Below are 56,751 nucleotides of genomic sequence, written 5' to 3' on the forward strand. Positions count from 1 at the left end.
CTGATGGCCGCCACGGTGTCCAGCAGCGGATTGGCGTTGCGGGCAATGAGCTTGTTTTCCTTAGCCCAGGCCACGGCGTCGGCGAGCGCCACATAGGCGCCCGTGATGGCGGCGGTGCGGGTGCCGCCGTCGGCCTGCAGGACGTCGCAGTCCAGGACAATCGTGTTCTCGCCCAGGGCCTTGGTGTCGATGATGGAACGCAGCGACCGGCCGATCAGGCGGGAAATCTCGTGCGTACGCCCGCCCAGCTTGCCCTTGACCGATTCACGGTCGTTGCGGGTGTTGGTGGCCCGCGGGAGCATGGCGTATTCGGCGGTGACCCAGCCCTTGCCCTCGCCCTTGAGCCAGCGCGGCACGCCGGGGGTCAGCGACGCGGTGCACAACACCCGGGTATTGCCGAACTCGATCAGGGCCGAGCCTTCGGCCTGCTTCGACCAGCCGCGCGTAATGGTGATGCTCCGCAGCTGGTCGGGGGTACGGCCATCGGAGCGGACGACGGTGGAAGACGAGGTGGAAACAGGGCTGTTTGCGGCGGTTGTCATAGGCCCAGTCTATCGGCCGCGCGGTTACGTGCCCGGCGGACTGGCCCGCACGTAATGTGCCCCTACCCTTTCTCTCCCGCCGCCCGGCTCCTAGGGTGGCGCCGTACCGTCGGACCCCCTCCCGCGCGTCCCGAACACCGGGTGGGGAAACGACCTCCTGCAATGAGGCAGAAAGGATCGGCACGCACATGCGCAGACTTTCATCTATGGGGGTAGCCGTTTCGCTGGCCCTGGTATCGGCCCCGGCAACGGCAACAGCGGCTGAGCCCGCCGTCACGGAGCTCAGCGGGACGCTTCCCGGCGGAGCAACGTGGGCAGCACAGATGCCGCAGGACTGGAACGGCAAGCTGGTGCTCTACAGCCACGGCTTCCGGCCCGGCCCCGACAATCCGGCGGAGGACCCGGGCTTTGAATCCACTGCCCAGGCGCTGACCGCGCGGGGATTTGCCGTGGCATCCTCGTCCTATGCAGACACCGGCTGGGCACTGGGAACAGCGGTGGAGGACCAGCTGGGCACCCTGGCCGCCTTCTCGGCCGCGGCCGGCGAGCCGGTCCGGACCATCGCCTTCGGCACCTCGATGGGCGGGCTGGTCAGCAGCCTCATAGCCGAAACCCCGGACAGCGGTGTGGACGGAGCGGTGAGCACCTGCGGGCTCCTGGGCGGCGGCATCAACCTGAACAACTACCAGCTGGACGGCATCCACGCGCTCGCCGAACTGCTCCTGCCCGGTGTGGAGCTGCAGTTGACGGGATTCCGCACCGCCGAGGAAGCCGGCGTCACCATCAACGCCCTGATGGGTGCCGTGGAGCAGGCACAGGCGACGCCGGAGGGCCGGGCCCGGCTGGCCCTGGCGGGAGCCCTGATGAACACACCCACCTGGTTCAGCGGAGACACGGAGCCGGGCCGGAACGATTACGCCGCCCAGCAGGAGGCGCAGTACAACTGGCTGCTGCAGACCATCCCGTTTGTGGTCGGCTCGCGTGCCTCGATTGTCAACGCCGCCGACGGCGACAGCGGCTGGAACCAGGGGGTGGACTACCGCGCCCTGCTGCGGGACTCGGAGCAGCGGCAGCAGGTCAAGGCGCTCTACCGCAGTGCCGGCCTGGACCTGCGCCGGGACCTGCGCACCATCACCTCCACCGCAGACATCGCTCCGGATCCGGAAGCCCTGGACTGGATGGACCGCACCTCGACCCCGCACGGGAATCTCCTGATGCCGGTGCTGACCATGCATACCCTGGCCGACATCCTGGCACCGGTGGAGTACATGGAGGAGTACGCGGAGACGGTCCGGGAAGCCGGCGCCGGTCCGCTGCTGCGCCAGTCCTACGTGGAGCGGACCGGGCACTGCACCTTCACCGACGCGGAGCGGGTCGGCGCGGTGCTGGCCATGGACGAACGCCTCGATACCGGACGCTGGGGGAACCTGGCCGAACCCCGGCGGCTTGACCGGGCCGCCGAATCACTGGGGCTGGGCGAAGCCGACTTCATCAGATACCGTCCCGCGGAGTTCGTCAACGACCGCAGCTACCCGCAGGACCCGGGCTACGGCCACGGCCACGGTCACGGCCACGGGCCCGGGAAAGGACACGGCCACGGAAACGGACACGGCCACGGCCCCGGGAAGGGCCGCTGACCGCGGGGCTATCCCGCCGGCCGGACCCCGCCCGGTACTGCGAGCGGCGCGGTGAAGGGGCTGCCGACGTCGTAGGAGACACCGGCGACGGCGACCGCCAGGTCCCCGGCATAGGTTTCGCGTGCCTCGGAAACGCTGACGCTGGCATCGTTCCAGACCGGCAGATGTGTGAGCAGCAGCCGCCGGGCGTTTGCTGCGGTCGACGCTTCTCCGGCGCGGCGGCCGGTCAGGTGCACCCCTTCGATCGCGTCGTCGCGGCCCTCATGGAAGGCGGCTTCGCAGAGGAAGACATCGGTGTCCCGGGCGGCATCCTCCAGCCCGGGGCAGGAATCGGTGTCCCCGGAATAGGCCAGGGTCCGGAGCACGGGCTCGCCGTCGGCGTCCAGGGTGCGGGCTTCCACTCGCAGGGCGTACGCCTCTTCGGCCGGGTGCCGCACCGGGTACGGGATTACGGTGAACGGCCCGATCTGCACCGGACTGCCGGCGGTCCAGTTGGAGAACTCGAAGTCCTCGTGCATGCCCGGATCCAGCTCCAGCCCGTAGGCGGTGGCCATGCGGTCTGCCGTGGCAGCCGGTCCCCAGACCTTGATCCGGTCCCGGTTCCAGCCGGACGGGTCCCAGTGCACGGCCACGTGCAGGCCACACAGGTCCATGCAGTGGTCCGGATGCAGGTGGGTCAGCAGGACCGCGTCAATGTCCCGCAGGTCCATGTAGCGCTGCAGGGCGCCGAGGCTGCCGTTGCCGAGGTCGAGCAGGATCCTCCAGTCGCGGACGCCGTCGTTGGCGGTCACGAGGTAGCACGACGCCGGCGAGGCCGGGCCGGGGAAGGAGCCGCTGCAGCCCACAATGGTCAGTTTCATTCCGTGCCGTTCCGGGAGGCGCCGCTGTGCGCCTCCATCCGTTCAGGGGCGTCCGCCCGGGCGGCGGCAATCATCTGCGGGGTGACCCGGGCCATGCTGCCGGTGGGGTATTGCGCGGAGACGTGCTCCACCTGCTGGACGCTGAGGACCTCGGGGCCCAGGAAGCGCCGGGCGAGCAGTTCGAAGGAGGCCGAGTCTCCGGTGGCAACAAAGGTGTGCTGCGGAGGAGTCTGCAGACGCCGTTCAATCCCGTGGGAAATCAGGGCCCGGTAGACGTCCTTGGCGGTTTCCTCGGCACTGGAGACAAGCGTGACGCCGTCGCCCATGACATACGAAATCACGCCGGTAAGGAGCGGATAGTGGGTGCAGCCCAGGACCAGGGTGTCCACGTCACGGGCCTTCAGCGGAGCCAGGTATTCCTCGGCAGTGGCCAGCACGTCGGGGCCGGACGTGATGCCCGCTTCGACAAACTCCACGAACGCCGGGCAGGCCACCGAGGAGACCTGCAGGTGCGGGGCCGCGGCGAAGGTGTCGTCATAGGCGCGCGAGCCCACCGTGGCGGCCGTGCCGATGACGCCGATCCGTCCGGTGCGGGTAGCGGCGACTGCCCGGCGGACAGCCGGCTGGATGACTTCGATGACCGGGATGCCGTAGCGGCGGGTGTAGCGTTCGCGGGCGTCGCGCAGGACGGCGGCGGAGGCGGAGTTGCATGCAATCACCAGGAGTTTGACGCCGGAATCCACCAGCTCGTCCATCACGCCCAGGGCCTTGGCCCGGACTTCCGCTATCGGCAGGGGTCCGTAGGGTCCGTTGGCGGTATCCCCCACGTACATGATCGCTTCGTTGGGCAGCTGGTCCAGGACGGCGCGGGCGACCGTCAGGCCGCCGACGCCGGAGTCGAAGATGCCGATCGGGGCGTCCGGGTCCTTGACCCGGACTGCTTCAGGCTGTGATGTGCCCAGTGGATGCGGGGAGGTGCTGGCCGGGTGCGAACTCATAATGTAACGACAATAGTCCTCCCCCGGGCGCTGGGACATTCACGGTTCCGTGCCCTTGCTCACAAAGGTATCTGCCGAAGCGGGCTGATGCCCGTCAGTTCAGGGACTCCAGCAGTGCCTGCATCAGCGTCTCCTGCAGCCATGTGACGAAGTTGTACACCAGCGCAAGGTATCCGTCGACGTCCTGGGCCTTGGAGGGATCGGTGATGTCATGCAGCCGCTCGGCGGTTTCGTCGTCCTCAATGCCCAGGCGGTCGCCCAGCACCAGCCGGACGTCGTTGAGCGCCCGGGCGAAAAGCTGCGCCTGCTCGGTGTCCAGCCGCAGCGGAGCCGCTTCAAGCTGCAGCGCGGCGGAACGGAGGGCACCCTGTTTCGATTCCCGCAGCGAGCGTTCCGTGAACCGCCGGAACTCCAGGGCGTCGTCGTCGTTGCCTGTAGTGCCGCTGGGGAGCAGCCGCAGCAGCGCGGAATCTTCGGGGACGGCGGCCGACGGGTCGATGCCGACCATGGCGGCGAGGGGATCAGCGTCCGCTGCCGTGTCCGGTTCGAGGAGCTCCTGCACGTCGGAGAAAAGTTTGCGCAGCAGGTCCCGCTCCCCCGGTTCCAGGTTTGCGGTAATGCCCTTGCGGGTGAGCTTGAAGCCGGTGGCCACGTCTATCCGTTTCTATTCTGGGTCTTGGGGCTGGGTCTTTAGGGGGCGGCGGCGCTAAGCCGCGTCCGCCTTCTGGAAGGTGGCCCACAGCCCGTAGGAGTGCATCGCGAGGGTGTCCCGTTCCGCGGATTCGCGTGATCCGGTGGCCACCACGGATTTCCCGGCCTCGTGCACTTCCAGCATCAGGCGGTGGGATTTGGACTCCGAGTAGCCGAAGTAGCTCTGGAAAACGTAGCTGACATAGCTCATCAGGTTGACCGGGTCATTCCAGACAATCACGACCCAGGGGATGTCCGCTGCCGTGAGGCCTTGGGTCTCCTCACGTGTCAGGGTGTCCGTTCCGGTCGCAGTGCTGGTAGCCATGGTTCCAATTGTAGTGAGAAATCCGTTTCGGACCTGCGCCCGGCCACCGTCTCCTCATTCGGGATAAGCGGGTTAGAGTTTTGCCTGTGAACAGTCCCGCCTCCTCCCCGAATTCCGCCCTCTACACGGACCACTACGAGCTGACCATGCTCCAGGCCGCCCTCCACGCGGGCACGGCCTCCCGCCGGTCCGTGTTCGAAGTCTTTGCCCGGCGTCTGCCGGACGGCCGCCGCTACGGCGTCACCGCCGGTACGGGCCGCATCCTGGAGGCCCTGGAAAATTTCCGTTTTGACCAGCCGCAGCTGGATTTCCTGGCCGACACCAACGTGGTGGATGAAGGCACCCTCGCGTGGCTGGCGGATTTCCGGTTCTCCGGCAACATCTACGGCTACGCCGAGGGTGAAGCCTACTTCCCGCAGTCCCCGCTGCTGATTGTCGAATCCACCTTCGGTGAGGCCTGCATCCTCGAGACCATGGTCCTGTCCATGCTCAACCACGACAGCGCCATTGCCTCCGCGGCCTCCCGTATGACCTCCGCCGCCGACGGCCGCCCGTGCATTGAAATGGGTTCGCGCCGCACGCACGAGGAAGCAGCCGTTGCCGCAGCCCGCGCCGCGGTGATTGCCGGGTTCAACAGCACCTCCAACCTGGAGGCGGGACGGCGCTACGGCCTGAAGACGGTCGGTACGGCCGCGCATTCCTTCACGCTCCTGCACGATTCCGAGAAGGAAGCCTTCACCGCGCAGACGGCGGCGCTGGGGGCGGGCACGTCCCTGCTGGTGGATACGTACGACGTCGAGCAGGGAGTCCGCACGGCCGTGGAGGTCGCCGGACCGTCCCTGGGCGGCGTGCGGCTGGATTCCGGGGACCTTGTGGCGCAGGCCCGCTGGGTGCGCGATCTGCTTGACGAGCTGGGCAACACAGACACCCGCATCATGGTCACGTCCGACCTGGACGAGTTCGCCATCGCGGCGCTGGCCTCGGCGCCCGTGGATACCTACGGCGTCGGCACCTCCCTGGTCACCGGTTCCGGCGCCCCCACCGCCGGCATGGTCTACAAGCTGGTCAGCCGCGAGGGAGACGACCACGAGTTCGTCTCCGTGGCCAAGGCCGCGAAGAACAAGGTGTCGCTCGGCGGACGGAAGTACGCGCTGCGGCGCCTGGATGACCACGGGACGGCGACCGCCGAGGTGATCGGCATCGGCCACGCCCCGGAGAACGACGGCGATGACCGTACCCTGCTGCACCAGTTCGTGGCCGACGGCCGCGTCCTGCCCGGCTGGACCGGGCCCGAGGCGGTGACGCGTGCTGCGCAGCGGCACGCGGCGTCCCTCGCCGAACTGCCCACCTCGGTGAACCGCCTGCAGCGCGGCGAACCTGCCATCCCCACCGAATACGAGGAGTAAGCATGGCCCGCGCCCTGATTATTGTCGACGTGCAGAACGACTTCTGCGAAGGCGGCTCGCTGGCAGTGGCCGGCGGGGCCGACCTCGCCGGTGTCATCACCGATTACGTGGAGACCTCGGCAGGCCGGTACGACCTGGTCGCGGCAACCCAGGACTGGCACATCGATCCCGGTGCACATTTCTCCGAAACACCGGACTTCGTGGACTCCTGGCCGCGGCACTGCGTGGCAGGGACTCCCGGCGCGCAGCTGCACCCGGACCTGGATACCGAGCTGGTTGATGCCTTCTTCCGCAAGGGCCAGTACGAGGCCGCCTATTCCGGTTTCGAGGGTGTCCTGGCCCCGGACGTGGAGGTGCCCCTGGGCGACCCCGAAGCGGAGCCCGATGCGGACACGGAAACCCTCAGCCTGGACGACTGGCTGCGGGACAATGACGTGGACGAGGTGGTGGTGCTGGGCCTGGCTGCGGACTACTGCGTACGCGCCACCGCCCTGGACGCCCTTGCCGCCGGCTACACCACCGCGGTGATTCCGGAGCTGTGCCGCGGCATCAAGCGGGAGACCACGCTCGCGGCGTGGGCGGAACTGGAAGACGCCGGCGTCGAGATCATCGACCTGTAACCGCCGCACGCCACGCGAAGGGCCGGCCCGCTTCTGCGGGCCGGCCCTTTTGCCTGCCGCTACTTACGGCCGATGAACCAGTCCTGCAGCTTCTTCAGCCGCTTGTTCAGCTGCTCCTCGTTGGCCTGCGCCACGGGCGGCCCGCCGCAGATCCGCCGCAGTTCGCTGTGCACCACCCCGTGGGGCATGCCGGAGCGGGCGGACCAGGCTGAAACGTTCTTCGCCAGCTCTGCCCGCAGCTCGGTGAGCCGGCGGTGGTCCACCACTTCGGGGGCTTCCACCGGGGCTGCCTCCGCGGCGGCGCCGGAGCGGCGGCCCCTGCGGGAGAGCTGCTCATGCTGGCGCTGGCGCAGCAGGGTGCTCATCTGGTCCGCGTCCAGCAGGCCGGGGATGCCGAGGAAGTCCTGTTCCTCCTCGCTGCCCAGCGCGCCTCCTGTGCCGAACTCGCCGCCGTCGAACAGTACCCGGTCAAAGGAGGCCTGGGATTCCAGAGCCTCGAACTTCTGCTTGGTCAGCTCGCCGGAGGCCTTTTCCTCACGGTTGGCCGCCTCCATGAGGCTGTCCTCCAGGCCGAAGCCTTCCTCCTCCAGGTGGTTGTCCGGGCGGTCCAGTGCGTGGTCGCGTTCAACTTCCATCTGGTTGGCCAGCGCCATCAGGTTCGGCACGGACGGCAGGAACACCGACGCCGTTTCGCCGCGCTTGCGGGCACGCACGAAACGCCCCACGGCCTGCGCGAAGAACAGCGGCGTGGCGGTGGAGGTGGCATACACGCCGACGGCGAGGCGGGGCACGTCCACGCCTTCGGACACCATGCGCACCGCAACCATCCAGCGCTGGGTGCCGGCGGAGAACTCCTCGATTTTTTCGGAGGCCTTGGCATCGTCCGAAAGGATCACGGTGGGTGATTCGCCCATGATCTTCTTCAGCCAGCCGGCGTAGGCGCGGGCGTCGTCGTGGTCCGTGGCAATCACCAGCCCGCCGGCGTCGGGCACGGACCGGCGCACCTCGGTGAGGCGGCGGTCCGCGGCGGCCAGCACCGCGGGGATCCACTCGCCGGTGGGGTTCAGGGCGGTGCGCCAGGCCTGCGCGGTGATGTCCTTGGTCACCGCGGCTTCGCCCAGCGACGCGGCCATTTCATCGCCTGCACTGGTCCGCCAGCGCATCTGCCCGGAATAGGCCATAAACATCACCGGGCGGACCACGTGGTCCTTGAGCGCCTGGCCGTAGCCGTAGGTGTAGTCCGCCTTGGACCGGCGGATCCCGTCCCGGTCTTCGACGTACTCCACGAAGGGAATGGCTGCCGTATCGGAGCGGAACGGCGTACCGGTCAGGGAAAGCCGCTTCACGGCCGGTTCGAACGCTTCCCGGATGCCGTCGCCCCAGGACAGGGCGTCGCCGCCGTGGTGGATTTCGTCCAGGATCACCAGGGTGCGGGCAGCCTCGGTCTTGGCGCGGTGCAGCATCGGCTTGGACGCCACCTGCGCGTAGGTGACGGCCACGCCGATGAACCCGTGTCCGTGCCGTCCGTCGGCGTTCTTGAAGTTCGGGTCGATGGCCAGGCCCACCTTGGCGGCGGCGTCGGCCCACTGCCGCTTCAGGTGGTCCGTGGGCGCGACGACGGTGATGCGGTTGACGATGCCGCGTTCCACCAGTTCGTTCGCCACCCGCAGGGCGAAGGTGGTTTTACCGGCGCCGGGGGTTGCCACGGCGAGGAAGTCGCTGGCATTGGACGCAAAGTACTTCTCCAGTGCCTCCGCCTGCCACTGGCGCAGCTTCGGGGCGGTACCCCAGGCGGCACGTTCGGGATACGCGGGCGGCAGGGACGCACCGGCGCCGAACAGGGTTTCGGAACTCACGCGGAAAACGCACCCCTTCCCGGCTCTCGACGGGTGGGCGCAGGCGTAATAACAGTGGTCATGCAGGCATCAGGACTAACTGCCTTCACCGCGGAAGGCTGGGAAACGGAGCGGGCACATCACGGCCGGAAGAACGTACTACTTCTTACCCTTGGGGTCGTCGCCTTCGGGACGCAGGCCGTCGTAGACTTCCTTGCACGTGGGACAGACGGGGAACTTTTTCGGGTCACGTCCGGGTGTCCAGACCTTGCCGCAAAGGGCGATGACGGGCTCGCCCGAAAGCGCGGATTCCATGATCTTTTCCTTGCGGACATAGTGGGCAAAGCGCTCACTGTCGCCGGGTTCCAGCTCTTCGCGGAGTTCTTCGCGCTCGATGGTGGCCGTGGACGTACCGTTGTCATCCAGGCGGCGGGGATCGTTTTCGAAAGGATCGGGAGGCAGGCTCATGCGTTCCATCTTAGTACCCGCAGACTATTTGTTGACGGAGACCTGCTGCAGCAGTTCCGGTCCGCGGGCGTCGAGCCAGCGCCCGCCCAGCCGGATCCCGAGGATCAGCACCGCCGCGCCCAGCACCAGTCCCGCGAGCAGTGTCACAGCACCCCAGAGAGTGCTCTCCAGAACGACGGCGAGCGCTCCGGGAACCAGCACCGGCAGCAGCAGGACAAACAGCAGGAGGCTGAAGGCGCTCTGCACCAGCATCGCCCGTCCGGTGGAGCCTGGCGGAGTCTTGAAGGCGTTCTCCCCGGGCAGCGGCACGTTGTACGTATACCGTGCGGACACCGCGCTGGAGAGACCCAGGCCCATCAACAGGGCGGCCAGGCTCACCCCCAGTACGGGAAGGAGCAGCGCCGGGCGTCCGATCAGCACCGCCGGCAGCACGGAGGCCAAGACGACGGCGGGAACGGCGAACACCGCGCAGGCGAGGACCCTTCCGGCCCGGTCGGCACGGCCGCTGATTCCCGTCGCCAGGTGGAGGGCAAAGGCCGTGTTGTCGTAGGAGACATCCGCGTGGAGCGAGAAGCCCACCAGGAAGCCGATCAGCGGACCCAGCGCCAGGCAGACCAGCAGACCGCCGTCGGGGCCGGCGTTGTTACCGCTGAACACCAGCACCACCGCCAGCAGCGGGACAATGAGCAGTGAAGCGCTGTAGCGGGGGTCCCGCAGCCAGTAGATAAGTGCCCGCGCGGCCACCGCTCCGGTGGGAGTGGCGGGGAAACGCGAGAAGAGTCCGAGCCCGGCGCTCTTCCGGCCCGCTGCAGACTGCGGCGGGCTGACCAGCGCCCGCAGCAGCAGGGCCTTCCAGGCCAGGACCAGGACCGCCAGGAAAACCAGGGCGATAAGTGCCTTGGCACCCGCGGCACCGTAATTGCCGAGGGCAATGTCGCCGGGCACCGCCCAGACCGCACCCAACGGCGTCCACGCGAGCACGTCGGCCAGGCGCGGAAGGAGGTTGCCGCCGGCACTGATCCCGTTTCCCACCGCGGAAATGATGGGGCCCAGCAGCACCAGTGGGATGACCAGCAGCAGCCCGGTAAAGTCGCGGAACCTGCGGGAGCCGGTCAGGGAGACGGCTGCGGCCACGGTGACGCGCGCGGCGATCAGGCAGGTGAAGAGCGCTACCGCGGAAAGCACCAGTGCTGCGGCCAGCGCCCCCGGGAAGCGGTACCAGCTCGCAGCCTGCGCCAGTACGGCCAGCAGCATGGCGGCCCCGGGAATACCGATCAGCCCGCCCGCGGCCAGACCGGTCAGCAGCTGCGGGGTGGGGACGGCATAGGTGGTGAACCGGGCCGGATCCAGGGTCAGGTCCAGGCCCGAAAACACCACCGGTATCAAGGCCCAGCCGGCAACCGCTGCGGCTCCGGCCAGGATGACCGCTGTCCGGGCCGTCGCCGGATCATCCCCCACGACAAACAGGGCCGCGATCAGCACGGCCAGGATACCCAGCGCATAGAGCGCACCGAGGACAATCCCGACCAGCTGCCAGGGGCTGCGGCGCAGGGAATTACGCAGCAGCAGGAACTTTAGCCTTAGAAGGTGCGCAACCATTCCAGCCCCTCCGAGTGGGTCCGGCCGCCGACCAGCGATACAAAGCGGTCCTCCAGCGTGGCGTCACCGCGGACCTCGTCCACTGTTCCTGCGGCCAGCAGGTTACCGCCGGCGACCACTGCAACGTGATCGCACATCCGCTGGACGAGGTCCATGACATGGCTGGAAACAATGACTGTTCCGCCGGAGGAAACGTACCCGGCGAGGATGTCGCGGATATTGGCGGCGGAGACCGGATCCACCGCCTCGAACGGTTCGTCCAGGACCAGCAGGCGCGGGGCATGGATCAGGGCGGACGCCAGGGCTACTTTCTTCGTCATTCCCGCGGAGTAATCCACCACGAGCTTGCCCGCATCAGCACTGAGGTCCATGGCGGCCAGCAGATCCTTGGTCCGCGTCCGGACCGTCTCCCGGTCCATGCCGCGCAGCAGTCCCGCGTACGTCACCAGCTGCTCACCGGTCAGCCGGTCGAAGAGGCGGACGCCGTCCGGCAGGATCCCCATCAGCCGTTTGGCTTCGAGGGGGCGGGCCCACACATCGGTGCCGTGCACCCATGCGGAGCCCGCGTCCGGCCGCAGCAGTCCGGTGGCCAGGGAGAGCAACGTGGTCTTGCCCGCCCCGTTGGGACCCACCAATCCGTAGAAGGAGCCCTGAGGCACATCCAGGGTGATCCCGTTGACGGCCGTTTTGGAACCGAAGCGCTTGGCGAGTCCGCGCACGGACAGTGCCGGGACGGAATCCGGTAGTGATGTCATGGGTTCAGCCTAGCCATCCGGTGCCGGGACGTCCTCGGCACAAAGGACCAATTCAGCACCCGTGCCCGCAGACCGGGTCCCCCGAGGGGACTAGGCCTGCGGGGGAAAGCCCTTCACTAGAACATCCCCCGGCGTGCAGCCCGCTCGTACTGCGGCACCCAGGGCAGCTTGGCATCCAGCTCCACGGCCGCACGCATCCACCAGTGCGGGTCCCGCAGCGCGGCGCGGGCAACGAGGATCGCGTCCGCGGAACCGGCCTGCAGGATCTCCTCCGCCTGGGTGCCCGAGTCGATGAGTCCGACGGCGGCGGTGGGCACGGACGCGCCGCGGCGCACCGCTTCTGCATATTCCACCTGGTAGTTCGGGCCCACCTTGATTGATGCCCCGGGAACCGCGCCGCCGGTGGAGACATCCACCAGGTCCACGCCGCGCTCCCGGGCAGCGCGTGCCAGCACCACTGAGGACTCCGCGTCCACTCCCCCGGGCATCCAGTCCGTCGCGGAAATGCGCAGCAGCAGCGGCATGGAATCGGGAATCACTGCCCGTACCGCGTCGATGACCTCCAGGGTCAGCCGGTTCCTCCCGGCTTCATCCCCGCCCCACGCGTCAGTGCGGGTGTTGACCAGCGGGCTGAGGAACTGGTGCAGCAGGTAGCCGTGCGCACCGTGGATTTCGATCGTGTCGAATCCGGCGTCCACGGAGCGGACGGCGGCGTCGGCGAAGTCGCGGATGACCTGCCGGATACCGGCTTCGTCCAGCTGAGCCGGGGCCGCAAAGCTGCCGAACGGGTCCGCCGTGGGGCCCACGGTCTGCCAGCCGCCGTCGGCCGGCGGCACGCTGCCCTGCCCGGCCGCGAACGGAGCATAGGTGGAGGCCTTGCGTCCGGCGTGCGCCAACTGGATACCGATACGCGCGTCCACGGCACCGTGGCGGTGCACAAAGTCGGTGATGCGCTGCCAGGCACCGGCCTGCCCGTCATTCCAGATGCCGGCGTCCTGCGGGCTGATCCGCCCGGTCGGGTTCACCGCTGCAGCCTCGGTGATGATCAGGGCCGCCCCGCCGGCAGCGAAGGACCCCAGATGCATCAGGTGCCAGTCGTTGGGCACTCCCGGCGCGTTGGCCGGATCCGCGCTGTACTGGCACATCGCGGCAACCCAGCCCCGGTGGGCCAGCTCAAGTCCGCGCAGCGTGATGGGGTCAAAGAGGGAGGGTACGTCCATGGGGATTCCCGCCGTCCTAGAACAATGCCCGGGCGAGGGCGGAGCGGGCCTTGGTAACCCGGGGGTCCGAGACACCCACCACTTCGAAAAGATCCAGCAGCCGGAGCCGGGCAGTCTCACGGTCCTCGCCGTGCACCCTGCCGATCAGGCCGGTGATCCGGCGGAAGGCGTCCTCCACGTGCCCGCCGGCAATGTCCAGGTCCGCGACGGCAAGCTGTGCCTGTACGTTGTCCGGTTCCTCGGCGCCGGCCCGGCGGACGGCATCCGCGTCCGCATCGCGCAGCCGGGCCATGAGTTCCACCTGCGCCAGGCCGGCCTTCGCTTCCGCATCTGCGGGCTGCTCGGCGAGGGCCCGGCGGTATGCTGCTGCCGCGGTGTCGTAGTCCTCGGCGTTGATGGCGTCGAAGGCTTCCTGGTGCAGCGGAGGCAGGGGCGCGTCCTCCGCCGGTGCCTGCTCCGTTCCGCCTTCAAGGGATCCGTTGACGCCGTTGGCGGCGGCCACCTGCATCAGTTCACCAACAAGGGCGCGGATCTGCTCTTCGGGGAGCAGCCGGTCCATCAGCGGCACCGGCTGGCCCTTGATCACGGCGGCAACGGTGGGGACGGCAACCGCGGAGAAGGCCTGGGCAATCTGCGGGTAGGCCTGGGCGTCCACGCGGGCCAGCAGCATTTTGCCGTTCTGTTCCACCGCGATGGCGGCCAGGATGGCGGAGACCTGCTGGGAGTCCGGGCTCGCGTCGGAATACAGGTCAATGACCACCGGCACTTCGGCGGACAGCTGGACCACCTGCGGGAAGGTCTGTTCAGAGACCTGCACCACGAACGGTGACGGTGCAGGAGCGGCGCCGGGTGCGGCACCGGCCGAAGCAGCCGGGGCCGCCTGGGCTGCGGGGGCTGCGGAACGGGCCTTGAGGGCGGAAAGGTCCACTGCCCCCCGCAGGTTCATGGAAGAGGGGGCCGCCGGTGACGGGCGGTGGTTCGGTGTGCTCATTTCTTCACCTTATTACGCCGCGCCCGTGCACCGGCAAGCCCATGCCGTGCCTACTTGAGCTTTGCGGACAGCAGTTCCTGGGCCGCACCCACCACCAGGGCCTGGCTGGTCCCGCCGGACGCCGGCACATAGAGCATCACGGCTTCGCCGTGGGTGACGTCAATGCCCTTGTCGGTGTTCGGCTTGCCGGTCAGTGCCTGGAAGACAGTGCCTTCGAGGTTGACCGAGTCGCCGGCTTCCTTGGGTGTGCTCGAGAACGTGTTGGACAGGTAGCCGAACACGATCGCGCCGCCGTCCTCGGTCCGCAGGGCATACGTTGCCTGCGCGTCGGGGGTATGGCTGAACTCGATGCGCGCGAACTCGTTCCGGGGATCGGTCTGGGTCGTCTTCTGGAACTCCACCACATCGTCGCTGAACCGGTTGCCGGCGAACGTGTCCTTGTGCGTGCCGTCCGGCGTGGTCAGGGAATCCGCCAGCGCTGCCACTGCGTCCTGCGGAGACATCACGAGCCCGTTGTCCGAGGCCGCGGGGATTTGATCGGTGCCGGCATCGGCTTCCGGTGCCTGCGGGAAGGTGCTGGCAGGCAGCATTTCGACTGCTGAAACCAGCTTGTAGTTATCCCGGGCCGATTCCTGGACGAGCAGCAGCACCTGCGGCACCGGGTTTCCCTCGCCCTGGGTGACGGCGACGACCGTGCGGGGCCAGTCCGCTCCGCTGCTGATCGACTGGGTCCGCAGTTCCGCCGCTTCCACAGGCACCGGGGCCTCGTGATCGGCCGACTTTGCCGCCACGGCGTAGTTCGCCTCGCGCATGGCGTAGGCGGGGCCGCTGACGCGCGGCTGAAGCAGTGAGGCATCCTTGGCGGCGTCACCGGCCCGGACCGTGCCGGCCACGGAATCCAGAATGCGGGTCAGCTGGGAATCGAGTATCACCGGACGGCTTCCGGCCGCGGAGTCATCGGCCAGGGCCGCTGCCGGGGCGGAGCCGGCCGCCAGCACGGCAGCTGCGGCAGCAGCCAGGAAGGCCGGACGGCGGCGTCCCGGGCGGATCGCGGTGAAAGCCGACGTCGTTCCCGAGACGCTGGCCTGCTTGGCAGGTGTCCCGGTCTCCGGGCCGGCGCTGCTGCCCCCTCTGCGTCGCGGTCCGCCGCTGCGCAGGAAGGCGAGGGCCAGGCCCAGGACGGCCAGCAGGGCGCCGGCAACGATCAGTGGCACGGCGAACGGACGGGTCTCATCGTTTTCCCAGGTCAGGGTCACGTCAGCGGGGGCGGGAGCAGTGCCGTCCGTGGCCAGCAGGATGCGCCAGTCACCCTCCCCCGGTGCCTTCCAGTCGTAGGACAATTCACCTTCACCGGACTCTTCAACAACCCAGAGGTCGGAACCGGCGGGATTCGGAGCGGTCTTTCCGGTCTTGTCGGTGCCGACGGTCAGGCCAAGGCGGCCTTCACCCGGGCTAAGCCTGGTGGCGGCGGCATCCGCCACCCATGCCTGAACATCGTTGGCCCGGCCGACCGCCAGCGTGAAGGGAGCCTCCGAACGGACGGTAATGTCCACGCCGTCGGAGTATTCGGCCAGCAGTTCCGGTTCCAGCACGGTGACGACGGCCCCCTCGTGGCCTTCGGCATCCATGGCGACCGATTTGGTCTCCGAGGGCGCCCAAAAGGTGCGCTGGCCAATGCCTATCAGCATTAGCAGCACCCCGAGGATGATCAGCGGAACTGCAAATTTGTTTCGCACAACTTACCTATCTTCAGTCTGGGCAAATGACATGGCAGGGCGGCGAATTCCCCTGCCTGCGGGAGGAACGAAGCTCCGTAATGCAGGCGCGAAATCACAGCGGGGCAAATATGTCCTGGCACTTGATAACCCAATGGTAACGAAATCCGTTCAGAGCACCCATTCGTCTTCCGGCCGCGGCAGGTACAGGCAGCCGGGAGCACGGGATAACGGGTCCCGCGGGCGCGCCTGCTGGTAAGGTTTCGGTTCGTACCAGGAGCCCAAAAAGGCAGAGGAGAAACGCGCGAAATGAGCGAAAACGAGGACGTGCCCGTCCACGCGCCGCTCCCCGGCCCGGCGGACAAGAAACCTGCGGATGCTCCCGACCCGAAAGCAGGCCGCACTCCGATGCCGGGGTTCCTGTCCACAGCTGCGGACCGGGTCCGCTACAGCCTGCGCCACGGAGTTCCCGGTGCCCGTCCGAGGCCGCGCTTCGAATTCCCGCCCGAGGACGCCGCCGGTCCGGAAATCACCGTCGACAGTGACGTGCGCCTTCCCGATGAACGGCTGAGCGTCAGCGGCGGCGGGCACGGGCCGGAGGCCGACCCCGGGAGCATGCGCGCCCACCCTATCTACTTCGGTTTTATGCTCACGGTCGGCGTTGGACTGGCCCTGCTGCTGTTCTTCGTCATCACCAATGTCGGCGAGCTCCTCGTCTGGATCGGCGCCGCTCTGTTCATCGCACTGGGGCTGGATCCGGTGGTCCGTTGGCTGGGTGCACGGGGAATCCCCCGCCCCGCCGGCATCGCCGTCACGGTGCTGGTGCTGGCAGGCGTGGTGACGGCTTTCTTTGCCACCCTGATCCCCACCATCGTGAGCCAGACGACGGAAATCATCGCCAGGGCCCCGGGATACATCAACAACTTCCTGGCGTCCGACTTCTTCGTCAACATCGACAAGCAGTTCCAGGTCCGGAGCCGGATCGAGGAAGAAGTAGGCCGTTTCTTCTCCAACAGCGATGCCGTGGGCGGCATTTTCGGCGGTGTGCTCAGTGTGGGCACGGTGATCGCGAACGGCCTGTTCGGCGCCCTGATCATCCTGGTCCTGACCCTGTATTTCCTGGCGTCCCTCCCCTCGATGAAGAAGTGGGCCTACCGGCTGGCGCCGCGCAGCCGCCGCCGCCGGGTGGAAGCCCTGGCCGAGGAAATCACCGGCAGCGTCGGCAACTACGTGATCGGCCAGGGCTTCGTGGCGCTGCTTGATGCCACCTATGCCTTCATCGTGATGACCATCACGGGTGTTCCGTTCTCGGTGCTGCTGGCCTTCCTGGTCGCACTGCTGGCGTTCATTCCGCTGGTCGGCCCGCCCATCGCCCTGGTGCTGGTCTCCCTGGTGGCACTGACCGAGGGCTGGCAGACGGCCGTGGTCTTCGCCATCCTCTACATGGCCTACCTACAGTTCGAGGCGTACTTCGTCTCCCCGCGCGTGATGCAGCGGGCCGTGGCGGTACCCGGCGCCGTCGCCGTGATTGCCGTGATTGCCGGCGGCAGCCTCCTCGGGGTGCTGGGGGCACTGATAGCCATTCCGACGGCGGCCGCCACCCTGCTGCTGCTCAAGGAAGTCTTCATCGCCCGGCAGGACAGGGTCTGACCCGGGCGCAACTTTTGCCCGGGCGGTGAGTCAGTACCGTCGGCGGATCCGCCAACAGTGGTTGTGCCAGTGCCGGCGGCCCTCAACGGCGGTCTGCCGCCCCAGCAGCGAGTCTTCCTGCCACACCACCAAGTGGGCGGTGCCGGGCGGAATGATCTGCGCGCAGCCGGGGCACCGGTAGTCCTTTGCGGCTTTGCCGGCCGTGATTTGCCGCACCGACCATTCGCCGTCGGGACCGCTTTCTCGCATCGGAATACCGGCGCGGGTGCGTTCCAGATCCCGCTCCGGCGGGGGCGATGCCCACTTACGGCGTGCGTTCCGACCGGCGGCGCTGCCGGTGGCGGGCGCGCGGCGGGGATGATTCGAACGGGGCATAGAAGTCATTTTGCCGCAGTTGAGCCGGTAAAGTGCAACTGTGCGTTTAGTAATAGCCCGCTGCTCCGTTGACTACGTCGGCCGCCTCCGTGCCCATCTGCCCCTGGCCGTAAGGCTGCTCATGGTGAAGGCCGACGGTTCCGTCCTGATCCATTCCGACGGCGGATCCTACAAACCGCTGAACTGGATGAGCCCTCCGGCCACCCTGCGCAGCCTGGAACCCGACGAGACGGACGCCGAAGCCGGCGTCACCGAAGTCTGGAACGTCCAGAGCGCCAAGACCGACGACCGCCTCATCATCAGCATCTATGAGCGGTTCTCCGACGTCTCCCACGACCTCGGCACCGATCCCGGCCTGATCAAGGACGGCGTCGAAGCGGACCTGCAGCGGCTGCTGGCTGAACAGATCCACCGGCTCGGCGCGGGCCACACGCTGATCCGCCGCGAATACATGACCGCCATCGGTCCCGTGGACATCCTCGCCCGCGACGCCGCCGGCGCGACGGTGGCCGTGGAGCTGAAGCGCCGCGGAGACATCGACGGCGTGGAGCAGCTGACCCGGTACCTGGAACTCCTCAACCGCGACCCGCTGCTGGCACCGGTGCGGGGCATTTTTGCCGCCCAGCAGATCAAGCCGCAGGCCCGTGTGCTGGCCGAAGACCGCGGGATCACCTGCCTCACGCTCGACTACGACGCCATGCGCGGCGTGGATGACCGGGATTCCCGTCTGTTCTGACTCCCCGTTCCGCTCCCGGCCGCGGGCCCGGCATGCCTAGAATCGGTGCATGAACCCAAGTGCGCGCAGCCGGGACCGCGGCTACCTCCGGGGCACCCTGCTGACCCCGGACGAGCTGGTGCCCGACGGCATCCTGGCCTTCGAGGGGGACCGGATCACGTACGCCGGGCCGGCCGGCGGGTTTGACGACGCCGGCTGGCCTGCCCCCGCGCCCCTCCCCGCGGGGGCGCTTATCCTCCCCGGGCTCGTGGACCTGCATTGCCACGGCGCCGCGGGCGGCGACTTCACCACCTCGGATGCCGACGGAGTGCGCCGTGCGGCAGCTTTCCTGCACGCTGCGGGAACCACCACGATGCTCGCCAGCACAGTGTCGGCGCCGCGGGCGGACCTGCTGGCTGCTGCGGCGCGGCTCGGCGCACTGGCCCGGGAAGGGCTCGTCGCCGGGATCCACGCCGAGGGACCCTTCCTCGCACCGGAGCGGGGCGGCGCGCAGGATCCTGCGTTCCTGCTCCCTCCGGACCCCGCCTTCGTGGACGAACTCATCGAGGCCGCGGACAGCGAACTGGTCACCATGACCTATGCCCCCGAGCTGCCCGGAGCCGATGACCTCGTGGACCGCCTGATCCTGCGCGGCGTGATCCCCTCCCTGGGGCACACCCGCGCCGCCGACGAGGTTGCTGCGGAGGCGCTGGAGGCCGCCCGGGACGAAATGGAGGAGGCCGGCTTCGGCGGCTACGCGCCCCGCCCCACCGTGACGCATCTGTTTAACGGCATGGATCCCCTGCACCACCGCTCCCCCGGGGCGGTCTCCGCGTGCCTGCGGGCCGCCCGCAGCGGGGGCGCAGTGGTCGAACTGATAGCCGACGGGGTGCATGTGGACCCGGCGCTTGTCCGTACCGTCTTTGAGCTCGTCGGCGCCCCGAACGTGGCACTGGTCAGCGACTCCACGTCCGCCACCGGTCTGGGGGACGGCACCTACCGCCTGGGGGCCGCCGACGTCGTCGTCCGGGACGGGGCGGCCCGCCTTGATGACGGCACGCTCGCCGGGAGCACGGCGACGCTGCTGCAGTGCGTGCGTACCGCCGTCGCCGCCGGGGTGCCGCTGGCGGACGCAGTGGGCTCAGCCACCGCGGTGCCGGCCGACGTGCTTCGGCTTGCAGACGAAGTAGGGGCGCTGCGCCGCGGCCTGCGGGCGGATGCCCTGGTGGTGTCTGAAGACCTGGACCTGCAGGCGGTCCTGCGCGGCGGAACCTGGCTCCCGCGCTGAAAAAACACCCGTGGAAAAACTTTCCCAAAAATTTCGTTTTCAGCATTGACCACGCAATTCGGTTATGCGACTCTAATACCAAGTCTTTGTGTAGGTGTTTTTTCATGCTCGCAAGACCGTTGCGAGTGAGAAGCTCCTCAAGGAACTGCTGAACGGCAAGAACTTGGGCTTTCTTGCTTCAGTAACATAACCGGCACGGACCGTGCAGGTAAGTTCCACATTATGAGGAGAAAACAATGGCTCAGGGTACCGTCAAATGGTTTAACGCCGAAAAGGGCTTCGGCTTCATTACCCCGGACGACTCCGACGGCGACGTCTTCGTTCACTACTCCGAAATCCAGACCAACGGATTCAAGACCCTCGACGAAAACCAGCGCGTTTCCTTCGAAATCGGCCAGGGCGCCAAGGGCCCCCAGGCCACCGGCGTCACCGCCCTCTAAGGCACCGCCCTCCAAGGCACCGCACGCAGTTCCGCGAGGAACATAAGGAAAGTCCCCGGCAGCTGCCGGGGGCTTTCCTTATTGGTACCTTTTTTCGTCAAGGACTTTATCCGCGGCGGCGCACCACGCCGGCGCCGAGCCCCCGCAGGTTTTCCATGAACCGCTCATAGCCGCGGTCAATATGGTCCACGCCGCGTACTTCCGTGGTTCCGTCCGCTGCCAGGCCGGCAATGACCAGGGCAGCGCCGGCACGGATATCGTTGGCAACCACCGGGGCACCGGACAGGAGCTGAACCCCCTGGATCAGGGCGTGGTGCCCGTCGAGCCGCACCACCGCTCCGAGCCGTGCCAGTTCCGAGGTGAAGCCCCACCGGGCCTCGAAGACATTTTCCGTGACCATGCCCGAGCCGGTCGAGACGGCGTTCAGCGCCACCACGAAGGGCTGCAGATCGGTCGGGAACCCGGGATACGGCAGCGTGGATACGTTGATGGGTTCCGGGCGGTCCGGTCCCTTGACCGTGAAGCCGTCCTCCCCCGTGATGACTTCGCAGCCCGCCTGGACCAGCTTGTCCAGCACCACGGCCAGAGCGGAGGCGTCGGCGTGCCGGACCTCAATCTCACCGCCGGTGATGGCTGCGGCGAAGGCCCAGGTACCGGCAACAATCCGGTCCGGCACCACCCGGTGCTCCACCGGATGCAGTTCCTGCACGCCGTCGATGACCAGCGTGTTCGTCCCTACGCCGCTGATTTTCGCACCCATGCCGTTGAGCATCCGGGCAATGTCCGTGATTTCCGGTTCCCGGGCGGCGTTGTCGATGACGGTCCGGCCGCTGGCCAGCGTGGCGGCCATCATCAGGTTTTCCGTGGCGCCCACGGAGGGAAAGTCCAGGATGTGCTCCGCACCGTGCAGCCCTTCGGGCACCGACGCCACCAGGTAGCCGTGGTCGATGCCGATCTCGGCGCCCATGAGCTCCAGCCCGGCACGGTGCATGTCCAGGCCTCGTGAGCCGATGGCGTCACCGCCGGGCAGGGCCACCTCCGCACGGCGGCAGCGGGCCACCAGCGGGCCCAGCACGGAGATGGACGCCCGCATGGCCCGGACCAGGTCATAATCCGCCTGGTGGCCCAGCTCCTGCGGGACGTCCACGGCCACGGAGCCGGCATCGACGTCGTAATCCACGGTGCAGCCCAGCCGGCGCAGCAGCTCGGCCATGATCCACACATCCTGGATGTTCGGCACGTTCGTAATGACCGAGCGGCCCTGTGCGAGCAGGGTTGCCGCCATGAGCTTCAGGACGCTGTTCTTGGCCCCCGGGACTGTGACGGTGCCGCGGAGGGTGGACGGACCGGTAACAACAATGACGTCTTCCATTACTCCATACTAGGCGGACGGAACACGCTCCCCCGGGCAGCAAAAAAGGCACAGGGAGAATCCCTGTGCCTTTTCAGCAGGCGCCTAGCGCCAGGTGCCGATGCCCACAACGGGACCGGCTTCCACCCATGAGGACAGGCCCGTATAGGCCTCGTACTTCATGGCCACCAGGACTTCGCTGCCCTGGTAGTTCAGCCGGACGACGACGGCGCCCGGCTGGATCCGGGCACGCTCAGCCTCGGTGGGCTCCCGCCAGCCTGCCATTTCCAGTGAACTGCGCAGGAAACGGTACGGCGGGCGGGGACTCAGCGACACCAGGCGCAGCCATTCCAGATGGGTGTCCGTATAACGGCAAACCCCCATCCGCCATCCCGCAGGGGGAAGGCAGATGGAGGCATCGAAGGTCCCGAGGGCGCGCCGCAGCTGGCTGCGGCGCACCCCGAAGAGCATTACTGCCAGGACAAGCAGCCCGAAAAGGGCCGCCAACGCAATGAACATATAGGAGCTGTCCATCGGAAGGGGTCAGCGGGTCCCGGCGGTTGCTTCGTTGGTCACCTTGGCATTGTCGGCCACGATGACCACGCGGTTGTTGTCCACGGAGAAGAATCCTCCGTCAACGCTTACCTCAATGCGGGAACCGGACACCGGTTCGATGGCCAGTCCGCCCTCTGCCAGGATGGCCAGCACCGGCGAGTGGCCGGGAAGGATCCCGATCTCGCCGTCGCTGGTGCGGGCCTTGACCATCTTTGCCGCTCCCGACCACACGAAGTGGTCGGCAGCAACAATCTCAACTTCGAGTTCAGCAGCGTCCGCCATGGGGCTCACTTCCCGGTCTGCTCTTGGATCTTCGCCCACTGACGCTCAACGTCATCCATGCCGCCGACGTTGAAGAACGCCTGCTCTGCAATGTGGTCGACGTCGCCGTCGCAGATGGCCCGGAAGCCTTCGATGGTGTCCTTGATGGAAACCGTCGAACCCTCAACACCGGTGAACTGCTTGGCGGTGTAGGTGTTCTGCGAGAGGAACTGCTGGATGCGGCGTGCACGCGACACGACGATCTTGTCCTCTTCGGAGAGCTCGTCCACGCCGAGGATGGCGATGATGTCCTGCAGTTCCTTGTTCTTCTGGAGGATCTGCTTGACGCGGATGGCCGTGTCGTAGTGCGCCTGGCCGACGTACTGCGGGTCGAGGATACGCGACGTCGAGGTCAGCGGATCCACGGCCGGGTACAGGCCACGGGAAGCGATTTCACGGGAAAGTTCCGTGGTCGCGTCCAGGTGGGCGAACGTGGTGGCCGGGGCCGGGTCGGTGTAGTCATCTGCAGGCACGTAAATGGCCTGCATGGACGTGATCGAGTGGCCCTTGGTGGACGTGATGCGCTCCTGCAGCAGACCCATCTCGTCAGCCAGGTTCGGCTGGTAGCCCACGGCGGAAGGCATGCGGCCGAGAAGGGTGGAAACCTCGGAGCCTGCCTGCGTGAAGCGGAAGATGTTGTCGATGAAGAGCAGCACGTCCTGGTTCTGCACATCGCGGAAGTATTCCGCCATGGTCAGAGCCGACAGTGCCACGCGAAGACGCGTTCCCGGCGGCTCATCCATCTGGCCGAATACAAGGGCGGTGTCCTTCAGGACGTTCGCCTCTTCCATTTCAACCCAGAGGTCGTTGCCTTCACGGGTACGCTCGCCGACGCCGGCGAATACCGAGGTACCGCCGAAGTTGCGGGCAACACGGGTGATCATTTCCTGGATCAGCACGGTCTTGCCGACACCGGCACCGCCGAACAGGCCGATCTTGCCGCCCTTGATGTACGGGGTGAGAAGGTCAATCACCTTGATGCCGGTTTCCAGCATCTCGGTGGAGCCTTCAAGGTCAGCGAAGTTCGGAGCCGAACGGTGGATCGGCCAGCGCTCGGAGATCTCCAGCTTGTCTTCGGTAACGTCCAGGGGCTGGCCCAGGACGTTGAAGATGTGACCCTTGACGCCGTCGCCTACGGGGACGGAGATGGGTGCACCGGTGTCAACCACGGCAGCACCGCGGACCAGGCCGTCGGTGGCCTGCAGGGAGATGGCACGGACGAGGTTGTCACCCAGGTGCTGGGAGGTCTCGAACGTGATGGTGCGGGTCTGGCCGTCGAGCGTCAGCTCGGTGGTCAGGGCGTTGTAGATGGTGGGGATTGCGTCAGCCGGGAATTCGACGTCGACAACCGGGCCGATGACACGGGCGATACGGCCGGTGGCACCCGAGGCTACGGATTTAGATCCGTGCTCGACAGTTTGGGCAGTCATCTCTCTCACTTCACTCAGTTAGATGGCGTGTGGACTAAGTTTTTTATGCGTTGGAACTTATCTTCGACTGCAGCAGGTCAGGATGCGCTGAGCGCGTCCGCACCGGCTACGATCTCGGAAAGTTCCTGGGTGATTTCGGCCTGACGGGCGTTATTCCGAAGTCGCGTGTACTTCTTGATCAGGTCCGTGGCGTTGTCCCCTGCGGCCTTCATGGCGCGCTGGCGGGCTGCAAGCTCGGAAGCGGCTGCCTGGAGCATGGCTGCGAAGATGCGCGACTCGATGTAGCGCGGCAGCAGTGCGTCCAGGACCTTTTCGGGCTCGGGCTCGTATTCGTAGAGAGGCAGGAACTCAGCGCTGGACTGGGCTTCTTCCTCGACTACTTCCAGCGGCAGCAGTCGGATGACCGCAGGTTCCTGAATAACCATGGACTTGAAGCGCGTGTAGACGATGTGGATTTCGTCCACGCCGCCGTCTTCGTAGGCCGTGTTGAAGTCATCGAGGAGTGCCTTGCCGATTTCACGGGCTGTTTCGAACTCGGGTGCGTCGGTACCGCCGGTCCAGACCCGTTCCACGGAACGGTTGCGGAATTCGTAGTACGCCTGCCCCTTGCGTCCAACAAGGTAGGTCTTAACTTCCTTGCCCTCGTCACGGAGCAATTCATTGAGTGCTTCGCCCTGCTTGAGGACACCGGCGGAGTAGGATCCGGCAAGACCGCGGTCGGAGGTCATGATGACCACGGCTGCGCGCCGGATCTGCTCCGGTTCGGTGGTCAGCGGATGATCGATCTCCGACTGGGATGCCACAGCAGAAACGGCACGGGTGATCGCATTGGAGTAAGGCAGTGACGCAGCCACACGGGTGCGCGCCTTTCCGATGCGAGAGGCAGCAATCAGCTCCATCGCCTTGAAGATCTTCTGCATCGACGTGGTCGACGCGATCTTCTGGCGGTAGACCCGAATTTGGGCTCCCATACTCTTCCTTTCAGTTCCTAGCGGTGAAGCTAGGGGCTAAGGCAATGGCCGAGGGTTCCGCTGCCGGGCACACGGCCCGGCAGCGGAACTCTTCAACCGCTAGCGCTTCTGCTTGACGATCTTTTCCTGGTCTACGGCTTCCTCATCCAAGGCCGAGGTGGCTTCGTTGCCGGCGGCGACCATGCGGTCGTCACCTTCGCCGAAGAAACCCTGCTTGAAGTTGGTGATGAGGTTCTTCATCTCATCAACCGTGGAATCCTCGAGCTTGTTCGTCTCGGCCAGGACGGTCATGACGGACGAGGAGTGGCGTACGTGCTGCAGGAACTCGGCCTCGAAGCGGCGGACGTCCTCAACGGGAACGTCATCGAGGTAACCGTTGGTACCCATCCAGATGGAGACAACCTGGTCTTCCACCGGGTACGGGGCGTACTGCCCCTGCTTGAGCAGTTCCATCAGGCGTGCACCGCGGGTCAGCTGCTGACGGGAAGCGGCATCCAGGTCCGAGGCAAACATGGCGAATGCCTGCATGTCGCGGTACTGGGCCAGTTCCAGCTTCAACGTACCGGAGACCTTCTTCATGGCCTTCTGCTGTGCGGCACCACCGACGCGCGAGACGGAAATACCGACGTCGACGGCGGGGCGCTGGTTGGCGTTGAAGAGGTCCGACTGCAGGAAGATCTGGCCGTCGGTGATGGAGATGACGTTGGTCGGGATGTAGGCCGAGACGTCATTTGCCTTGGTTTCGATGATCGGCAGGCCGGTCATCGAGCCGGCACCGAGCTCGTCGGAGAGCTTGGCGCAACGCTCCAGCAGGCGGGAGTGCAAGTAGAAGACGTCGCCCGGGTAGGCTTCGCGTCCCGGCGGGCGGCGCAGCAGCAGCGACACGGCGCGGTAGGCTTCAGCCTGCTTCGACAGATCATCAAAGATGATGAGGACGTGCTTGCCGCCGTACATCCAGTGCTGGCCGATGGCCGAGCCGGCGTACGGTGCCAGGTACTTGAAGCCGGCGGGGTCGGATGCCGGGGAGGCCACGATGGTGGTGTACTCCATGGCGCCCTTTTCTTCCAGGGTGCGCTTGATTTCAGCGATCGTGGAAGCCTTCTGGCCGATGGCTACGTAGATGCAGCGAACCTGCTTCTGCACGTCGCCGGAATCCCAGTTGGCCTTCTGGTTCAGGATGGTGTCTACGGCAATGGCGGTCTTACCCGTCTTGCGGTCACCAATGATCAGCTGGCGCTGGCCGCGGCCGATCGGGATCATGGCGTCGATTGCCTTGAGACCGGTCTGAAGCGGTTCGTGGACCGACTTGCGCATCGTAACGCCGGGCGCCTGGAGTTCCAGTGCGCGGCGTGCCTCAGCGGCGATCGGGCCCATGTCATCCATGGGCTCGCCCAGCGGGTCGACTACGCGGCCCAGGAAGGCGTCGCCTACGGGTACGGACAGGACTTCACCGGTGCGGTGTACTTCCTGGCCTTCTTCGATACCGGCGAAATCGCCAAGTACAACGACACCGATTTCACGGGTGTCAAGGTTCTGGGCGAGGCCCAGCGTGCCGTCCTCAAACCGAAGCAGCTCATTCGCCATAACGGAGGGCAGGCCCTCCACACGGGCAATGCCGTCGCTGGCGGTTGTTACGCGGCCAACTTCAACGCGCTCTGCGTTTCCGGGTTCGTAGGACGCCGCGAATTCATTCAACGCATTACGGACGTCGTCGGCGTTGATGGTCAATTCGGCCATCTGCAGTCCCTGCTCTCCTATGTTGTGATCATCGCTTAATTCCCGATGACCGTGATTGGTTCTCAAATGTTCTGAAGGCCGTTTAGGGCCGTCAAGGTGACTAGACAGCGAGCTTTCGGCGAAGTTCAGTCAGGCGCGTCGTAACGGTGGAATCAACTACTTCATCCCCCACTGTGACACGAATGCCGCCGAGAATCGCCGGGTCCACATTGACGTTGATCTTCAGCTCGCGGCCATACAGTCCGTTGAGAGAGGACTGCAGACGCTTTTGCTGTTCCTGCGTCAGCGGACGGCTGGACTGCACTTCTGCAATCCACCGCTGCTGGCGGCCGGCTACCAGTTCCGCGAAACGCGCAACCAGTGCTGCCGGACGCAGCCCGCGCGGGGCGGTTACCGCCTGCGTCACCAGCACCTTGGCTTCGGCTCCCATACCGGGCACGATTTTCTGTGCCAGTGTGGCCTTGGCCGAGGCGGATGCCTGCGGTTCCTGCAGCGCGCGCTGCACCTCGTGGTTGGCTGCAACGGCCTGGTTGAAACGGAACAAATCGTTTTCCAGGGCTTCAAGGCCGGCCAGGCCGGGACCCTTGTTTTCCGCGACAGCGGAAACAACCGTTGCGCCCAGGGTTTCCAGGGCATCGCCGAGGTCGCGCGCAGTGCGCCACCGGGACTCCACCAGAGAAGCAACCAGCTGCTCGGCATCGGTCGAAACCTTGCCGCCGACCAGCTTGGAGACCAGGGCTGCCTTGGCAGAGGCTTCACGAGCCGGATCCGTCAGGGCACGCAGCAGGCCAGCATCGCTGTCCAGCAGGCCCAGAATTCCAAAGAGTTCCTCGGCCAGGGGCAGGGTTGCGCCGGGAAGCATGGCTTCCAGCTTCTCCTGCGCTGCGGCCAGTGACTCGCTCGATATACCTGCCATTACTTAACCGCACCTGCGTTCTGGGTTTCCAGGTCGGCAAGGAAGCGGTCAACCACACGGGCGGCACGCGCATCGTCTGCGAGGGACTCGCCGACGACCTTGCTGGCCAGCTCGGTGGCAAGGGTGCCTACTTCGCTGCGGAGGGAAACGACAGCTGCCTGGCGTTCCGCTTCGATGGCGACGTGGGACTGTTCCATGATGCGGGCGGATTCCGCGCCGGCCTTTGCCTTCAGGTCAGCGAGGATCTGGGCGCCTTCGGCGCGTGCTTCCTCGCGGATCCGGTTAGCCTCGGTACGGGCGTCGATCAGCTGCTGCTTGTATTCATCCAGGGCCGCGCTGGCCTCAGCCTGTGCGGCTTCGGCCTTCTTGAGTCCGCCTTCGATGGCCTCGGTACGCTCTGCATACGTCTTCTCGAACATCGGGACGACAAACTTGACGACGATGTACATCAGCACGGCGAAGCCAAGCAGTGTTACGAGGATCTCCCAGATGTTTGGGACCAGGGGATTCGCGCCTTCTTCGGCGGCGAGGATTAGTGCCTCGTTCATTTCAATCCGTCCTATCTACTTGGTTGGAAAATACGCGCTGACGTTAGAGAACGAACGCGAAAACCAGACCAAGGATAGCCAGTGCTTCAGTCAGGGCCAGGCCCAGGAAGGCGATGGGCTGCAGGACGCGCTGGGCTTCCGGCTGGCGGGCAACGCCGTTGATGTAGGCCGCGAAGACCAGGCCAACGCCGATGGCGCCGCCGATGGCGGACAGACCGTAGCCGACGAGGTTGATGTTGCCGTTGATTTCACCAATCATTATGGCTTTGTTCCTTTCAAGATGCCCGGAGGCAGGTTGTATGGTTCAGGGGGTTCCCCTGGAGAGGGGAGGTTTAGTGTTCCTCGGCCAGGGAGCCTTGGATGTAGATCGCAGTCAGCAGGGTAAAGACGTAGGCCTGCAGGCACTGGATCAAAACTTCGAACAGGAACATGGCGACGCCGCCTGCCAGGGTCAGCAGACCCAGCGGCTTCAGCAGTCCCTCAGCCTCGAGCAGCAGGAACGAGGTTCCGGCGCCCGCCAGCATGATGATCAGGTGGCCCGAGAGCATGGTTGCGAAGAGTCGCAGGCTGTGCGTCACCGGGCGGACCAGGAAGGTGGAGATGATTTCGATCAGCACCACGAGCGGCAGGATCGCCTTCGGAACACCGGACGGAACCACGGCGAACTTGAAGTAAGCCAGTCCGTGCTTCTTGATGCCGAGGATGATCCAGGTGAAGTACACAATCGCGGCCAGGGCGTAGGCGGTACCGACGTGCGACGTCGTCGGCAGCTGTGCCAGCGGAATGCTGCCCCACAGGTTGTTGATCAGGATGAAGAAGAACAGCGAGAACAGCAGCGGAGTGAACGCCCTGAAGTCCTTTTCGCCGATAATGTCGCGGCCGATCGAGTTGCGGACGAGGTTGTAGCTGAACTCGCCCAGGAACTGCATCCGGCCCGGGACCAACTGGCCCTTACGGGCAGCGGCTATGAAAAACCATCCGATAATGGCAACGGAGAGGAGGATAAGCAGCATCTGCTTTCCAAATCCTTCACCACTCTCGGCGCCCCAGGGAAGGATCTCAGGGAGGTGCATGTCTTCGAGGGTGGGTGGAACGAATCCCTCGTCATTGGAGGCGGGAAGCGCAAGCGCGATCAACGCGTTTCCTCTCTGCTGTGTCCATCGTTGGGCATATCATTGGCGGGCACGCATGATGTGCGCCCGTTAATTCGGTTTTGTGAAATCAATTCGATTTATCCGTATCCGGCTGTTTTCCGCCCGTTGCGGGTCGGTCTGCACCCGAGGTGCGCCTGTGTGCGAAGGCGACATAGTAGCCGCAGACCGCACCCAGGACGATACCGGCCGGTAAAATCCAGCGAGTTCCCAGGAGACTATCCAGGCTCCACCCTATCAAACCCAGGGCGATGATTCCCGCAAGCAGATACTGCACGGTTGCGCGGCGGCCGGCGGCGAGAGGCTGGAAGGCCGCTGGTCCTGATACGGGCTGATTCTTAGGCATCTGTGCCTCCTTCACGGGCGGTGTCGGTTCCGTCGCTGTAGATCAGGTGGCGGCTTCGAGAAAAGGCGCGGATCTCGGCAACCTGCCAGAGAACCACTGCGCCCACGGCCGTCAACGCAAACCATTCCCGGTGCAGCCAGACAGGAGTTCCGATGCCGAAAAGAATGACGGCGAACCCGACAACTTTAATGGCATAGGTAACCATGAACATTCCGATTGCCCCGGAGGGGTTGCTGCGTCCGACGACGTGGCCGACCAAAAGGCTGATGCCGAAGAATGCGGCAATAAGGAACCAGCCTGAAAGGGAACTCACAGCGGCACTTATGCCGGCCGTGAGGGCGGCCACAGCCGCTGCGAGGACCGCTGCACCGCCGGTGACGGCGAGGGCTGTCCCGAGGATCCCCAGCCACGGGGCCTTCGTTGGCCCGGAAGGGGTCAGGTACCCGCGGGGGCGGGAACCGTCTGCGGATCTCATGGCGTGGCGGTCTTCCTTGCTGGGTCTTCTGTAGCCGGGGGCTTTGTGACGCCGCGGGCTACCGCGACCCTTGAATTCTACAGTACATAGAAGACGCCCCCTGCTAGGGTGCGCCGGGCCCGGCTAGGCCACCGTACGGCGGGCAAACATCCGCGGCGAAGCGAGGTAGAAAGCCAGTACCGCAACGGCGAAGAGGACCCCGGCACCCGTTGCGCCGGCGCCGGCACCGGCAGTCAGCAGGCCGGTGACTCCCACGGCGAGAGTGCAGCCGGTGACGACCAGGGACACCTGCACATGGCTCAGGCCGGCGTCGGTCAGCCGCTGGTAAACGTGCTGCCGGTGAGCGGTGTACCAGCGCTCCCCCCGGCGCACGCGGCGCAGCAGCGTGGAGAAGGTATCAGCCAAATAGATCAGGATCGGGAACAGCAGGTATTCCACGTAGACGCCGGCGAGGAAGGCTGCCACGGCAATACCCGCGATGGAGGAACCCAGCAGGTAACTGCCCACGTCCCCCAGGAAGACCTGGCCACGGCCGAGGTTCCAGGGCAGGAAGGCAGCGAACGCCGCGGCAACCACTGCTCCCGTCACGGTGAGCCAGACATGGTCCGACAGTACGCCGCTGACGGAATACAGGGCTCCCACCACCAGCCCGTGCAGGCCGGAGATTCCGTTGATGCCGTCCATGAAGTTGGCGACGTTGATGTAGGCGGCTATGGCGAGGCCGCCCACGGGGACCCACCACCAGCTCTGTTCCATGGTCCAGGCCAGGCCGGCCGTTCCTGCCAGGCCGATGGCCAGCTGGGTGGCGGCCCGGGTGCGGACGGAGACGCCCCTGAAGTCCTCGATCCACCCCAGCAGCGAGGCTGCGCCGATGATGGCGATGAGGATGGCGAGCACGGACCGGTCGACGGCAACGAGGCCGGTCAGCAGTGCCAGCAGGAGACCGGCCAGCACCCCGGCGGCAGTCGTGACGCCCACCCCGCGGATGACCGCCTTGGTGTGGGAGGAGCGCTCATTGGGGATGTCCAGGACACCCATCCGGCGCAGCAGCGGAATAAACAGGAACGGCAGCAGCAGGCTGACCAGGAAGGCAGCCCCAACGCAGAGCGCCAGCAGCATCAGCCGGTCCGCCGTTCGCTGTAGGGTTCCCGCGGTCCGTCCGCGCCGTCACCCGGGGTACCGGGGCTGCGGGCCCCCGGGAGGCGCACGATCTCGCCGGCATCCGTTGCGGCCCCGTCCGTCGGAACGCTGCCGGGTTCGATGCCGCAGCGGCGCAGCCAGTCGGCAAGATCCAGGTCATCCGGGTCCAGTACGGCAACGGCTGCGTGGGAGATCTTCGGATGAAGCGGACGCGAGTCCGCTTCGCCGGTGCCGACGAGGATCTCGTGAAGCTTCTCGCCCTGGCGCAGTCCGGTGAAGACAATCTCGATGTCCTTGCCGGACATCGCGATCATGCGGCGGGCGACGTCGAGGATCTTCACGGGCTCGCCCATGTCCAGGATCATCACCTCTCCCCCGCGTCCGATCGCACCGGCCTGGATCACCAGCTGGCAGGCCTCGGGGATGGTCATAAAGAAGCGGGTCACCTCGGGGTCCGTCACGGTGACGGGCCCGCCCTGCCGGATCTGCTCGCTGAAGAGCGGAAGCATCGAACCCCGGCTGCCGATCACGTTGCCGAACCGTACCGAGACGTACTGCTCGCCGGTGGCACGGGCCATCCAGGCGGTCAGCTTCTCTGCGACGCGTTTGGAATGGCCGAGGACGGTGGTCGGGTTGGCCGCCTTGTCCGTGGAGATGTTCACGAAGTGGCGTACGTTCGCCTTGCGGGCCGCGGCCAGGACGTTCGCGGTGCCAATGATGTTGGTCTTCCACGCTTCCTGCGGGTACTGCTCCAGCAGGGAAACATGCTTCAGCGCCGCAGCATGGAAAACGACGTCGGGGCGGCGTTCCCGGAAGATGCGCTCCAGCGCCTCGGGATCACGGATGTCGGCCAGCACGGTGTCCGGGCCGTCCAGCAGGCCGCGGCCGGTGATCGAAAGCTGGGTGAGCTGCAGGCCGGTCTCGTCCCGGTCCAGCATGATCAGCTCGCCGGGGTTGAAAGCGGTGATCTGTCGGCACAGCTCGGAGCCGATGGAGCCGCCGGCACCGGTGACCAGCACCTTCCTGCCGGAAAGGTAACCGGCCACCTCGTCGACGTGGATGTCCACCGGGCGGCGCCCGATGAGGTCTTCAACCGCTACGTCACGGAAGTCGCCCAGGCCGGCGCCGTCGCCCTTGGAGAGCATGTCCTTGAGCGGCGGCAGCACCAGCACGCGCAGGTCCAGGCCTTCGGCCAGGTCGGAGACCTCGCGTACCTGCTTCGCTTCGACGTCGGCAATGGCCACGATCAGCACGGTGGCACGGGTGCGGTGCACCAGGTCGGGGAGGTCTGCGAGCTTGCCGAGGACCGGAACGGTGGCGAGCCTCAGGTGCTTCTTCGCCGGATCGTCGTCGACCAGGCCTACGGGGTAGTACGGGGACTCCGGGTCCTTCATCATCCGGGCCACCAGGGACCCGCCGAGGAAGCCGGCGCCGTACACGAGGGTGCGCTGGGCTTCCTCTCCCGGGCGTGCCTTGCTCTCCACGTACATCCGTTTGAGGTACCGGATGGCCGCCATGAACAGGCAGGCGAAGGGGAAGGCGATCATGCCGGTGCTGCGCGGAATGTCGATCACGAGGCCGAAGAGTGCGCTGGCAAGGACCAGGATGGCGGAGACAATGAGCGTCACCACGGCCAGCAGGCGCATTTCGTGGAAACTGCCGAAGCTGTAGCGGCCGCGGTAGAGGGCAAACGAATAGCCGACGATCAGCTGCGTCAGGACGGCCACGGCACAGAAGACAGCAAGTCCGCCGGGGTTGATCTGCTCAACGGTGAGTTCGTAGCGGAGCACCAGCGCAAGGCAGATGGACACGATCCAGGCCAGGGAGTCCAGCATGTACTGCGACCAGAGCCACAGGACGGGCTTTTCCTCCCGGGGAAGGTGACGGTTGTCCGTAGGTTTTTGCCTCATGGTCCTCAACGGGTAGGTACCCGGCTCTCTCGGTAGTGCGAAGAACAGGTGGAAGAATCCGGTGTAATAGACTGGAATCTATTCAGCATACTAACTGCACACCCACTCCGGTTTCGGTTTTGGCCGATCCCCCGGGTTGCCCGAAAGGACCATCTTGCCGGACACCGTGGCCGTAGCAGCAGTAACCTTCGACCGTCCCGACGACGTCAAGACGCTCCTGGAGGCACTGGCCGCGCAGAGCGGCAACATCACGTCCGTGGCGCTCGTGGACTCGGGCAAGAGCCCTGTGTCGGATATCGCTGAAAACTCATCGGCACCGGTGAACTACATCCGGTCCAACACCAACCTCGGCGGCGCCGGCGGATTCTCGCTGGCGATTCTCTCCGCCATGGCCTCAGGCGCCGAGTGGATCTGGATCATGGACGACGACGCCCATCCCGAAGATCCCGACTGTGTTTCCACCCTGCTGGCTGCGGCAAAGGAACGCGGGCTCGACGTCGTCCTGCCGCTGGTGGTGGCCCCCGGCGCGCCGGACACGCTGTCCTTCCACTTCCGCCTTGACGGGAAGCTGACCCATGACCGGGCCGAGGTTGCCGCCCGCGGCTTCCTGCCAAACGTGGGGCACTTCTTCAACGGTGCCCTGATCCGCGCGGACGTGTTTTACCGCGTAGGGCTGCCGGACCTGAGGCTGTTCATCCGCGGCGACGAGACGGATTTCATGATCCGGCTGCGCCGCGCAGGCATCGAGTTCGGCACCGTCACCACCGTCGCCCTGACGCACCCGGCTGCCTGGGCCGAAGTGCAGCCCGTCCTCGGCGACCGGATGCACGTCCTGGTTCCCGAGACACCGTTCAAGCAGTTCTACTTCTACCGCAACCGCGGCTTCCTCACCCGCCGCTACGGACGGGTGAAGTCCTTCGTGGCCGACGCCGTCGGATACCCCGTGCACTTCGCTCGGACCCGGGATCCCCGGGGCTTCGCGAACTGGCTGCGCGCGTACGCGGCAGGCATGGGCGGCCGCCGCTTCGGGCCGCCGTCGGACTTCGGGTTCTAGCGTGGCTGCCGCTTCGCCCCCGGACCAGCTGACGATCGTCATCACCACCTTCAACCGCTCCGGCTACCTCGCCGGGCTCCTGGAGAGCGTGGCGGCCCTCGACCCGGCCCCGGCTGCGGTGATCGCGGTGGACAACGCCAGCACCGATGCGACGCCGCAGGTCCTGGAAGCAGCCCGTGCAGGGTTCCCCGTTCCGCTGACCGTCCTGCGGCTGGAAACCAACACCGGCGGCGCCGGCGGATTCGCCGCCGGCGTCCAGGCCGCCCTGGACTCCGGTGCGCAGTGGCTGTGGCTGATGGACGACGACGTCGAAGTTATCCCGGATGCCGTGGCGGCACTGCGCAAGTGGACCGGCAGCTATGACTGCATCCACGGCCGGCGCTTCGACGAAACCGGTGCACCGTTTTTCTGGCAGCACCGCTTCGTCCCCTTCCTGGGCGTACACCTGCCCGTGCGGGGCAACGTTTTCCGCGACTCCCCCGTCTTCGAGACCAACGTGGGCTGCTTTGAGGGGATGCTGATCAGTGCCGCGCAGGTGCGCAGGATCGGCCTGCCGGATGCGCGCTACTTCATCAACGGGGACGACCTGATGTACGGCTGGCTGGCGTCCCTGGACCGGCCGGTGGCCTACGTCAACGATTTTGTCCTGCGCAAGGTCCGTGCGCAGAAGCAGATTGACCTCGGCATCCGGCACCTCAACGATTCCAGCGACCTCGGCCGCTTCACTTCCATGCGCAACCGGGGCCATACCGCCAGGTACCTGCAGGTCCACGGAAAGTACCACCGGTACGGATTCGCGCTGGGGACCTTCCTCACCGCCGGGAAGGAGCTGCTGCGGCTGATCGCCGTGGAGCATAAGCTCAGCGGTGCCGCCCGGCTCTGGGCCGGCTGGCGCGGCGCCCGGCGCATCCTCCGCGATCCGGCCTGGTCCCCGATGCCCCCGCTGGCGTCCGGCGAACCGGAACCCTCCACCCGAAAGCAGCAGGTTTGAGCACTCCTTCCGCCCCGCGTTCCTCCGTTCCCTCCCCCGGCCCGGCCCCTGTCTGGGTAGTCCTGGGCGCCACCGGATTCATCGGCTCGGCTGTCCGGTCCGCCCTTGCGGAGCACGGCGTGAGCGTCCGTTCCGTATCCGCACCCCGGCTGCGCGCCGAGGGCACCAGCCCCGCTGCGCTGCATGCCGAGGCCGCGGCGCTGGATACGGAACACAGCCTGCTGGTGAACGCCTTCGCCGGTGCGGACGTAGTGGTCAATGCTGCCGGGCTGGCGACGCCGGGAGCAACGGACTCACCCGAACTCCGGGGCGCCAACTCCCTGCTGCCGGCGCTGGCTGCCGACGCGGCCGATGCCGCCGGCGTCCGCCGCTTCGTGCACCTGAGCAGCGCGGCCGTGCAGGGGCACCGGCCCTTCCTGGACGAAAGCACCCATGTTGAGCCGTTTTCGGCCTACTCCCGCTCCAAGGCCCTCGGCGAACAGGTCCTCTCCGCCCGGGCGGGCGGATCCTGCAGCGTAGCCACAGTTCGGGCCACGTCGGTCCAGGGACCGGGCCGGGCGACGACGGCGAAACTGGCCCGGCTCGCGGCCTCGCCGCTGGCCTCGGTGGCCGGTCCCGGAACCGCACCCAGCCCGGTCAGCTCGGTCCATTCACTGGTCGATTTTGTCCTGCGGGTCGGCTTCCACCGCGGCCCCGTGCCTGCCGTGGTCCTGCAGCCGTGGGAGCAGGCATCGGTGTCCGCCGTGCTGGAAGCCGCCGGCGGCCGGCGTCCGGCGCACCTGCCCGCCTGGTTCTGCCGCGCGGCGCTGCGCTGCGGCTACACGGTCTCGTCCTTGGCCGGAGAGCGGCTGCACGGGGCACTGCGCCGGGTGGAGATGATGTGGTTCGGGCAGCGCCAGGAGCCCGGGTGGGCCGAGTCCACCGGCAATGTTCCCGAACCCCGAGTCCGGGAAGTCCTCGAAGCTTCCCGGAACTGACCGGCCGTTACTCTTTAGCCAGGGTCGGGTTTTTAGCCAGGCTCGGCGCCGTGCCGCCGGCTGTTTCGGCGGGGGTTGCGGCGGGCTCTTCGCCCAGGTCGAGGATCCCCGGCACCACTTCGCGCAGGGCGGCAATGCTGACGGCACCGCTGCGCACCACGCGCATCTGTTCGCCGGTGGCATCCACAATCGTGGAGGGCACTCCGTCGCTGCCGGCCACCGGACGGTGCCCGGCCTCCAGATAGACCTCCACTGATTCGCCCAGCTGCTCGCGGGCCTGGGCTGCGCTCTGCCCGGCGGGGAATCCCGTCCGGTTGGCCGAGGACACGGCCAGCGGTCCGGTGACCGCCAGCAGGTCCAGGGCGACGTCGTCGTCGGGCATCCGCAGTGCAACGGTTCCCAGTGTGTCGCCCAGATCCCAGGTCAGGGACGGCTGCGCATGGAAGATCAGGGTCAGTCCGCCCGGCCAGAAAGCACGTGCCAGAGCGCGCGCATCCTCGGAAATGTCCATGGCCAGCCCGTCCATGGTCTGCAGGCGCGGGATCAGCACGGGCGGAGGCATGCTCCGGCCGCGTCCTTTCGCAGCGAGGAGGGTCGCCACTCCCTGCGGCGAGAACGCGTCGGCGCCGATCCCGTACACGGTGTCGGTGGGAAGGACCACGCAGCTCTTCGCGGCTATCGCCCGCTGGGCCGCCGCCAGGCCTTCGCTGAGTTCCTCGGGGTTGCTGCAGTCAAAACTGGTGCTCACGTCTTCATTCTTTCATTAGGAGAAGCCTCCGGCGCGGGCCGTCGGACCGCCGATGTCGCGCGGGGGCGGTCATTGAGGTCCCGGTGGGATTCTACGTCGATCCACGCGGGATCGGCGGCAAGCAGCCGGGCGATGGCCGGAGCCTGCACTTCGGCGTGCTCCATCACGAAGTAACCGCCGGCAACCAGCAGGCGGGCAGCGGTGCGGGCGGCGGCCAGGGGCAGTTCCAGGCCGTCCGCTCCCCCGCCGTACAGGGCCATGGCCGGATCGTGCTCGGCGGCTTCGGGTTCGTTCGGCACAGCCTCTGCAGGAATGTACGGCGGATTGGACACCACCACGTCAAAGCTCGCGTTGTGGTCCGCCAGTGCGGTCCGCAGATCCTCCAGGACCAGATGGACACCCAGCGGAGCAAGGTTCCGTTCCGCCCAGGCGAACGCGAGGGGGCTGAGCTCCACGGCATGCACCTCGGCGTCGGGGACCTCCGAGGCGACCGCGGCCGCAATGGCGCCGGAGCCCGTACCCAGGTCCGCAACCTTTGCCGGACCCGCGCGGCGGGCGGCATCAATCGCCAGCTGCGCCACCGTTTCGGTCTCGGGCCGGGGCACAAACACCCCGGGGCCGACGGCCAGTTCCAGGTACCGGAAATGGGCCTTTCCCGTCAGGTGCTGCAGCGGCACCCGGGCGGCCCGCTCGGACACCAGTGTGCTGAACCCCTCGGGTGCCGGCACATCGGTGAACGCCAGCGCCCGGACCCGTCCGGGGGTCTCCCCCAGCAGATGCGCTGCCAGCAACTCGGCATCCACCCGCGGGGAAGGCACGCCGGCGGCGGCGAGTTCCGCCGCCGCCTGTTTCAGCGCTTCGGCCAGGGTGGTGCCGGTGCCGGAACCGGTGGGGCTGCTAGCTTTCGTCACCGATGGCGTCCAGCCGTGCCTGCTCATCCATTTCGATGGCGGCCTGCACTACTGCCTCGAGCTCGCCGTTCAGGACGGTGTCCAGGTTGTAGGCCTTGTAGCCGGTGCGGTGGTCCACAATCCGGTTTTCCGGGTAGTTGTAGGTCCGGATCCGCTCGGAACGGTCCATGGTGCGGATCTGCGACTTGCGGATGTCGGAGTTCGCGGCGTCGATCTTCTCCTGCTCGTGGGCGAGGATGCGGGAACGCAGCACACGCATGGCCGCTTCCCGGTTCTGCAGCTGCGACTTTTCGTTCTGCATGGCCACCACAATGCCGGTGGGCAGGTGGGTGATGCGGACGGCCGAGTCGGTGGTGTTGACGGACTGTCCGCCGGGGCCGGAGGAACGGTAGACGTCGATCTTCAGGTCGTTCTGGCTGATCGCGACCTCTTCCGGCTCGTCCACTTCGGGCAGCACCAGGACGCCGGCAGCCGAAGTGTGGATACGGCCCTGGGACTCGGTGACGGGAACACGCTGCACGCGGTGCACGCCGCCTTCGTACTTCAGGCGGGCGTAGACGCCTTCGGCCGGGTCATTGGAGTTGCCCTTGATGGCCATGGAAACATCCTTGTAGCCGCCCAGGTCGGATTCCGTGGCGGAGATGATTTCCGTACGCCAGCCGCGGTGCTCGGCATAGCGGGTGTACATGCGCAGCAGGTCTCCGGCGAACAGGGCTGCTTCGTCGCCGCCTTCGCCGCCCTTGACCTCGATGATGACGTCACGGCCGTCATTGGGGTCGCGCGGGATCAGCAGGCGGCGCAGCTTCTCCTGCGCATCCTCCAGCTGCTCCTTGAGCACGGGCACCTCTGCGGCGAATTCCGGATCCTCGTCGGCCATTTCGGCGGCGGCGGCAAGGTCATCCTCGAGTCCGTGCCAGCGGTTGTAGGCGTCCACAATCCGGCTGAGTTCGGCGTAGCGCCGTCCCAGCCGCCGGGCCAGGCCCTGGTCCGCGTGCACTGCCGGGTCGGACAGGCGCAGCTGAAGTTCAGCGTGCTCATCCAACAGGCCCTGAATGGACTCAAACATGTTCTAGATTCCTCTTTCGGCTGTGTTTCCCACAAGGCGGGATTTCCCGTCGAGCCGGGGTTCGGCGTAAGGCTGTGTTTCCCACAAGGCAGTTTATCGGTTTGTGCGCCCGCCGGTTCCCAGGCGTTAACGCACGAGCCGCCCAGGCGCCCACCCACTGATTCGCGGGAGGGAGCATGAGCGGCTCGTAGGGCAGCTAGTTGTCCTTGGTGCCCAGGGTGGTCTGCTGGACCTGCATCAGGAACTCGACGTTGGACTGCGTCTCCCGGATCTTGCCGGTGAGCAGTTCCAGCGCCTGCTGGGTGTCCAGACCGGACAGGACCCGGCGCAGCTTCCACATGATCTTGACTTCATCCGGGGAGAGCAGGTTCTCTTCGCGGCGGGTACCCGACGCGTTGACATCCACTGCCGGGAAGATGCGCTTGTCCGCCAGGTTGCGGGACAGGCGCAGTTCCATGTTGCCGGTGCCCTTGAATTCCTCGAAGATGACCTCGTCCATCTTGGACCCGGTCTCCACCAGGGCCGTGGCCAGGATGGTCAGCGAGCCGCCGTTTTCGATGTTGCGGGCAGCACCGAAGAAACGCTTGGGCGGGTACAGCGCCGACGAGTCGACACCGCCGGAGAGGATACGGCCCGACGCCGGAGCGGCCAGGTTGTAGGCACGGCCCAGGCGGGTCATGGAGTCAAGCAGCACCACGACGTCGTTGCCCATTTCCACCAGGCGCTTGGCGCGCTCGATGGCGAGCTCGGCAACCGTGGTGTGGTCATCAGCGGGGCGGTCGAAGGTGGAGGCAATAACCTCACCCTTGACCGTGCGCTGCATGTCCGTGACTTCCTCGGGACGTTCGTCCACGAGGACCATCATGAGGTGGACCTCGGGGTTGTTGATCGTGATGGCGTTGGCAATCGCCTGCAGGATCAGCGTCTTACCGGCCTTCGGCGGGGAGACGATCAGGCCGCGCTGGCCCTTGCCGATCGGAGCCACGAGGTCAATGACACGCGGGCCGATCACCTTTGCGGAGGTCTCCAGGCGCAGGCGCTCGGAGGGGTACAGCGGAACCAGCTTGGAGAACTCCACGCGGTCCTTGTTGTCCTCGGCCGGCTTGCCGTTGACGGAGGTCAGACGGACCAGTGCGTTGAACTTCTGGCGCTGGTTTCCGCCCTGGTTTTCACCTTCGCGGGGGGCGCGGATGGCGCCGACGACGGCGTCGCCCTTGCGCAGGTTGTACTTCTTCACCTGGGCGAGGGAAACGTAGACATCGTTCGGGCCCGGCAGGTAGCCGGAGGTCCGGACGAAGGCGTAGTTCTCCAGGACGTCGAGGATGCCGGCTACGGGCAGCAGGACGTCGTCGTCAGTGACCTCGACGTCGTCGACCTCGGGGTTCTGGCTGCGGTTGCGGCGGCGCTCGTTACGGTCGCGGAAACGGTCGTTCCGGTCGCCGCGCTCATTGCGCTCGTTGCGGTTCCGGTTGCGGCGGTTGCGCCCGCGTCCGTTCTCGTCATTGTCATCGCGGTTGTTGTCGCGGTCCCGGTTGTTGTCCCGGTCGCGGTTTCCGCCGTTGTCGCGGTTGTTGTCGCGGTCGCGGTTGTTGTCGCGGTTGTTCTCGCGGTTTCCGCCGTTGTCACGATTGTTGTCGCGGTCACGGTTGTTGTCGCGGTTGTTCTCGCGGTTGCCGCCGTTGTCGCGGTCCGAGCGGCTGCGGCGTTCACGGCGTTCGCCGCGCTCGTCGTCGCCCTGAGAGGTCCGGTTCTCGGAACCGTTGCCTGCGGTGCCGGTGTTCGAAGCGGCGGTGTTCGAAGCACCGTTGTTCGAAGCGGCTTCTTCTGCAGGGGCCTCGGCGGCAGCGGCGGGGGCCGTGCCGTTGCTGGACTCGCTGGAGTCGCTGCGGCGGTTGCGGCTGCGGCGGTTGCCGCGCTCGCGCTGGCCCTCTTCGCGTCCGTTGTCTTCGCGTGCCTCGCGGTTCCGGGCCGGAGCCTCAGTGGTTTCCGCGGCGGGAGCGGCAGCGGGTGCCTCGGCTTCGGCTGCGGCAGCCGGAGCGGAAGTGACGACGCCGTCACTGGCCGCACGGCGGTTGCGGTTGCGGGTACGCGTGGGGCGGGTCGGCTCGGCGGACTGCTCCTCCGGAGCGGCAGCTGCCTTCTCCGGTGCGGACGCACCCTTGGCTGCGTCGTCGCCGGCCTCGCCGCGGGAACCGCGGACGGGGCGGTCGGCTACTGCGCCGCCGCGCTGGTGATTGGAAATTGCCGTCACCAGGTCCTGCTTACGCATACGGGATCCCCCGGTGATGCCGAGCTGGCCGGCAAGCGCCTGGAGCTGCGCGAGCTTAAGGCCTGCAAGGCCTGCGCTCTTGGATGTGTTCTCGCCGGTTGAACCGGCAGATGCCGAATCCACGCCTGCAGTCAGGCTAGTGGTATCTGTCACGAAGGATCCTTCCCCCTCGTCGGGCGGTCCGGCGCAATGCCGGCCGCGGTGATTGGCCCTGGCCCCAAAGATCAGACATTAGGTCAGGGTTCGCTTGGCTACCGGTCCGATGACCGGAGAAAGGCGAATCTGCTGGGTGCCTTGTTAAGAAGAATCTCCGCAGAGTCTGGTCAGCTTCGCTGCCGAACATGCGTTATTCAAGCGGGACACGCCGCTTCTTGGCGGTTCCTTGAAGGCTGCACCGAAGACTGTGCCTCCGCGGGTGGGCGATTGAATCAACGAAGATCACCGCAAGACGGGTGTAGTCACACCTGACGGCGGCAAAGTGTTTTCAACGAAAGCCCGGGGCGGCCCAAAATGGACGGCTACCTGCGGGAGCACAAAACGGGAAAATTACCGCTGGTGCCCTTCCACTCTAGCACCATCTCGCTCCACGCCAAGCCGCAGAACGCGCCAGTTTTCAGCCGATCCCGCCGCCTGCAGCTGTTCGGTCATGGCCTCTTCCGCGTCCCGTGCGGCATCCTCGCCGTCGGCAAGGCACAGCACGGTGGGACCGGCACCGGAAATCACGGCAGCGAAGCCGTCCGACCGCAGCGACTGCAGCAGCCGTGCACTGGGCAGCATCGCGGGGGCACGGAAATCCTGATGCAGCGCATCCCGGGTTCCCTCAAGCAGCAGGGACGGATCCGCGGTCAAAGCATGGATCAGCAGCGCGGCACGTCCCGCATTGGCTGCGGCGGTCCGGTGCGCCACCGTGGCGGGCAGCAGGCCGCGGGCACTCTCGGTGGACAGCTCGACGTCGGGTATCGCGACGACGGGGACCACGCTTGGGTGCACGGCAGCCCGTACCGACCGGAACACGCCGTCGGTCTCCCAGGAAATGGCAAGGTCGCCGGCAAGGGCGGGTGCCACGTTGTCCGGGTGTCCTTCAAGGGCCGAGCAGCTGTGCAGCAGACCGGCGGCATCGAGCCGTGCTTCGGCCGGCAGCAGGGAATTTGCCGCCAGCACGCCCGAGACAATGGCAGAGGCCGAGGAACCCAGACCGCGGCCGTGCGGAATGGCGTTCTCAGCGCTCAGGTGCAGGCCCTGGATGCCGTACCCCGCGTTGTTCAGGGTCCCGAGCAGAGTCCGGACCACCAGGTGCGAGGAATCCAGCGGAACGCTTCCCGCACCCTCCCCCGCCACCTCGACGAAGATGCCCTCGTTCTCGGAGGTACGCACCCGCACCGTGTCATACAGCGTGACGGCGAGGCCGAGGGAGTCGAAGCCCGGGCCGAGGTTGGCACTTGTTGCGGGCACGGACACAGTCACGTCCTGGCCCGGTGCCAGGGTCCGGGGAGCGGTGCGCGGGCCGCCGGCCACCTGCATAACCATGCCCTACTTGCCGGATCCGGCGGACGGTGCCGCTTCCAGGCCCAGCGCTGCCGCGACGCTGACAACGTCGAAGTCCACCTTGGTGGGTTCGACGTCGGAGCCGTCGGCGGTGCGCAGTGCCCACTGCGGGTCCTTGAGGCCGTGGCCGGTGACGGTGATGACGATGGTCTTGCCGGCCGGAACTTCCCCGGCGGCATGCTTCTTGAGCAGCCCGGCCACACCGGCGGCGGAGGCCGGTTCCACAAAGACGCCTTCGCGGGCGGAGAGCCAGCGGTGTGCGTCGAGGATTTCCGTGTCCGTGACGGCTTCGATCAGGCCGCCGGATTCATCGCGGGCGGCAATGGCCTGATCCCAGGAGGCAGGGTTGCCGATGCGGATGGCCGTGGCAATGGTGTCCGGATCGGTGACCGGGTGTCCCTTCACCAGCGGCGAGGCGCCTTCTGCCTGGAAGCCCCACATGTGCGGGGTCTTGGTGGCTACGGGGGCCAGTTCCTCGCCGGCCACGTTGGTCCAGGGCTTCGCGTATTCGGAGTAGCCCTTCCAGTACGCGGTGATGTTTCCGGCGTTGCCGACGGGCAGCACATGGTAGTCGGGGGCGTCGCCGAGGTAATCCACCACTTCGAAGGACGCCGTCTTCTGGCCTTCGATGCGTGCGGGGTTCACCGAGTTCACGAGGAACACCGGGTACGCTTCGGCAAGCTTGCGGGCCACTTCCAGGCAGTTGTCGAAGTTGCCGCGCACCTGGAGCAGCTGCGCCCCGTGGGCGATGGCCTGGCTGAGCTTGCCCATGGAGATCTTGCCGTCCGGCACGAGCACCGCACAGGTGATGCCCGCCTGCGTGGCGTAGGCGGCGGCCGAGGCGCTGGTGTTGCCGGTGGACGCGCAGACCACTGCCTTGGCACCGGATTCGACGGCGGCGGTCATGGCCATGGTCATCCCGCGGTCCTTGAAGGAGCCGGTGGGGTTCATGCCTTCGACCTTGAGGTAAACCTCGGAGCCGGTCAGCTCGGACAGCGCCTTGGCCCGGACCAGCGGCGTGCCGCCCTCACCAAGGGTAATGACCTCGGTGCTGTCGGTGACCGGAAGACGGTCGGCGTATTCGCGGATAACGCCGCGCCATTGGTGAGCCACGGCTCAGACTCCTTCTACCCGCATAACGGATTTGACATTCTTGATGACGTCCAGGCCCTTGATGGCCTCGACGGTTGCCGCGAGGGCGGCTTCGGGGGCACGGTGCGTAACGAAGCGCAGTTCGGCACTGCTGCCTTCACCGTGGATGGTCTGGCGCATGGTTTCGATGGACACGCCGTGTTCGGCGAACACGCGGGCGACGGCGGCCAGGACACCGGGCTGGTCCGCAACATCCAGGCCGATCGAGTAGCTGGTGGTGACCTTCTCCAGCGGCAGCGCGGGCAGGGAGCCGCTGGGCCGGCCGGCGGGAACGGGTCCGCCGAGCACAAGCCGCCGGGCTGCGGTCACAACGTCGCCCATAACGGCCGAGGCCGTGGGGGCCCCGCCTGCGCCCTGGCCGTAGAACATCAGTTCGCCGGCATTTTCGGCCTCGACGAACACGGCGTTGAAGGCCCCGTGCACGGCTGCCAGCGGATGCCGGCGCGGCAGCAGGGTGGGATGCACGCGGACGCTGACGCCTTCGCTTCCGTCGGTGTCCGGGGACTTTTCGGCAATGGCCAGCAGCTTGATGACGAAGCCCGCCTCCTGGGCGGCTTTGATGTCCTCGGCGGTGACGGAGCTGATGCCTTCGCAGGACACGGCCGAGAGGTCGAAGCCGGTGTGGAACGCCAGGGAAGCGAGGATGGCGCCCTTGGCCGCGGCGTCGTGCCCTTCGACGTCGGCGGTGGGATCCGCTTCGGCGTAGCCGAGGCGCTGGGCCTCGGCGAGGGCGTCGGCGAACTGGGCGCCGGTGGAGTCCATGGCGTCGAGGATGTAGTTGGTGGTGCCGTTGACGATGCCCATGACCTTGGTGATCCGGTCTCCGGCGAGGCTGTCCCGGATGGGGCGCAGGATCGGGATCGCCCCGGCCACGGCCGCTTCATAGGAGAGCTGGACGCCCGCGGCGTCGGCCTTTTCGTACAGGGCAGCACCGTCCGCGGCGAGCAGGGCCTTGTTGCCGGTGACGACGGCGGCTCCCGAGCCCAGGGCGTGCAGGATCAGGGTGCGGGCCGGCTCCAGGCCGCCCATCAGCTCAATCACGATGTCCGCGTCCGCCACGAGGGCCTCGGCATCCGTGGTGAACAGTTCCGCCGGCAGGTCCACGTCGCGGGGAGCATCAACGTTGCGCACCGCGATGCCGGACAGCTCCAGCCGCGCCCCGAGGCGGGCGGTGAGGTCCGCGGCGTCGTCAACGAGGATCCGGGCTACCTGCGAACCCACGTTTCCGCACCCCAGCAGGGCTACTTTCAGGGTCTTCATATGTTGTGCCAACTCCTTGCAGAGGTTAGGAAACGTCGCGTGCCAACAGGTCGTCTTCGGTCTCGCCGCGCACAATCAGCCGCGCGGCGCCGTCCCGCACGGCCACTACGGGCGGGCGGGTCAGGTAGTTGTAGTTGCTGGACAGGACCCAGCAGTACGCACCGGTTCCCGGAACGGCCAGCAGGTCCGAAGCAGTGACGTCACCGGGCAGGTAGGCGTCACGGACCACTATGTCGCCGCTTTCGCAGTGTTTGCCAACCACCCGCGAAATAACCGCGTCATTTTCGGACGTCCGCGAGGCCAGCACCGCGGAGTAATCCGCGCCGTACAGCACGGGGCGGGCGTTGTCACTCATTCCGCCGTCCACGCTGACATACCGCCGCGGGGAGGTGCCGCCGTCGGGCGTATCCACCCGCACGGTCTTGGTGGTGCCGGCGCGGTAGAGGGTGAAGGTGCTCGGGCCCGCGATGGCCCGTCCCGGTTCAATGGAGATCCGCGGCACGGCCAGGCCCAGTTCGCTGCAGGTGCTGCCGACGACGGCGGCCATTGCGTTCGCGATCTCGGCGGCCGGGCGCGGCGCGTCGGCCTCGGTGTAGGCAATGCCGTAGCCGCCGCCGAGGTCCAGTTCGGCCAGTTCCACGCCGCACCCCTGCTTCACCTCGGCCAGGAAGCCGAGCAGCCGCCGGGCGGCGAGCTCAAAGCCGGCCGATTCGAAGATCTGCGAACCGATGTGGCAGTGCACGCCCACCAGGTTCACGCCGTCGTGCTTGAGTGCCGTCTCCACTGCAGCCATGGCCGGGGACATGCCGTCCAGGTCCGGGTCAGCAACCATGGAGAGGCCGAACTTCTGGTCCTCATGGGCGGTGGCAATGAACTCGTGGGTGGAGGCGTGCACGCCAGGGGTCAGCCGTAGCATCACGTTGGCCCGCTCACCGCGGGAGGCAGCCAGGTCCCCCAGCATTTCCAGCTCACCGAGGCTGTCCACCACAATCCGGCCCAGCTCCATGTCGAGGGCACGGGTCAGTTCGGCTCGGGACTTGTTGTTGCCGTGCAGGCCGAGCTGGCTTCCGTGCAGTCCGGCGCGGCGGGCCACCGCCAGTTCCCCACCGGAGCAGGTATCCAGGCGCAGCCCCTCGGAGGACACCCAGCGTGCCACTTCGGTGCAGAGGAAGGACTTTCCGGCGTAGTAGACGTCCGCTCCGCCGCACAGCCCGGCGAATGCGGCGTCAAAGGAGTCCTTGAAGTCGCGGGCACGGGCCCGGAAGTCGGTTTCGGACATCACGAACACGGGGGTGCCGAATTCCTCGGCGATCCGGGACACGGGGATGCCGGAGATTTCCAGCTCTCCGCCGGCGCCGCGCGCCACATCCTGCGCCCACAGCTGCGGGCGCAGGGCGTTGGTGTCCTCGGGGTGGCTCAGCCACTGCGGAGCCAGGGGTGAAGCAGTCATGAAAATTACATCCGTTCGGGTGCGGAGACTCCCAGCAGGCCCAGGCCGTTGGCCAGGACCTGGCGTGCGGCCAGGTTCAGCCACAGGCGGGTGCGGTTGGTGTCGGTGATTTCCTCGTCGCCCTGGGGTGCGATGCGGCAGGCGTCGTACCAGCGGTGGTAGGTGCCGGCGATGACCTCGAGGTGGCGGGCCACGCGGTGCGGTTCGCGGAAGGCGCTGGCCTGCGCGACGACGCCGGGGTACTGGCCCAGTGCGGCCAGCAGCGCGCTTTCGGTGGGGTGGATCAGCAGCGACGCGTCGAAGGCGGAATCGTCGACGCCGGCGGCCTCGGCGTTGCGGGCCAGGGCGTAGGTGCGGGCGTGGGCGTACTGGACGTAGAACACGGGGTTCTCGTTGCTGCGCTTGGTCAGCAGGTCAAGGTCAACGTCGATGTTGGAATCGGCGGAGAAGCGGGCCAGCGTGTAGCGGGCGGCGTCCACTCCTACGGCGTCCACCAGGTCTTCGAGGGTGACCACGGTGCCGGCGCGCTTGGACATGCGTACGGGCTTGCCGTCCTTGACCAGGTTCACCATCTGGCCGATCAGTACCTCCACGCATTCCGGGTCGTGGCCCAGTGCTGCTGCGGCGGCCTTCAGACGGGCCACGTAGCCGTGGTGGTCAGCACCCAGCATGTAGACGTTCAGGTCGAAGCCGCGCTCGCGCTTGTTGTGGATGTAGGCAATGTCACCGGCAATGTAGGCGGCGTTGCCGTCCGACTTGATGACCACGCGGTCCTTGTCGTCGCCGAAGGCGGTGGAGTTCAGCCACCAGGCGCCGTCCTTTTCGTACAGGTTCTCCGAGCCCTTGAGCTGCTCGAGGAGCTTGGCCACCTGGCCGTTCTCGTGCAGCGAATCCTCGTGGAAGAAGACATCGAAGTCCACGCCGAAGTTGTGCAGGGATTCCTTGATGTCGCCGAACATGAAGTCCACGCCGACGGCGCGGAAACGTTCCTGGGCCTCGGCGTCGGGCAGTTCGGTGATGTTCGGCTCGGCGGCCAGCACGCGGTTGGCGATGTCGACGATGTACTCGCCGGCGTAGCCGTCTTCCGGGGCGGGATCGCCCTTGGCCGAGGCCAGCAGCGAGCGGGCAAAGCGGTCAATCTGCGCGCCGTGGTCATTGAAGTAGTACTCGCGGGTGACCTCTGCGCCCTGGGACTGGAACACCCGTGCCAGGGCATCGCCGACGGCGGCCCAGCGGGTGCCGCCCAGGTGGATGGGGCCGGTGGGGTTGGCGGAGACGAACTCCAGGTTGATCCGGGTGCCCTTGAGGATTTCCGACGTGCCGTAGGCGGGGCCGGCGTCGACAATCGTCTTGACCAGTTCACCGGCTGCACCGGCGTCGAGGGTGATGTTCAGGAAGCCCGGACCGGCAATGTCGACCTTGGCCACACCGGCGATCTTTTCCAGCCGGCCCTTGAGGATCTCTGCGAACTGGCGGGGGTTCATGCCGGCCTGCTTGGACAGCTGCAGGGCGATGTTGGTGGCCCAGTCACCGTGGTCCCGGTTCTTCGGACGCTCCACGCGCACCTCCCCGGGCAGCTCGATGCTGAAGTCACCGGCATCGATGGCGTCTTGGAGGCAGGCAGTTACGGCGGAGGAAAGTTCTTCAGGAGTCACCGGTTAAGCATAGCCGGGTGCGCACGGGTCCCGTTTTGTATGACAGGCCTTACTCTGTGCGGACACAGCCTCCGCAGTAATGATGCGATGTAATAAAGGGGAACAGTCCCCCATCCCCAAGGAGAACCGTGAACCGAGCGAGCAAGTCCCTGCTGTGTGCCGCTGCCGGCCTGTCCCTGCTCTCGGCGGCCGGCTGCGCTCCGGGCGAGGACACCGCCGACACAGATCCGGCTCCGGCTGAGTCTCCCGCTTCGTCGTCCGCTTCGTCGCCCGCTGAGTCATCCGCCGCTTCCTCCCCGGATGCTGCAGCCGGCTCCGGCAACTACGCCGACGGCGAGTACTCCGGCAACGGAAGCTACATCCCGCCGTCGGGCACCTCGGAGGATGTCGATGTCACGCTGCAGCTGGAAAACGGCGTAGTGACGGAACTGGACGTCGAGACCTCACAGAAGAACCCGACCTCCAAGCAGTACCAGCGTGAGTTCACCTCCGGCGTCAAGGAGCAGGTGGTCGGTAAGAGCCTGGACGAACTCGATGTGGACAAGGTGGCCGGCTCCTCGCTGACCAGCCAGGGCTTCAACCGCGCCCTGGACGCCATCCGTTCCGAAGCTACGTCCTAGGCCAGCACACGTGCACACCCTGGGGTTTGAGGCGATCGGCACGCAGTGGTCCCTGTCCACCGCTGTGCCGCTGGCTCCGGACACCCAGGCTGCCGTGGCGGATCTGGTCGACAGCTATGACCGGACCTATTCGCGCTTCCGGTCCGATTCCACCGTGGCGCGGATGGCCGAAGCAGCAGGAAGCTGGAAGCTCCCCGCCTCGGCCGCACCCCTGCTGACGCTCTTCGATACCCTGCAGCGGCTGACGGGCGGAGCAGTGAACCCGCTGGTGGGGCGCTCGCTGGAGGTGTTGGGGTACGACGCCGCGTACAGCTTCCAGCCATCGGGTCCGCCTGCCCCCGCTGCCGCCTGGGCGGAAACCGTGTCCTGGACCGCCGACGCCCGCGGCACCATGCTGACCACCGCGGCTCCGGTCACGTTCGATATCGGGGCCGCCGGGAAGGGGCAGCTCGTGGACCTCGTCAGCGCGCTTCTGGCTGATGCCGGCCACCGGGAGTATGTGGTGGATGCCGGTTCGGACCTGCGTCATGCCGGTGCTGCTCCCCTGCGTGTTGCCCTGGAGCATCCCTATGACACCACCCGGGCCATCGGGGTGGTGTCCCTTTCGGACCGGGCACTATGCGCCTCGGCCGTCAACCGGAGGCACTGGGGCGACGGCCTGCACCATGTGCTCGATGCCCGCACCGGGTCTCCGGTGGACACCGTGGCAGCCACGTGGGTTCTGGCAGCCGACGCCATGACTGCCGACGGCCTCGCCACGGCCCTGTTCTTTACCGAGCCGCGCGAACTGGTCCGCGAGTTCGCTTTCGACTACGTCCGGATGTTCACTGACGGCCGGGCCGACTATTCCCCTGCGATGGCTGGAGTCCTATTCCCATGAGCGTTTCTGCCCCTGCCGCACCGCGGACCCTGAACACTTTCCTGGGGCGCTGGACCATGTACCGCTTCACGGTCTGGGTCCTGCTGGCATTAGCTGCGTGGTCCTTTGTCCTTTCCTTCGCCGGAGTTCTGTTCTACACACCGGCAGAGCTGGGCGCGACGGCGGCGACGGCGGTGGCGTCCACGCTGATCACCAGCCGGGTGGCGGGCCTGCTGCTGCGCACCCGTCCGCAGACCGATTCCTCGTTGATCACCGGCCTGCTGCTGTATTTCCTGTTCTGGCCCAGTACCGAAGGTGCGCAGCTGGGAGCGGTGGCACTGGCGGGCGCCGTTGCGACGGCGTCGAAGTATCTGCTGGCCTTCCGCCGCCGGCACATTTTTAATCCGGCGGCAGTGGGGGCTTTCGTGGTTGCCCTGACCGGTCTGGGCGGTGCTGTCTGGTGGGTTGCGACTCCCGGCATGCTGATCGCCGTTCTTCCTGCTGCCGTTCTGGTGCTGTACCGGAACCGGCTGCTGCCGATGGCAGGGATCTTTGTTCTTACTGCAGCGGCCGTGACCATGGCCCGATTCCTTGCTGCCGGAGAGTCCCTTCCCGGCGCACTGACGACCATTGCCGTGTCCTACCCTCTGGTGTTCCTGGCCGGTTTCATGCTCACGGAGCCTCTGACCCTGCCTCCGCTTCGCGTTCAGCGCCTGTTGGAGGCCGCCGTCGTCGGTGTGCTTTTCTCCGTGCCGTTGTCTCTGGGCCCCGTGATGATGTCTCCGGAACTGGCCCTGCTGGCGGGGAACCTGCTGGCCTTTGCGATGGGCCAGCGCGGAGCTGTCCGGCTGCGGCTGCTCGAGACCCGCGAGCTGACTCCGACTGCCCGGGAACTGGTGTTCGAGCCGTCCCGTCCTGTCCGTTTCCGTGCCGGCCAGTACGTCGAGCTTGCCGTGCCGCACTTCGAGCCGGACTCGCGGGGATCCCGGCGTATTTTCAGCATCACCACGCCTCCCGCCGAACCCGGCACGGTAGCGGTGGGGCTGCGCGTGGCTGATTCAGGGAGCAGCTTCAAGACTGCCCTGCTGCGGATGCGGCCCGGGGCCGAGGTTGGCGCCACTACTGTCGCCGGAGATTTCCTTCTGCCCCGGGACGCGCACACTCCGGTGCTGATGATTGCGTCGGGTATCGGCATCACCCCGTTCATCAGCCAGTTGCGCCAGATACGCGGCGAGGACCGGGACATAGTGCTGGTGTATGCGGCCTCCTCCGTAGACGAGCTCGCTTATGCCGGGGAACTGCGGGAACTGAACGTTCGGGTACTGGTCTGTACGCCCTCCGATCCCGGCATCTCCGGATGGACCTGGCTGGGTCCGGTGCTGCCTGACGCGGCGGTCCTGAGCCGGGAGATTCCCGACATCAGCGGCCGGGCTGTGTATGTTTCCGGCTCACCCCGTGCCGTGGCTGCGGCACGGAAGGCTGTCCGCGGTGCCGGCGGGCGGCGGATCCGGACGGACCCGTTCCTGGGGTACTAGGCCGGAACTGTGTCGCCTATTGGGCCGCCATAAGCCGGGCTTGCCGGGCTGACCGGCCGGCCACGTCCTTCCGCCGCGGCACCTGCTCCCGCATGGTGGTTCTGCTGTCCCTTCTGTCGCTGCTGCACCTGCACCTGCACCTGCACCCCTCCTGCTCCTGCTCCTGCTCCTGCTGGGATTGCTGTCGCTTCGACCAGCTAACCTCGGAACACCTGTGCGGAACGGAGCAGAATGGCGGTCTCGGATTCCGGCAAGGCCGCGCAGTATGGGTTTGTCAGGCGCGGTCAGAATGGCGGTGCGGTTTCCTGCCGGAGTTCGGTTTCCTTATGGTTCGCCCGTCCCTGATCCTTTCGCGGGTCCTGCGCCGTTTCCGGTGGTCCGAGTTCCAGGAAGGGTTCTGTCCGGTAGACGCGTCCGGTCGGTGAAGTCCACTCGATAACCCCCGGTGTGGGTTGAGAGGCCTTCCAGTAACCGAGTGTCTTGAACCGGTGGTGCCTGCGGCAGAGGTGTTCCAGGTTTCCGTGGTCGGTGGGACCGCCTCGTGCCCAGTCGATGGTGTGGTCAATGTCCGCGTTCGCGGTGCTGACCCGGCAGCCGGGGAACCTGCAGGTTCCGTCCCTTGCGCGCAGCCAGCGTCGGAGCCCGGCCGGTACCTTTCTGCGTCGTCCCACCCCGAGAATTTCTCCTGACCGTGGATCCTGCGAAAGGCCGGTCCAACCGACGGCGTTTCGGGCCAGCCTGCGGGCCGCTTCAGCGCTGATGGGTCCGTAACCGTGCAGTTCGGCCGGCCGATCGTCGACTCCAAAAAGGGTTTCGGCGTTGATCAAGACCATGAGCTCAGCCCGGGGCACGACTCCGGCGTCATCGCAGTCGGTCCTGCTGGCGCTTGCCTTCTCTGCTCTGCCATCGCCGTCAGATGTATTGCTGACACGAGTTGAGCCGAGGCCACCCATCAGCAGCTGCGCGAGAATGTCCGCACGCAGCTGGTCCGTGGACCGGGAATCCCCGGCGGTCTGTTCGCCCCGGGCTGCGGTGCTGAGCGTCGTGTATATCTGCTGGGCTTCTTCGGCCCGCAGGTGGGCGGAGAGACAGGACATGCCGTCCTCTTCCCGGTCCAGGGTGACCTTGCGCTGCTCGAACGCGGTCAAGTGCCGCTTGGTGATGGTCTCCGGATACTGTTTTTCTCGCAGCCGTCGGGCCTTGGCGGAGAACTGGGACCGGGTCTGACCCTCCGCCGCCTTCAACAGGTCCGTTTCGAATTCCGGGAGCTCTTCGGCGGGATCGTTTTGGCACTGATCCAGTACGACCTGAGCGTGCTGGTAGGACAACCGTCCCTCTTCCAGACCTGTCAGTGTGGCGGCATGGGTCCCGCACAGCATTCCCGCTTCGAACATCAGGCGCTGGGCAGTGACCTGCGGGACGTTCAGGATGGCTGCACATTCGGAAGCCGCGAGGGTGAACGCCAGCCCCGGTTCGATCCGCTCGGAAGCGGCATACCTGTCGTCCTGGAAGAGCTCCTGCATCCGGTTGATTAGGCGGGCCTCCTGTGCCTGCACCCAGGACATCGCATGCGCCATCCGGGACAGAGCTTCACCGACCATCTGCTCGTCAAAGGCTTCAAGGTTCTGCAGGGCCAGCGCGCCGGTAAAACCGTCCGGATATCCTTCGGCAGGGCTTTCACCCTCGGAAGGGGCCGCTGTGGCGGCTCCGGAATCGGGGTCGGAGGCTGAAGCTCCGGCAGGGGCAGGGGCGGCAGGTGCAGGCCCTCCCTCAGGAATGGGATTGTCGGCTGACGGGGTGCCGGCCTCGGTGTCCTTCTTGGGAGCGGTGCGAGCTCCGGAATCAGCTGGCCCGGCAACGGATGTGTCCGTGTCAGTAGTTCCGACGGGTTCGGCAGTCAGTTCCGCCCGGTACACCGACAAAGAGCAGGCCCCACGCGGCGTATCTGCTTCACCAGTCTGCCCGGTTGGCTGCTGGTCTTCCCTAGCTGGTTCTTCGGTTGTCCGTCCGGTGTTCCCGAGCTGATCCATACCCACAGGATTTCACCCGGCACTGACATTTCCGGGCCAAAAACAGCCCCAAAACGTCCCCTCGCAAAACCTTAAATACCTGTCTTTCTCACGCCACTACCTGTCCGCATAAACGGGCACCCAGAACCGCTTTTCGGGCGACGCAGTTCAAGGCTTCGGGAAAGGCCCAGGGGGAACACACCAGGTGCACCGCTTGTCCGCCTGCACATGGGTTTTCCCCGCCCGGCCGAAACCTGCTAAGCTTCTTGAGTCCCACAGGACCTGCCGGTTTACCGGTGTCCTTGCCCTCGTAGCTCAGGGGATAGAGCGGTTGCCTCCGGAGCAACAGGCCGTAGGTTCGAATCCTATCGAGGGCACGTCGAGACACCATAAGAACCCCACACCGATTCGTCGGTGCGGGGTTCTTTTGTTTACCCCGTTGTTATCCGGAGTCGCCGGCTCCACGTCGCCGAGTCCGCGTGTCAGCTGTCCGCGACGGTAACGCGCAGCCCAGTCCACCCCTAGCCCGCGGGAGCGGCCCCACCCGCGCCACCCGTGGTAGCACCCGCGCCACCAGCGTTACCCCCGGGAGTGGCACCACCCGCGCCATCGGCACCACCCCCGGAAGCACCGGCGCCACCCGCCCCACCAGCGCCCCCGACACCAGTCGCACCCCCGGAACCGGCAGCGCCCTCGACGGCGGCACGCACCTCTGGCGGGCAAAGGAAAAACCGCGGCTGCAGCTCCTCCCACCCCGGATGCTTGGTTTTCTTTCCGTACTCCAAATGTGCCTGGTCCAGCGGGTTGTCGGGAACGAGCCCGGGACTGGCATCCCCCATCAGCTGGAAGTGGTACATCCACCAGGATCCGTCCGCTTCCTGGTTCAGGAAGGTGGCTTCCAGCGCCATCAGTTCGCGGCCCAGAGTTGCCAGGCATTCGTCATAGCGCGAGTGCAGCATCGCCATCCAGTCGTCGAACAAGGACTCACGGGAATCCAGCAGCCGTGCCCTGCTCAGCTCCATCCGCATGCCCGCAGGCACCGACGCGGGCATGGGCCAGGCGGGGAAATCCGGAGCGGACGGCACGAACGGGAGAGACGGATATGTGGGTGAGGTCATGCCCACGACGGTAGCGGAACCCACGAGAGCCGACTTCCACGCCCCGCCGGAATTCTTTCCGCAAAACCCTTGCGCGGGCTGCCCCCTCCCGGGTTATGGTGTTCGCACATACCAACCGGTCGGTTCCCGCACCGGCTCAGGCTCCACCACGAGAAACCCGGACACCAGCCGCATGAAGACCCTGAACATCAAGGAAGAACTCACACGGACTTCCGTGGAGCTCTTCGCGCGGCAGGGCTACGCAAAGACCAGCGTGCAGCAGATCGTGGATGCAGCCGGCGTGACGAAGGGGGCGCTCTATCACTACTTCAATTCCAAGGATGACCTGCTCTTCGACATCTATGACCGCATCCTGACGCTGCAGCGCGAGCACCTGACCGAGATTATCGGGCGGGGGCTGCCGGCAGTTGAAACCATGCGTCTGGTCTGCGAGGACGTGGTCATGACGTCCATCGACTGGATCCGCGAAGGATCAGTGTTCTTCCGCTCCCAGCACATGCTCAGCGAGGACCGCCAGGAGGAAGTGAAACGCCGGCGACGCGAATACAACGATACGTTCACCGCCCTCCTCGTTCGCGGCCAGAACGACGGCGTCTTCCGCACGGATCTGCCGATCCCCGTGCTGGCTGCCAATTTCTTTTCCGACCCGCACTATCTCTCGTACTGGTACTCCCCCGGCGGGTCGATCAGCCGCGAACAGGCGGCTGCTCAGCTGACCGAGCTCTACCTGGCCGGACTGCAGGCAAAGTAACCACCACCGCACCTCCTTCACTACCCGCACCACCGCACCTCCCGCACTACCGCAATACCGCACCACGCGCCGTATTCAAGGTAAGAGCAGAGACGATGGAGTACTCATGCAGGAGCAACATACCGACCGGTCGGAACCACCACGTCTGCGGCTGGACGGAATCACGGTCCGGTTCGGGGGCCTTACCGCCCTCGATTCCGTGTCCCTGGAGATCCCGGCCGGCGGAATCGTGGGAATCATGGGCCCCAACGGGGCAGGGAAGACCACCCTCTTCAACGTGATCTGCGGAGTCTTCCCGCCCGCGGAGGGAAGACTTCAGCTGGACGGACACGGGTTCACTCCGAAACCGCACCGCCTGACCCGCTCCGGAGTGGCACGCACCCTGCAGGGGCTCGGCCTGTTCCCCGGCCTGACGGTGCTGCAGAACGTCACGGCAGGGTTGGCAGCCGGCTCACGCAGCGGACTCGACCTCCTGGCCCTGCCCGGTTCCGTCCGGAGAGAAGCCCGGCTCGCAGAACGTGCCATGGAAGCGCTGGAGGCACTCGGCGTCGCCCGCTATGCCCCGGCCCTCCCGGACACCCTGCCCTACGGCATCCGCAAGAAGGTGGCCCTGGCCCGTGCCCTGGTGAGCGAACCGAAGCTGCTGCTGCTGGATGAACCGGCCGGCGGACTGGGCCACGACGACATCGAGGAACTGGCAGCGATCATCCGCACCGTACCCGGGGACGGATGCTCGGTGGTGCTGGTGGAACACCACGTGGACCTGGTCATGGAGGTCTGCGACCGCATTGCCGTGCTGGATTTCGGCCGCCTGATCGCCGAAGGCACGCCTGCCGAAATCGGAGCCGATCCCGCCGTCGCTGATGCCTATCTAGGGGTTGAGGTGGCATGACCGGCGGACTGGTACTGGAAGGCGTCACCGCCGGCTACGGAGCCGTCCACGTGCTCCATGACATTGACCTTGCCGTGGCGGACGGATCCATCACCGCGGTAGTCGGAGCCAACGGTGCCGGCAAGACCACCCTCCTGCGCACCATCACCGGCCAGCTGCGGCCCTCGGCCGGAAGCATCCGCCTCACCGGCGGAGCCGGCGGAAAGGGTGGAACGGACGGAACGGACCTGACCCGGGTGCCGGTCGAGGACATGGTGCGCCACGGCGTCGCGCTGGTGCCTGAGGGCCGGGGCGTCATCACCGAACTGACAGTGGAGGAAAACCTGCGCCTGGGCGGACTGTGGCGGAAGGACCGCAGGGCAGCCGCCGAGGTGCTCACCCAGATGTACGAGCTCTTCGAGCCCCTCGCCCGGCGCCGGAAGGCTGCCGGACACCAGCTCTCCGGCGGCGAGCGCCAGATGCTGGCGCTGGGACGGGCCCTGATGGCGGCACCTGCACTCCTGCTCCTCGATGAGCCTTCGCTGGGGCTGGCCCCCAAGGTGACGGCATCGATCCTGGGCATGCTCCGCCGCCTCCGTGACGACACCGGGCTGACCGTCCTGCTGATCGAGCAGAACGTCCGCAGCGCGCTCGCCGTCGCGGACCACGGAGTCGTCCTTAACCTGGGCCGCGTTGTCGCCTCACGTCCGGCGGCCGAGCTGGCCGAAGACACCGACCTCCGCCACACCTACCTGGGGTTCTAATGGACAGATTCCTCTTCCTGACCTTTGACGGCCTCGCCCGCGGCGCCGTCCTCGCGGCCTTCGCGCTTTCGCTGGTCCTGATCTGGCGTGCAGCCCGGATCGTGAACTTCGCGCAGGGCGCGATGGCAGTGGCTGCCACCTACATCGCCTTCACCGTCACCGCACT

General features: G+C 66.6%; 54 protein-coding genes and 1 tRNA gene (2 of these 55 only partly in view). 18 read left to right on the forward strand and 37 right to left on the reverse strand.

Going from position 1 to position 56,751, the window contains the following annotated elements:
* A protein-coding gene (gene rph / locus N2K95_RS10940) for a ribonuclease PH (protein WP_255789925.1) crosses the window boundary here: on the reverse strand, positions 1-542 show its 5' portion. Its footprint begins 232 nt before the window's first position; the window shows 542 of its 774 coding nt (coding positions 1-542); its start codon is at positions 540-542; its stop codon lies beyond the left edge, outside the window.
* Positions 543-748: 206 nt separating this feature from the next.
* On the opposite strand from rph, the gene N2K95_RS10945 reads away from it, so the two are divergent.
* Positions 749-2,179, forward strand: a complete 1,431-nt coding sequence (locus tag N2K95_RS10945) for an alpha/beta hydrolase family protein (protein ID WP_260651581.1) — start codon at positions 749-751, stop codon at positions 2,177-2,179.
* Between the two features lie 8 nt (positions 2,180-2,187).
* Here the strand turns inward: N2K95_RS10945 and N2K95_RS10950 are convergent, their stop codons facing one another.
* The 4 genes from N2K95_RS10950 to clpS all read right to left on the reverse strand — a co-directional run bounded on the left by N2K95_RS10950 (position 2,188) and on the right by clpS (position 5,052).
* Complete coding sequence (locus N2K95_RS10950) at positions 2,188-3,039, reverse strand: MBL fold metallo-hydrolase (protein ID WP_260651582.1); 852 nt, start codon at positions 3,037-3,039, stop codon at positions 2,188-2,190.
* Positions 3,036-4,037, reverse strand: a complete 1,002-nt coding sequence (gene murI, locus N2K95_RS10955; RefSeq protein WP_260651583.1) for a glutamate racemase — start codon at positions 4,035-4,037, stop codon at positions 3,036-3,038. Before murI ends, N2K95_RS10950 begins: the two co-directional genes overlap by 4 nt.
* Before the next feature lie 94 nt (positions 4,038-4,131).
* On the reverse strand, positions 4,132-4,689 hold the full coding sequence (locus tag N2K95_RS10960) for a DUF2017 domain-containing protein (RefSeq protein WP_260651584.1): 558 nt from the start codon (positions 4,687-4,689) through the stop codon (positions 4,132-4,134).
* Positions 4,690-4,743: 54 nt separating this feature from the next.
* Positions 4,744-5,052 (reverse strand): ATP-dependent Clp protease adapter ClpS, encoded by a 309-nt coding sequence (clpS, locus tag N2K95_RS10965; RefSeq protein ID WP_255789931.1) that lies wholly within the window; start codon positions 5,050-5,052, stop codon positions 4,744-4,746.
* Between the two features lie 146 nt (positions 5,053-5,198).
* On the opposite strand from clpS, the gene N2K95_RS10970 reads away from it, so the two are divergent.
* Positions 5,199-6,458 carry a nicotinate phosphoribosyltransferase gene (locus tag N2K95_RS10970; RefSeq protein WP_260653788.1) on the forward strand — a complete coding sequence of 420 codons (1,260 nt, stop codon included), beginning with the start codon at positions 5,199-5,201 and terminating at the stop codon, positions 6,456-6,458.
* Positions 6,459-6,460: 2 nt separating this feature from the next.
* On the forward strand, positions 6,461-7,078 hold the full coding sequence (locus N2K95_RS10975) for a nicotinamidase (RefSeq protein WP_255789933.1): 618 nt from the start codon (positions 6,461-6,463) through the stop codon (positions 7,076-7,078).
* Positions 7,079-7,137: 59 nt separating this feature from the next.
* Here the strand turns inward: N2K95_RS10975 and N2K95_RS10980 are convergent, their stop codons facing one another.
* The 7 genes from N2K95_RS10980 to N2K95_RS11010 all read right to left on the reverse strand — a co-directional run bounded on the left by N2K95_RS10980 (position 7,138) and on the right by N2K95_RS11010 (position 15,682).
* The gene (locus N2K95_RS10980) at positions 7,138-8,934 is read right to left on the reverse strand and encodes a DEAD/DEAH box helicase (protein WP_260651585.1); all 1,797 of its coding nucleotides are present in this window, start codon (positions 8,932-8,934) and stop codon (positions 7,138-7,140) included.
* A gap of 138 nt (positions 8,935-9,072) precedes the next feature.
* Positions 9,073-9,381, reverse strand: coding sequence for a DUF3039 domain-containing protein (locus N2K95_RS10985; protein WP_255789935.1), 309 nt, complete (start codon positions 9,379-9,381; stop codon positions 9,073-9,075).
* Positions 9,382-9,405: 24 nt separating this feature from the next.
* Positions 9,406-10,980, reverse strand: coding sequence for a transporter (locus N2K95_RS10990; protein ID WP_260651586.1), 1,575 nt, complete (start codon positions 10,978-10,980; stop codon positions 9,406-9,408).
* Positions 10,962-11,735, reverse strand: coding sequence for an ABC transporter ATP-binding protein (locus N2K95_RS10995; protein WP_255789937.1), 774 nt, complete (start codon positions 11,733-11,735; stop codon positions 10,962-10,964). The genes N2K95_RS10990 and N2K95_RS10995 overlap by 19 nt, the downstream gene beginning before the upstream one ends.
* A gap of 116 nt (positions 11,736-11,851) precedes the next feature.
* Positions 11,852-12,955 carry an NADH:flavin oxidoreductase/NADH oxidase gene (locus N2K95_RS11000; RefSeq protein ID WP_260651587.1) on the reverse strand — a complete coding sequence of 368 codons (1,104 nt, stop codon included), beginning with the start codon at positions 12,953-12,955 and terminating at the stop codon, positions 11,852-11,854.
* 16 nt (positions 12,956-12,971) lie between these two features.
* Positions 12,972-13,946, reverse strand: coding sequence for a co-chaperone YbbN (locus tag N2K95_RS11005; RefSeq protein WP_260651588.1), 975 nt, complete (start codon positions 13,944-13,946; stop codon positions 12,972-12,974).
* 50 nt (positions 13,947-13,996) lie between these two features.
* Positions 13,997-15,682, reverse strand: coding sequence for a hypothetical protein (locus N2K95_RS11010; protein ID WP_260651589.1), 1,686 nt, complete (start codon positions 15,680-15,682; stop codon positions 13,997-13,999).
* A gap of 288 nt (positions 15,683-15,970) precedes the next feature.
* Here N2K95_RS11010 and N2K95_RS11015 point away from each other — a divergent pair, with 288 nt between their 5' ends.
* A complete protein-coding gene (locus tag N2K95_RS11015) occupies positions 15,971-17,311 on the forward strand; it encodes an AI-2E family transporter (protein ID WP_407080078.1) in 1,341 nt (446 codons plus the stop codon).
* Between the two features lie 30 nt (positions 17,312-17,341).
* On the opposite strand, the gene N2K95_RS11020 is transcribed toward N2K95_RS11015, so the two are convergent.
* Positions 17,342-17,686, reverse strand: a complete 345-nt coding sequence (locus N2K95_RS11020; protein ID WP_255789947.1) for a hypothetical protein — start codon at positions 17,684-17,686, stop codon at positions 17,342-17,344.
* 40 nt (positions 17,687-17,726) lie between these two features.
* Here N2K95_RS11020 and nucS point away from each other — a divergent pair, with 40 nt between their 5' ends.
* The 3 genes from nucS (at position 17,727) to N2K95_RS11035 (ending at position 20,129) form a co-directional block, all read left to right on the forward strand.
* A complete protein-coding gene (nucS, locus tag N2K95_RS11025; protein WP_255789950.1) occupies positions 17,727-18,422 on the forward strand; it encodes an endonuclease NucS in 696 nt (231 codons plus the stop codon).
* 49 nt (positions 18,423-18,471) lie between these two features.
* Positions 18,472-19,689 (forward strand): N-acetylglucosamine-6-phosphate deacetylase, encoded by a 1,218-nt coding sequence (locus N2K95_RS11030; protein ID WP_260651590.1) that lies wholly within the window; start codon positions 18,472-18,474, stop codon positions 19,687-19,689.
* Positions 19,690-19,925: 236 nt separating this feature from the next.
* Positions 19,926-20,129 carry a cold-shock protein gene (locus N2K95_RS11035; protein WP_146361532.1) on the forward strand — a complete coding sequence of 68 codons (204 nt, stop codon included), beginning with the start codon at positions 19,926-19,928 and terminating at the stop codon, positions 20,127-20,129.
* Positions 20,130-20,235: 106 nt separating this feature from the next.
* Here N2K95_RS11035 and murA read toward each other — a convergent pair whose 3' ends face one another.
* The 13 genes from murA to N2K95_RS11100 form a co-directional block, all read right to left on the reverse strand.
* Positions 20,236-21,501, reverse strand: coding sequence for a UDP-N-acetylglucosamine 1-carboxyvinyltransferase (gene murA / locus N2K95_RS11040; RefSeq protein ID WP_260651591.1), 1,266 nt, complete (start codon positions 21,499-21,501; stop codon positions 20,236-20,238).
* 84 nt (positions 21,502-21,585) lie between these two features.
* The gene (locus tag N2K95_RS11045) at positions 21,586-22,014 is read right to left on the reverse strand and encodes a DUF2550 domain-containing protein (RefSeq protein WP_260651592.1); all 429 of its coding nucleotides are present in this window, start codon (positions 22,012-22,014) and stop codon (positions 21,586-21,588) included.
* A gap of 9 nt (positions 22,015-22,023) precedes the next feature.
* Complete coding sequence (locus N2K95_RS11050) at positions 22,024-22,317, reverse strand: F0F1 ATP synthase subunit epsilon (protein WP_227918261.1); 294 nt, start codon at positions 22,315-22,317, stop codon at positions 22,024-22,026.
* Positions 22,318-22,322: 5 nt separating this feature from the next.
* Positions 22,323-23,786, reverse strand: coding sequence for a F0F1 ATP synthase subunit beta (gene atpD / locus N2K95_RS11055; RefSeq protein ID WP_260651593.1), 1,464 nt, complete (start codon positions 23,784-23,786; stop codon positions 22,323-22,325).
* Between the two features lie 77 nt (positions 23,787-23,863).
* Positions 23,864-24,757, reverse strand: a complete 894-nt coding sequence (locus N2K95_RS11060) for a F0F1 ATP synthase subunit gamma (protein ID WP_260651594.1) — start codon at positions 24,755-24,757, stop codon at positions 23,864-23,866.
* 99 nt (positions 24,758-24,856) lie between these two features.
* On the reverse strand, positions 24,857-26,494 hold the full coding sequence (atpA, locus tag N2K95_RS11065; RefSeq protein ID WP_260651595.1) for a F0F1 ATP synthase subunit alpha: 1,638 nt from the start codon (positions 26,492-26,494) through the stop codon (positions 24,857-24,859).
* Positions 26,495-26,594: 100 nt separating this feature from the next.
* Positions 26,595-27,410, reverse strand: a complete 816-nt coding sequence (locus N2K95_RS11070) for a F0F1 ATP synthase subunit delta (protein WP_260651596.1) — start codon at positions 27,408-27,410, stop codon at positions 26,595-26,597.
* Positions 27,410-27,958 carry a F0F1 ATP synthase subunit B gene (locus N2K95_RS11075; protein ID WP_146361524.1) on the reverse strand — a complete coding sequence of 183 codons (549 nt, stop codon included), beginning with the start codon at positions 27,956-27,958 and terminating at the stop codon, positions 27,410-27,412. Before N2K95_RS11075 ends, N2K95_RS11070 begins: the two co-directional genes overlap by 1 nt.
* Positions 27,959-28,001: 43 nt before the next feature.
* Positions 28,002-28,217, reverse strand: a complete 216-nt coding sequence (gene atpE, locus N2K95_RS11080) for an ATP synthase F0 subunit C (RefSeq protein WP_191807777.1) — start codon at positions 28,215-28,217, stop codon at positions 28,002-28,004.
* Positions 28,218-28,290: 73 nt separating this feature from the next.
* Positions 28,291-29,094, reverse strand: a complete 804-nt coding sequence (gene atpB, locus N2K95_RS11085; RefSeq protein ID WP_255789970.1) for a F0F1 ATP synthase subunit A — start codon at positions 29,092-29,094, stop codon at positions 28,291-28,293.
* 353 nt (positions 29,095-29,447) lie between these two features.
* A complete protein-coding gene (locus N2K95_RS11090; protein WP_260651597.1) occupies positions 29,448-29,930 on the reverse strand; it encodes a hypothetical protein in 483 nt (160 codons plus the stop codon).
* A 123-nt stretch (positions 29,931-30,053) separates the two neighbouring features.
* Positions 30,054-31,049: an MraY family glycosyltransferase gene (locus N2K95_RS11095; protein WP_260651598.1), complete on the reverse strand. Its 996-nt coding sequence runs from the start codon at positions 31,047-31,049 to the stop codon at positions 30,054-30,056.
* On the reverse strand, positions 31,049-32,980 hold the full coding sequence (locus tag N2K95_RS11100) for a polysaccharide biosynthesis protein (protein WP_260651599.1): 1,932 nt from the start codon (positions 32,978-32,980) through the stop codon (positions 31,049-31,051). The genes N2K95_RS11095 and N2K95_RS11100 overlap by 1 nt, the downstream gene beginning before the upstream one ends.
* A gap of 154 nt (positions 32,981-33,134) precedes the next feature.
* Between N2K95_RS11100 and N2K95_RS11105 the strand changes: the two genes are divergently transcribed.
* Genes N2K95_RS11105 through N2K95_RS11115 form a run of 3 tightly spaced genes read left to right on the forward strand, consistent with a single transcriptional unit; the run spans position 33,135 to position 36,002 of the window.
* Entirely contained in the window at positions 33,135-34,034 is a 900-nt protein-coding gene (locus tag N2K95_RS11105) for a glycosyltransferase (RefSeq protein ID WP_260651600.1), read from the forward strand.
* A 1-nt stretch (position 34,035) separates the two neighbouring features.
* Entirely contained in the window at positions 34,036-35,025 is a 990-nt protein-coding gene (locus tag N2K95_RS11110) for a glycosyltransferase (protein WP_260651601.1), read from the forward strand.
* Positions 35,022-36,002: an NAD-dependent epimerase/dehydratase family protein gene (locus N2K95_RS11115; protein ID WP_260651602.1), complete on the forward strand. Its 981-nt coding sequence runs from the start codon at positions 35,022-35,024 to the stop codon at positions 36,000-36,002. Before N2K95_RS11110 ends, N2K95_RS11115 begins: the two co-directional genes overlap by 4 nt.
* A 7-nt stretch (positions 36,003-36,009) precedes the next feature.
* Here the strand turns inward: N2K95_RS11115 and N2K95_RS11120 are convergent, their stop codons facing one another.
* From N2K95_RS11120 to argS, 9 genes are all read right to left on the reverse strand, one after another.
* Positions 36,010-36,750 carry an L-threonylcarbamoyladenylate synthase gene (locus N2K95_RS11120; RefSeq protein WP_260651603.1) on the reverse strand — a complete coding sequence of 247 codons (741 nt, stop codon included), beginning with the start codon at positions 36,748-36,750 and terminating at the stop codon, positions 36,010-36,012.
* On the reverse strand, positions 36,747-37,688 hold the full coding sequence (gene prmC / locus N2K95_RS11125) for a peptide chain release factor N(5)-glutamine methyltransferase (RefSeq protein ID WP_260651604.1): 942 nt from the start codon (positions 37,686-37,688) through the stop codon (positions 36,747-36,749). The genes N2K95_RS11120 and prmC overlap by 4 nt, the downstream gene beginning before the upstream one ends.
* Positions 37,648-38,727 (reverse strand): peptide chain release factor 1, encoded by a 1,080-nt coding sequence (gene prfA / locus N2K95_RS11130; RefSeq protein ID WP_255789998.1) that lies wholly within the window; start codon positions 38,725-38,727, stop codon positions 37,648-37,650. Before prfA ends, prmC begins: the two co-directional genes overlap by 41 nt.
* Before the next feature lie 196 nt (positions 38,728-38,923).
* Positions 38,924-41,149, reverse strand: a complete 2,226-nt coding sequence (gene rho, locus N2K95_RS11135) for a transcription termination factor Rho (RefSeq protein WP_260651605.1) — start codon at positions 41,147-41,149, stop codon at positions 38,924-38,926.
* A 393-nt stretch (positions 41,150-41,542) separates the two neighbouring features.
* Entirely contained in the window at positions 41,543-42,517 is a 975-nt protein-coding gene (gene thrB, locus N2K95_RS11140) for a homoserine kinase (protein ID WP_260653790.1), read from the reverse strand.
* Positions 42,518-42,526: 9 nt separating this feature from the next.
* Entirely contained in the window at positions 42,527-43,654 is a 1,128-nt protein-coding gene (gene thrC, locus N2K95_RS11145; protein WP_255790003.1) for a threonine synthase, read from the reverse strand.
* 3 nt (positions 43,655-43,657) lie between these two features.
* Entirely contained in the window at positions 43,658-44,953 is a 1,296-nt protein-coding gene (locus N2K95_RS11150) for a homoserine dehydrogenase (protein WP_255790005.1), read from the reverse strand.
* 25 nt (positions 44,954-44,978) lie between these two features.
* Entirely contained in the window at positions 44,979-46,403 is a 1,425-nt protein-coding gene (lysA, locus tag N2K95_RS11155) for a diaminopimelate decarboxylase (RefSeq protein ID WP_260651606.1), read from the reverse strand.
* 5 nt (positions 46,404-46,408) lie between these two features.
* Positions 46,409-48,058, reverse strand: coding sequence for an arginine--tRNA ligase (gene argS / locus N2K95_RS11160; RefSeq protein WP_260651607.1), 1,650 nt, complete (start codon positions 48,056-48,058; stop codon positions 46,409-46,411).
* A 128-nt stretch (positions 48,059-48,186) separates the two neighbouring features.
* Here argS and N2K95_RS11165 point away from each other — a divergent pair, with 128 nt between their 5' ends.
* From N2K95_RS11165 to N2K95_RS11175, 3 genes are read left to right on the forward strand one after another with little or no spacing between them, the layout of a single operon-like run.
* The gene (locus tag N2K95_RS11165; RefSeq protein ID WP_260651608.1) at positions 48,187-48,678 is read left to right on the forward strand and encodes an FMN-binding protein; all 492 of its coding nucleotides are present in this window, start codon (positions 48,187-48,189) and stop codon (positions 48,676-48,678) included.
* A gap of 10 nt (positions 48,679-48,688) precedes the next feature.
* Positions 48,689-49,558: an FAD:protein FMN transferase gene (locus tag N2K95_RS11170; protein WP_260651609.1), complete on the forward strand. Its 870-nt coding sequence runs from the start codon at positions 48,689-48,691 to the stop codon at positions 49,556-49,558.
* Entirely contained in the window at positions 49,555-51,072 is a 1,518-nt protein-coding gene (locus tag N2K95_RS11175) for an FAD-dependent oxidoreductase (protein ID WP_260651610.1), read from the forward strand. Before N2K95_RS11170 ends, N2K95_RS11175 begins: the two co-directional genes overlap by 4 nt.
* 284 nt (positions 51,073-51,356) lie before the next feature.
* Here the strand turns inward: N2K95_RS11175 and N2K95_RS11180 are convergent, their stop codons facing one another.
* A complete protein-coding gene (locus tag N2K95_RS11180; RefSeq protein WP_260651611.1) occupies positions 51,357-52,988 on the reverse strand; it encodes an HNH endonuclease in 1,632 nt (543 codons plus the stop codon).
* A gap of 397 nt (positions 52,989-53,385) precedes the next feature.
* Here N2K95_RS11180 and N2K95_RS11185 point away from each other — a divergent pair.
* Positions 53,386-53,458: transfer RNA gene (locus tag N2K95_RS11185), tRNA-Arg, on the forward strand.
* 144 nt (positions 53,459-53,602) lie between these two features.
* Here the strand turns inward: N2K95_RS11185 and N2K95_RS11190 are convergent.
* Positions 53,603-54,199: a DUF6176 family protein gene (locus tag N2K95_RS11190; RefSeq protein ID WP_260651612.1), complete on the reverse strand. Its 597-nt coding sequence runs from the start codon at positions 54,197-54,199 to the stop codon at positions 53,603-53,605.
* 172 nt (positions 54,200-54,371) lie between these two features.
* Here N2K95_RS11190 and N2K95_RS11195 point away from each other — a divergent pair, with 172 nt between their 5' ends.
* The 4 genes from N2K95_RS11195 to N2K95_RS11210 all read left to right on the forward strand — a co-directional run.
* Positions 54,372-54,950 carry a TetR/AcrR family transcriptional regulator gene (locus N2K95_RS11195; protein WP_260651613.1) on the forward strand — a complete coding sequence of 193 codons (579 nt, stop codon included), beginning with the start codon at positions 54,372-54,374 and terminating at the stop codon, positions 54,948-54,950.
* Between the two features lie 106 nt (positions 54,951-55,056).
* Positions 55,057-55,842: an ABC transporter ATP-binding protein gene (locus tag N2K95_RS11200; protein ID WP_260651614.1), complete on the forward strand. Its 786-nt coding sequence runs from the start codon at positions 55,057-55,059 to the stop codon at positions 55,840-55,842.
* Positions 55,839-56,585 carry an ABC transporter ATP-binding protein gene (locus N2K95_RS11205; RefSeq protein ID WP_260651615.1) on the forward strand — a complete coding sequence of 249 codons (747 nt, stop codon included), beginning with the start codon at positions 55,839-55,841 and terminating at the stop codon, positions 56,583-56,585. The genes N2K95_RS11200 and N2K95_RS11205 overlap by 4 nt, the downstream gene beginning before the upstream one ends.
* Positions 56,585-56,751 carry the 5' portion of a branched-chain amino acid ABC transporter permease gene (locus N2K95_RS11210; protein WP_260651616.1) on the forward strand. It continues 712 nt past the right edge of the window, so the window shows 167 of its 879 coding nt (coding positions 1-167); the start codon lies at positions 56,585-56,587; its stop codon lies beyond the right edge, outside the window. The genes N2K95_RS11205 and N2K95_RS11210 overlap by 1 nt, the downstream gene beginning before the upstream one ends.

This window comes from Arthrobacter zhaoxinii, assembly GCF_025244925.1.
In the GTDB taxonomy this organism is placed as follows: Bacteria; Actinomycetota; Actinomycetes; order Actinomycetales; family Micrococcaceae; genus Arthrobacter_B; species Arthrobacter_B zhaoxinii.

Coding starts and splice junctions, on each gene's coding strand:
- N2K95_RS10945 (WP_260651581.1), top strand. CDS start 749: ATGGGGGTAGCCGTTTCGCTGGCCCTGGTATCGGCCCCGGCAACGGCA.
- N2K95_RS10950 (WP_260651582.1), bottom strand. CDS start 3,039: ATGAAACTGACCATTGTGGGCTGCAGCGGCTCCTTCCCCGGCCCGGCC.
- murI (WP_260651583.1), bottom strand. CDS start 4,037: ATGAGTTCGCACCCGGCCAGCACCTCCCCGCATCCACTGGGCACATCA.
- clpS (WP_255789931.1), bottom strand. CDS start 5,052: ATGGCTACCAGCACTGCGACCGGAACGGACACCCTGACACGTGAGGAG.
- N2K95_RS10970 (WP_260653788.1), top strand. CDS start 5,199: ATGCTCCAGGCCGCCCTCCACGCGGGCACGGCCTCCCGCCGGTCCGTG.
- N2K95_RS10975 (WP_255789933.1), top strand. CDS start 6,461: ATGGCCCGCGCCCTGATTATTGTCGACGTGCAGAACGACTTCTGCGAA.
- N2K95_RS10985 (WP_255789935.1), bottom strand. CDS start 9,381: ATGAGCCTGCCTCCCGATCCTTTCGAAAACGATCCCCGCCGCCTGGAT.
- N2K95_RS10990 (WP_260651586.1), bottom strand. CDS start 10,980: ATGGTTGCGCACCTTCTAAGGCTAAAGTTCCTGCTGCTGCGTAATTCC.
- N2K95_RS10995 (WP_255789937.1), bottom strand. CDS start 11,735: ATGACATCACTACCGGATTCCGTCCCGGCACTGTCCGTGCGCGGACTC.
- N2K95_RS11000 (WP_260651587.1), bottom strand. CDS start 12,955: ATGGACGTACCCTCCCTCTTTGACCCCATCACGCTGCGCGGACTTGAG.
- N2K95_RS11005 (WP_260651588.1), bottom strand. CDS start 13,946: ATGAGCACACCGAACCACCGCCCGTCACCGGCGGCCCCCTCTTCCATG.
- N2K95_RS11015 (WP_407080078.1), top strand. CDS start 15,971: ATGAGCGAAAACGAGGACGTGCCCGTCCACGCGCCGCTCCCCGGCCCG.
- N2K95_RS11020 (WP_255789947.1), bottom strand. CDS start 17,686: ATGCCCCGTTCGAATCATCCCCGCCGCGCGCCCGCCACCGGCAGCGCC.
- N2K95_RS11030 (WP_260651590.1), top strand. CDS start 18,472: ATGAACCCAAGTGCGCGCAGCCGGGACCGCGGCTACCTCCGGGGCACC.
- N2K95_RS11035 (WP_146361532.1), top strand. CDS start 19,926: ATGGCTCAGGGTACCGTCAAATGGTTTAACGCCGAAAAGGGCTTCGGC.
- murA (WP_260651591.1), bottom strand. CDS start 21,501: ATGGAAGACGTCATTGTTGTTACCGGTCCGTCCACCCTCCGCGGCACC.
- N2K95_RS11045 (WP_260651592.1), bottom strand. CDS start 22,014: ATGGACAGCTCCTATATGTTCATTGCGTTGGCGGCCCTTTTCGGGCTG.
- N2K95_RS11050 (WP_227918261.1), bottom strand. CDS start 22,317: ATGGCGGACGCTGCTGAACTCGAAGTTGAGATTGTTGCTGCCGACCAC.
- atpD (WP_260651593.1), bottom strand. CDS start 23,786: ATGACTGCCCAAACTGTCGAGCACGGATCTAAATCCGTAGCCTCGGGT.
- N2K95_RS11060 (WP_260651594.1), bottom strand. CDS start 24,757: ATGGGAGCCCAAATTCGGGTCTACCGCCAGAAGATCGCGTCGACCACG.
- atpA (WP_260651595.1), bottom strand. CDS start 26,494: ATGGCCGAATTGACCATCAACGCCGACGACGTCCGTAATGCGTTGAAT.
- N2K95_RS11070 (WP_260651596.1), bottom strand. CDS start 27,410: ATGGCAGGTATATCGAGCGAGTCACTGGCCGCAGCGCAGGAGAAGCTG.
- N2K95_RS11075 (WP_146361524.1), bottom strand. CDS start 27,958: ATGAACGAGGCACTAATCCTCGCCGCCGAAGAAGGCGCGAATCCCCTG.
- atpE (WP_191807777.1), bottom strand. CDS start 28,217: ATGATTGGTGAAATCAACGGCAACATCAACCTCGTCGGCTACGGTCTG.
- N2K95_RS11090 (WP_260651597.1), bottom strand. CDS start 29,930: ATGAGATCCGCAGACGGTTCCCGCCCCCGCGGGTACCTGACCCCTTCC.
- N2K95_RS11095 (WP_260651598.1), bottom strand. CDS start 31,049: ATGCTGCTGGCGCTCTGCGTTGGGGCTGCCTTCCTGGTCAGCCTGCTG.
- N2K95_RS11100 (WP_260651599.1), bottom strand. CDS start 32,980: ATGAGGCAAAAACCTACGGACAACCGTCACCTTCCCCGGGAGGAAAAG.
- prmC (WP_260651604.1), bottom strand. CDS start 37,688: ATGAGCAGGCACGGCTGGACGCCATCGGTGACGAAAGCTAGCAGCCCC.
- prfA (WP_255789998.1), bottom strand. CDS start 38,727: ATGTTTGAGTCCATTCAGGGCCTGTTGGATGAGCACGCTGAACTTCAG.
- thrB (WP_260653790.1), bottom strand. CDS start 42,517: ATGCAGGTGGCCGGCGGCCCGCGCACCGCTCCCCGGACCCTGGCACCG.
- N2K95_RS11150 (WP_255790005.1), bottom strand. CDS start 44,953: ATGAAGACCCTGAAAGTAGCCCTGCTGGGGTGCGGAAACGTGGGTTCG.
- lysA (WP_260651606.1), bottom strand. CDS start 46,403: ATGACTGCTTCACCCCTGGCTCCGCAGTGGCTGAGCCACCCCGAGGAC.
- N2K95_RS11175 (WP_260651610.1), top strand. CDS start 49,555: ATGAGCGTTTCTGCCCCTGCCGCACCGCGGACCCTGAACACTTTCCTG.
- N2K95_RS11190 (WP_260651612.1), bottom strand. CDS start 54,199: ATGACCTCACCCACATATCCGTCTCTCCCGTTCGTGCCGTCCGCTCCG.
- N2K95_RS11195 (WP_260651613.1), top strand. CDS start 54,372: ATGAAGACCCTGAACATCAAGGAAGAACTCACACGGACTTCCGTGGAG.
- N2K95_RS11200 (WP_260651614.1), top strand. CDS start 55,057: ATGCAGGAGCAACATACCGACCGGTCGGAACCACCACGTCTGCGGCTG.
- N2K95_RS11205 (WP_260651615.1), top strand. CDS start 55,839: ATGACCGGCGGACTGGTACTGGAAGGCGTCACCGCCGGCTACGGAGCC.